This window comes from Candidatus Enterococcus testudinis, from assembly GCF_002140915.1.
GTDB classification, from domain to species: Bacteria; Bacillota; Bacilli; order Lactobacillales; family Enterococcaceae; genus Enterococcus_D; species Enterococcus_D testudinis.
The window spans coordinates 2860865-2918535 of sequence record NZ_NGKU01000001.1 but is presented as its reverse complement, the minus strand read 5'-3'; the positions used below and the strand labels follow the sequence as shown (position 1 = coordinate 2918535).

Genomic DNA, 57671 nt, shown 5'->3' with positions numbered 1-57671 from the left:
CGAAGAAGGTAAAATGAATCGCTCAATCTCTGCAATTGATGGCGCCATCTTGAGTATTTCGCAATTTACGCTTTATGCTGACACCAAAAAAGGCAATCGCCCCAGTTTTATCAAAGCTGCACCGCCTGCAATCGCCGTTCCAATGTATGAGGCCTTCAACCAAGGGTTACGCGCAACGGGGATAACAGTGGCAACTGGTCGATTCGGCGCTGATATGCAAGTTTCCCTCATCAACGATGGGCCAGTAACGATCATCATCGATACGAAAGACAGATAATGATAGCTAAGTACCTACTAAATTCAAAATTAGTAGGTACTTTTTTTGTCAAAATTGATGGATAGCGTAGTTAAAACGTTATCTTACAAAACTGTTAGAAAACTATTTGGATTTTATTACGTTATATAACGCGTTAGTAAACGCTCTTAATTGGTGATTTATGTAACTGTGTTGTTATCTAAAAAAAAATAGTACAAATAACGATCATTTATTTGGATTGTTCTTGCTTGTGAAGTATGGAATAATTGTTAAAAAATAATGTCACTGGAGGAAATGACAATGAATTTTTGGCAGCGCGCATTAAAAAGTATCACCCGCAGGAAAGGGAAATCATTTATTTTATTTTTAGTTGTATTTGTTTTGGGGAATGTCATTGCCGGAGCAGTAGCGATTCAGCAATCCACAGCCAATGTTGAAAGAGAAACCAAGAAGAAAATGGGCAATGTGGCAACGGTTGAAATGGATTATGAACGTTTTGAAAAAGAGACTGCAGATGTACCAGATGAAGAACGATACAGTGAAGATTTCTATCCAATGCCACCAGGCGTTGATGTCTATGATCAGATTGGGGAAATGAGTTATGTAAAATACTATGACTATTCAAATATGAGCTATGTGGAAACAAAAAAATTGACAGCTTATTCACCAGAAGACGGTTCGATGGGAATGGGCGGCAACTACTTCTCGTTAAAAGGCGGAAACTTGACAGAACCATTGGATATGCGTGAAGGTTTGATCAAATTGGTTGAAGGAGAAGGATTGACAGACAAAGACATCAATGAGTCTACCAATGCTGTCTTAGTGAGTAAAGAAGTAGCTGAAGCCAATAATCTATCAGTCGGTGACCAACTTGTCTGGGACATCCGAAGTGAGGTTTATATGGACAACTCAGAAAGCGAAGATGATGAGGAATCAGAAGATAGCGGACAGCAAATAGTGACATTTGACTATCCAGTTACAATCGCTGGTATCTTCTCAGTTATCAAAAAAGATGACAGCGGACAATCCAATTCGTCAGATAGCGCACAAGAAAGCAATCAAGCTTGGATGTTGATGGATCAAATCAATACATTTTATGCCAGCAATAACTTTGTCAAAGAGTTTAGCAAGGTCCAAATGGAAAAACTCTGGGGAGAAACCAGTGAAGATATTGATGAAGAGCAATACTATACACCAATGTTTGTCTTACATTCAATTGATGATGTGGATGCTTTTAAGCAAGAAGCGGATGCACTGCTACCTGATTATTATAAAATTGTTACCAATACGGATCAATATGATCAGATCGCTGGCGGATTCAATCGTCTAGGTGTGATTGCCAACTATATCGTGATTATCGCATCAATCGCAGCAATGTTTATCATTTCGCTGGTGGTCTTATTATTCTTACGTGATCGTAAACAAGAGTTAGGCATCTATCTATCCTTAGGGGAAAGCCGTGGGAAAGTAATTGGACAGATCGTGATCGAGGTCTTGCTTGTGAGCGCAGCAGCACTTTTCATCTCGTTAGTGACAGGAAATCTATTAGGCGGAGCTGTTTCGAATACCTTGATGCAAAGCGACTTTATGTCACCGCAAGTGGATAATGGAATGGTGTACTATGGCAGTTTGATGTCTGTAGATCTTAATTTAAATGACGTCAAAGACGCGTATCAGGTCAATTTCTCAGTGAGCTATATCATCACCTATTTATTGTTGGGACTTGGTACAGTTCTGTTGTCAGCAGTCTTGCCATTGCTATATATCTTGCGCTTAAATCCGAAGAAAATCATGATGTAGGAGGAAAAACACCATGACACTATTAGAAACCAAAGCAGTCGATTATTATTATCAAGATGGTGATCAACGCCGTTATATCCTGAAAGAAACGTCCGTCGCATTTGAAAAAGGCAAATTTTATGCCATTTTAGGCCAGTCTGGTTCTGGAAAAACGACCTTTCTATCATTGATCAGCGCTTTAGACAGTCCGAAAACTGGAGAAATTTTGTTTGAAGGCACTGACATCGAAAAAATCGGGCACGAAAATTATCGCCGAGATGACATTAGTATCATCTTCCAAAGTTACAACTTGATACCCTACTTAAGTGCGGTTGAAAACGTCTTGGTACCAATGTCGATCACCAAGAACAAGCTACCGGACAATCAGCAAGAGGTTGCCTATAATCTATTGGATTATATAGGCATCACGAAAGAAAAAGCCAACCGACTGGTCAATCAATTGTCAGGTGGGGAACAACAGCGTGTGGCCATCGCTCGTGCGTTAGCCACCAATGTCGACATCATCTTGGCTGATGAACCGACAGGAAACTTAGATGAGGCTATGGAACAAGAAATCATTGATATATTCAAAGACTTGGCCCATGTGCACAATAAGTGTGTCATCGTCGTGACCCATGCCAATGAGATTGCGCAGCAAGCAGATGAAGTCTTGTATCTTCGTAAAGGTGTGTTAAGCAACCATGAGTGATTTTTTATCCAATTTTAGTCCTGATAAGTATGACGGAAAAAAACAGGAACCAACACCGACACCGCAAGAAAAGACTGAACCCCCAGCGCAAGATCCTGCAGGGACAGCAAAACCTGTGGTTGAAAGTACGCCAGAAACAACTGGGAGCCGACGAGAAAACAAGCAAAATAACCGGCAGGCCAAAGACGATAGCCAATTGGATACCAACAAGCAATCTGTGAGCCGTTTTGGCCAAGAAGAAACGGAATTTGATCCCACCTATAAAAATAAGAAACGCAAAAAAATCATCCTTATCACAACGCTCTCTCTCCTTCTGGCAGTGGTGATTGGTGTCGTGTACTATCAACTGACGCATGTCAAAGTCCCTGATTTCAAGGCAACCAATCTTGCTGAAGCCCGGACATGGGGCAACGAAGAAGGGGTGACGATCAAAGTTGAGCAAGCCTATGATTTTGAGATGGAAACCAATCAAATCATTGATCAGGATGTCGCTGCGGACAAAAAGATCAAAAAAGGGGCAACCTTGACACTTACAGCAAGCCTTGGTCCAGATCCAGAAGAGCAGTTGGCATTACCTGATTTTGCCGATATGGAAACAGAAGCCGCCAAGCAATGGATCGAAGACAACAAAGCTGAGAATATTTCATTGATCGAGCAATTTGATGATACCGTCAAAGCCAATGCCTTTATCAAACAGGAAGCCAACAATAAAGAATTGGATTTGACCGCGTATCGTCGGAAAGACCGCTTGAGCGTGTATTATTCTAAGGGGAAAGAAGTCTTTGAAAAAGATATCGAAGTCACAGATTTTACCGGCAAAACCAAAGCGGAAGCTGCTGAGTGGGCCAAGAAAAACGAGTTGACCTACAAAGAAGAAACCGTCTTTTCTGACAGTGTTGCGGTGGATCTAGTCGTATCTCAAGAACCAGTCAAAGGCAGCAAGCTGGCGAAAAAAGATACCTTCTTGGTGAAAGTATCCAAAGGTGAAGCCATGACCGTACCGGACTTCTCGCAATATACCATTGAAGAAGCCCAAGGATTGGAATCGAAAATACCGATTCAAGTGTCAACGATCTATGCGACCAATGTGTCCTATGGCAGCTTTATCAGTCAATCGGTAGAATCTGGCAAAGAATACGGGGAAGGCGATACGCTGCCAACTGTGCAGGTCGTGTATTCTCTCGGACAGCCCTATTTGAAAGATATTCGCTTCCAAGCAACAGAAGGCGACTTGCCGAAGTTATTCTTCGATGAATACAAATCCAAAGGTGCCTATGTTTACTACGATATTTATTATGTCGATTCTGCTGAACCGAAAGGAACCGTCGTAGAAATGAGTCGCTACGGTGAATTCATTCCTTTAGAAACGTGGATTACGATCGGGATCAGTCGCGGCAACCTCCAAGGAGCGGCAACCAATGTGCCGGAAGAAACACCAACGGAGACACCGGTAGAGACGCCTGTTGAAGAAGCAGACTCCCTTGATTCAGCCGAATAACCATACACTTCGAATAAAATAAAGCAAGTAATGGTCTTTGAAAGCGGCGCAGTCGCTTTCAAAGACCATTTGACGCTTCTTACAAAACAATGCCGATTTTTGAGAAAATTTTCTCAAAAAAAGAGCAGACTAGACGCTTGTATTCGGAGAAGTGATACAGTAAACTTGAATGTAACAATAAAAGCGGTGTTTGATGCCATTTACAGAAAGGGAAGAAAAGAATGATAAAAAAATTGCTCGCAAATGTGGGCAGCTACAAAAAAGACAGTCTGATGACCCCCGTATATGTAGCGGGAGAAGTGGCATTAGATGTGATTATGCCCTTGATCATGGCCATGATGATCGACCAAGGGATCGAAAAAGGAGACGCCGGCGTAATTTTACGAGATGGTGGCTTGCTTTTTTTATTGTCTTTATTGGCGCTGCTCTTAGGAACTTTGGGTGGACGAACAGCGGCGATTGCTTCCGCTGGGTTTGCTCGTAACTTGAGACATAACTTATTTACACGGATCCAAGATTTTTCATTTTCAAATATAGATCGCTTTTCTTCTGCGAGTCTGATCACACGGATGACAACAGATGTCACCAACGTACAAAATGCGTACCAAATGATTATCCGTATTCTGGTCCGCAGCCCGTTGGTGTTGATTTTTTCCTTGGTGATGGTCAGTACGATCAGTCCAGAGCTGATGACGATCTACCTTGTCGTGTTGCCGATTTTGGCGATTGGTTTGGCATTGGTGATCAAATTTGCGCACCCGCTGTTTTTGAAAGTTTTCCGCATCTATGACAAATTGAATAATGTCGTACAAGAAAATCTGCAGGGTGTGCGGGTCGTTAAATCCTATGTACGAGAAGAACAACAAGAAGAGATTTTTGACAAAGTCTCAGAAGATGTATACCGCAATTTCACATTGGCACAACGAATCGTGTCTTTCAACATGCCGTTGATGCAATTTTCTGTCTATACGTGCATGCTGTTGCTTTCTTGGTTTGGTGCTCAGTTGATTGTTGAACAGAGTAGTCTGACAACAGGTGAGTTGGTGAGTATGTTCAATTATACGATGCAAATCTTGATGAGTTTGATGATGATGTCGATGGCGTTCGTGCAGATTCTGATTGCTAGAACCTCTGCAGAACGTGTAGTAGAAGTGTTGGATGAAGAAAGTGATTTGAAGAATACTACGGACCCTTTAACATCGATCACTGATGGTTCTATTATATTTGAAAATGTTTGCTTTAGTTATGCCAATGATAAAGATAAGTTGGCCTTGGCACATGCCAATCTGGAGATTGCTTCAGGAGAAGTCATTGGGATCATCGGTGGCACCGGAAGTGGGAAATCTTCCCTTGTTCAGTTAATTCCTCGACTATATGATGTGATCGAAGGTCATGTCAAAGTAGGGGGACATGATGTCCGGGACTATGATTTGGCGGTCTTACGAGACCAAGTCAGCATGGTTTTGCAAAATAATGTGCTGTTTAGCGGAACGATCAACGATAATTTGCGCTGGGGCAATGAAGAGGCCTCAGATGAAGAAATCCGTCGTGTGGCGACGATTGCGCAAGCGGATCCGTTTATCCAAGAGTTTCCTGATAAATATGACACCTTGATCTCTCAAGGCGGGAACAATGTCTCTGGCGGGCAAAAGCAGCGTTTGACCATTGCCCGTGCCTTGTTGAAAAAACCAAAAATCTTGATTTTGGATGATTCAACCAGTGCAGTCGATACAAAGACAGACCGCAGTATTCGTGAAGGATTGAAACGAGAGATTCCGGGGACGACCACGATCATCATTTCCCAACGGATCAACTCGATTGAGGATGCCGATCGGATCATCGTGATGGACGATGGCAAGATCAATGGTATCGGGACCCATGACGAACTGCTCGCCAACAACAAGATTTATCAAGAAGTATATCATTCCCAACAGAAAGGATTTGGTGAAGGTGAAGAATAGACAAGCAGCAAATCCAGTAGGAACGATGAAACGATTGTTAACAACCATGTTTGGGGATTATAAAGGGCAGCTGCTGGTCGTGCTGATCATGATTTTGTTGAGTGCTTTTGCCAATGTGCGGGGCTCCCTCTTTTTGCAAGTCGTCATTGATGACCATATCACGCCTTTGCTGGGACAAAGCAACCCCAATTTCAGTAGCTTGCTGCAAGCAATCATTCAAATGGGGTTCATTTATTTGATAGGTATTTTGGCAGGTCTGACCTATAACTTTATGATGGTCAAAATCAGTGAAGGCACGCAAAAAAAGATTCGCGACCAGATGTTTACGCATATGCAGTCGTTGCCAGTTGGTTATTTTGATGCACGTTCAGATGGGGACATCATGAGTCACTTCACCAATGATACGGATACATTACGCCAGATGATCTCGCAAAGTATCCCGAATTTGATGATGGCTGCAGTGACATTCTGTTCCGTCTTTATCGCCATGTTTTCCATTAGTTTGCCACTGACATTATTCGTCTTGTTGTCGATCATCTTAATGTTGAATGTGATTCGTTTGGTCTCTCGCAAAAGTGGGCGTTTCTTTGGTGCCCAACAACGGGATTTGGGTGCGGTCAATGGCTACATTGAAGAAATGATGCATGGTCAAAAAGTGGTGAAGATTTTTAACCATGAGCAAGTTGTAATGAACGAATTTGATGCCCTGAATGATCAACTGCAAGAAAGTGCGACCAAAGCCAACATCAATGCCAATACATTGATGCCGATCATGATGAACTTATTGAATATCCAATATGTCTTGATTGCCATTATTGGTGGATTGTTTGCGATCAATGGTGTCTCCGGTTTAACTGTGGGGATGATCGCCTCCTTCTTACAATTAAGTCGATCCTTGAATGGGCCGATCAGCCAAGTGTCCCAACAAATCAACTTTGTGATCATGGCGCTGGCAGGTGCTGAACGTATCTTTGGCTTGTTAGATGAGGCTCCTGAAGTGGATTCGGGTTATGTGACTTTAGTCAATGCCAAATGGTCCCAAGGTCAATTGGTTGAAACCAAGGAACGGACAGGGACTTGGGCATGGAAACATCCTCATGAAGATGGCAGTGTCACCTACACAGAAGTCACCGGTGATGTGCGGTTTGAATCGGTAGACTTTGGTTATGTCGACAATAAAATGGTCTTGCATGACATCAATTTATTTGCGGAACCTGGTCAAAAAGTCGCCTTTGTAGGTGCGACAGGGGCTGGGAAAACCACGATCACCAATCTCATCAATCGCTTTTACAATATCCAAGAAGGAAAGATTCGCTATGACGGTATCAACATCGAGAAAATCCATCTTGAATCATTGCGTCGTTCGTTAGGTATCGTTTTACAAGATACCCATTTATTTACTGGAACGATCAGAGAAAATATTCGTTTTGGCAAACTAGATGCATCCGACGATGAAGTGTTAGCTGCAGCCAAATTGGCCAATGCAGACATGTTTATCAACCATTTGCCGCAGAAATACGACACGATCATCACTGGAGATGGCGATGGATTGTCTCAAGGGCAACGCCAACTATTGGCAATCGCTAGAGCGGCTATCGCCGATCCGCCAGTCATGATTTTGGATGAAGCAACCTCAAGTATTGATACGCGAACGGAACGCATCGTGCAAACAGGGATGGATCGCTTAATGGCAGGACGAACTGTTTTTGTGATTGCCCACCGATTGTCAACGATCCAAAATTCAGATGTCATCATGGTGATGGACCATGGGCGTATTATCGAACGGGGAACCCACGATACGCTATTAGCCGAAAAAGGCACCTATTATCAATTGTATACTGGTAAAATCGAATTGGATTAATGAAGAGCAGCGGCTTGTGACATCAGTCGCTGCTTTTTTGCATAGAGGTGACTGTAATCAGCATGGTGTGTTGCTGGGTTGTTCATGTATACTAAAGAAAATATAGAGAAATGGTTGTATCCTTCAGGTATACTAGAAGGTTCAACCAAACAAGGAGAGGTGTCCTATGCTCGTTACACAACAGAAATTTCGCGTCAATGAAGAAAGCTACGAAGCGTTTCGCACAGAACAAGGGTATGTCTATCTAGGGAAAACAGTAGCCCACGATGAATGGACTAAATTTTTCCCTCAAGCGCAGATCAGCGAGACCAAAGCACCAGATCACCGGATTGAAGAACAATTTCAGCGATATTTTGCTGGAGAACCCATTGCTTTTGATCTCCCGTTTGACTTTATCGGCACACCGTTTCAACAAACGGTCTGGCGAGTGCTGGCAGAGATTCCTTATGGTCAAACAATCAGCTATAGTGCGTTGGCACAAAAAGTCGGTCGACCGACGGCCATACGAGCAGTAGCCAATGCAGTTGGTAGAAATCCCCTGATGATTCTGGTCCCTTGTCATCGTGTCCTAGGAAAAAATGGCCGTTTGACAGGGTATCGCGGGGGATTGCCAACCAAACAACACTTGTTGGACATCGAAGGAATTGCTTACAAACTGTGATTCCTATACTCTTTAAGGTAAAAAATACTAAAAAGGCCACCTTTTTAGCCGGCTGTCTGTTATAATAAGAATGATTCCGGTTACAAGAGAGGGTGGAGGAAATGTCGTTCGTTGATTTACAAAATGGTTCAGATATTCGCGGGATTGCGATTGCAACTGCTGATGAACACGTGACACTAACAGAAGCTGCAGTCAAAGCTGTGGCCTCAGGATTGCACCATTGGTTAGCTAGCAAAGGGACTGGTCCTTTTCGTGTGGCTGTGGGCAGAGATAGTCGGCTAAGCGGAGAAATGCTCCAACAAGCGTTCATGGATCAGCTACAAGCAGAAGGCATTGATGTCATCGATTGCGGTTTGGCCACCACACCTGCGATGTTTATGAGTACACAATTTGCTGAGTTCGCTTGTGATGCCGGCGTCATGCTGACGGCGAGTCATTTGCCTTACTACTTTAATGGTATCAAACTATTCAGCCGCGAAGGCGGTGCTGAAAACACCGATATCCAGTATATATTGACCCATACACAACCGCAACTGAGTGATCATCCAGGAGAATATCAGCAAAAAGATTTACTCACTCCTTATGCAGCCGATTTGGTGGCGAACATTCGGCAAGGCATGGGGACGACAGAAGCGCAGCCTTTGGCAGGGTTGAAAATCATCGTTGATGCTGGAAATGGTGCGGGTGGTTTTTTTGCTGAGAAAGTGCTGATGCCGTTAGGTGCTGACACCAATGGGTCGCAATTCTTAGAACCGGATGGGCATTTTCCTAACCATATTCCGAATCCAGATAACAAAGAAGCGATGAGGAGCATTATGGATGCTGTTTTGAGAGAACAAGCAGATCTAGGCATTATTTTTGATACCGATGTGGATCGCTCAGCAGTGGTCACCAAAAGCGGGGCTCCGCTGAATCGCAACAATATGATCGCTGTATTGAGTAAAATCGTATTGGCTGCACATCCTGGTACGAAGATCGTGACCAATTCACCGACTTCGGATCACTTGAAGCAGTTCATTGAATCCTTAGGCGGGCAACAGGTGCGTTATATTTCCGGCTATCGTAATGTGATCAATAAAGCAATCCGCTTAAATGCCGCCGGGGAAGACGTTCAGTTAGCCATCGAAACTAGCGGTCATGCCGCCTTTAAAGAAAACTATTTTCTAGATGACGGTGCCTATGTCATTGCCAAGATCCTGATGATCTTGCCAGAACTTCAGAGGCAAGGCACGTCACTAGATGATTTGATTGCAACACTCAAGCAACCGGCAGAAACACAAGAAATCCGCTTTAAAATCAATGCGCCAGACTATCAAAGTTATGGGCGTCAAGTGATCGCTGATTTTGGTTCAATCAATCAAGCGGGCTGGACTATTGATCCTGAAAATGAAGAAGGCATTCGTTTTAAAGTAGCTGATCCTTATGGCAAGGGCTGGTTTTTGTTGCGGATGAGTTTACATGAGCCGTTACTAGTCTTGCAGATCGAAAATGATGTGGCTGGCCATTTACCGGCGATCGCAGAGCAAATCGGTGTCTATTTAAACCGTTATGCGGCGATTGATCAAAGGAAACTGAGCGACTTTTTGTCAGAATAAAATATGTGTAGAAATGCAGGGGAAACAGATGGTAATGGTGATGGGATTAATCATGTTGGTAACCTACGGAACAAATTTCTTTTTGATTCGCTATTTGAATCAACGACCCAAAATCGATGTCGTAGAAAAGTTAGCCATGTTGCTGGGTATCAATATGAGTGTGCTGTTTTTCGACGGTATCTTATTATTTGTGGGAAAATTACTCATCGAAACAGTGGAAATCATTGAGTAAGATAGACAATTGAGGATAAAAAAGTGCAGATCCGCCTTATTTTGAGGCGGGTCTTTTATAATTGATTAAAGTAACGATTATTGTTCGCATTCACGTGTATTATTTGATACAGTTAAGAAAAGAATTTTTGAAAAAGCGAGGGACTTCATGCAATGGCTAAAATCATGATAGTAGAAGATGAAGCTGTTATTCGGCAGCTGATCATGGAAGAATTGGAGAAATGGCAATTTGACACCTTTGGGACAACGGATTTCCACCAAGTCGCAAGCGATTTTGAAACGGAAAATCCGCAGTTGATCCTATTAGATATCAATTTGCCAGTATTTGACGGCTACTATTGGTGTCAAAAAATTCGAGAGACCTCGAAAGTGCCGATCATTTTTATCTCCAGCCGTAATACCAATATGGATATGATCATGGCGATGAATATGGGGGCCGATGATTTTGTGACCAAACCTTTCGAGATCGATGTTCTGATTGCCAAGATCAACGCCTTGCTGCGTCGTTCCTATAACTATGTTGAAAGCAGCAATGAAACATTGGTCCATAACGGATTAACGTTGAATATTGACAATAGCAGTATGTCAATCAATGACGAAACCATCGATTTGAGCAAAAATGAGTACCGCTTGCTGTATATTTTAATGAAAAACCATGGCAAAATTTTGAGCCGTGAAAAGTTATTGCGGGCTTTGTGGGATGATGAACGGTTTGTTGACGACAATACGTTGACAGTCAATATCAATCGGCTGCGGCGAAAAATCGAACAAACAGGGACAGTCGGCTATATTGAGACCAAAGTCGGACAAGGATATATCGTACCATGAAGAATCTAAAGACGATAGCCAGCTTTCTCAAAGATCGTTGGCTGCTGCTGGTGGCGTGGATGGTCTTTTTTGTCTTAACGATATTGGTCTTTTGGTTGATTCCTCATTCGCCATTAGATTGGGGCACAGTTGGCTATTTGTTCTTGATGCAATCTGTATTGCTGCTCTTTTTTTTGTCGGTCAGTTACTTAGCCAAGCGACGCTTTTGGCAAAAAATCACCCCGCAACCTGGTGACAGCTTATTACAAAATTATTTATATGGGGCACGTTCAGTCGAAGAAGAACGAATTGAACGCTATGTCAATCAATTGATTGGGGAGCACCAAGAATTGATGCAGCAAGTTGTACGTAATCAAGAAGAACAAAAGGAGTATATCGATTCGTGGGTCCACGAGATCAAAGTACCGTTAGCAGCTTCACGCTTGCTATTGCATGCAGTAGAATTTGATATTCCAGATGATAAATTTATTTTGTTGGAAAATGAACTTACCCGCATCAATGCCTATGTTGAGCAAGTTTTGTATGTCTCCCGATTAGATAGCTTTTCGAAGGATTATCTGGTCCAAGAAGTATCGATGAAATCAGTGATTCAACCCGTATTGCGCAGCCAAGCCAACTATTTTATCCAAAAGAATTTGCACTATGAAGTGGAAGGCGATGATCAGCACATCTTGACCGATGAGAAGTGGCTTTCCTTTATATTTAGCCAATTGGTGAGTAATGCAGTCAAATATACGCCAGACAATGGCCAGTTAACAATCCAAATCAATAAGGATGAGCAAGGCACTTATTTGCGGCTGACCGATAATGGGATCGGCATACCGCCGGAAGATCTGCGTCGGATTTTTGACAAAGGCTTTACGGGAGAAAATGGGCGGAAAACCGATACCCATTCCACGGGATTGGGCCTTTATTTAGCCAAAAATTTGGCCAAAGAGTTAGGCATTGAATTAACGGCCGCTTCGACCGTGGGACAAGGCACAACCATGACGTTGTTTTTCCCATTATTAAGCTATTATGAAGAAACCCGCTAGAAAAATGAGGATTGGTTATACTCAGTATCACGCCTGATTTTCAGATTCTTTTCAGCAAAATATAACTTGTCCTTTAAACGTTTTCACTGATACACTTACCCTTGTGTACTAAAAACTGAATAGTAAGGATGAATCATAATGGAAATACTTGTAGCTTTAATCCCTATGTTCGCATGGGGCAGCATCGGTTTAGTCAGTGGAAAACTTGGAGGCGATGCCAATCAGCAAACCCTTGGTATGACGATTGGTGCCTTCGTCTTTTCGTTGATTGTGTTTTTTGTCACGATGCCCGCAATTGATGGGAAAGTGATTATCATTGGATTGCTTTCAGGATTATGCTGGGCTGTCGGTCAAAACGGTCAGTTCCATGGGATGAAACATTTGGGTGTTTCTGTTGGCTTACCATTATCAACTGGCATGCAATTGATTTTGAATACGGTAGCAGGAGCAATCTTCTTTGCTGAATGGACACAGACCCGTGATTATTTGTTAGGTATCTGTGCGTTGGTATTGTTGGTGATCGGTGCCTATTTGACCGCGCGTCAAGATGGCGAACATGCGCCGGAAACGGACAATAAAATGCTCGATTTTCCTAAAGGCTTACGCGCATTGATTTCTTCTACGATTGGTTATGGCGCGTATACGATCATTATCACTTGGGCAGGGATTGATCCGTTGGCAATCATTTTGCCGCAAAGTATCGGTATGCTGATCGGTGCGAGCTTGTTCGCATTGCGCAAAACAACAGTAGATCGCTATGTTTGGAAGAATACATTGTCTGGTTTGCTATGGGGTGTTGGAAATGTATGTATGTTGATCACGGTACAGCAAGTGGGGCTGGCAGTCGGATTTTCATTGTCACAAATGGGTATCATCATTTCAACACTAGGCGGTATTTTTATCTTAGGAGAAAAGAAAACCAAAAAAGAATTGCGTTATGTTGTCATTGGCTGTTTGCTGGTCATTATTGGCGGTGTCTTGCTGGGGTATATGAAAACAGCGTAACGTAAATTTCAGGAGGAACCATGGATTTATTTCGAAAAAAGGTCATACAACCAGAACGTGTGACGAACCTAAAAAAAGAATTGAAACTGAAGGATTTGATTATGCTGGGGATTGGCGCGATCATCGGCACGGGGATATTTGTCGTGACCGGTGCAGCGTCAGTTGAGTATGCAGGTCCAGCACTGATTTTGTCCTTTGTGATCGCTGGGATCGTGGTGGTATTGTCAGGTTTATCTTTTGCCGAATTTGCTTCCCGTATTCCCGTTTTGGGTGGTGCGTATTCTTATTTGTATGTCGTTTTTGGGGAATTCATTGCGTGGTTGGCGGGCTGGTTCTTGATATGTGAATTTCTTTTGGCCGTCTCTTCGGTCGCTTCAGGTTGGTCGGGCTATGTTCAAGGTTTTTTAGCCAGTGCAGACATCTATCTGCCCACAGCCTTGACAGCTGGCTATGACCCAAGCAAGGGAACATATATTGATTTGATTGCTGGTTTGGTGATCGTTTTTGTGACCTTGTGGGTGAGCCAAGAAGCGAAAAAAGCGTTGCGTTTGAATAATGCGATGGTTTGGGTCAAGTTTGCAATCATTGCGTTGTTTATCGTCTTTGGGGTCTTTTTCGTCGAACCGACCAATTGGCAGCCATTTATGCCCTTTGGTTTCTCGGGAGTCTTTAATGGTGCAGCGTTGGTATTCTTTGCCTTCTTAGGCTTTGATGCAGTGGCTATGGCAGCTGAAGAAGTCGAAGATGCTAAGAAAAACGTGCCTCGGGGCATCATTGGATCGATTGCGATTGCGACGGTTCTTTATATCGTAGTAACATTGATCTTGACAGGTATCGTACCTTATACAGAGTTAGGCGTTAGTGATCCGGTGGCATTTGCGATGCGCTATATCAATCATGGTGTGGTGGGGTCGATCATCTCTGTCGGTGCAATCTTGACACTGTTGACGGTGACGATCGCGATGATGTATTCATTGGCCCGCTTATTGTACGCAATCAGCAAAGATGGGTTGCTGCCACGCTTCATGCAAGACGTGGATCCCAAGCAACAAACACCGAAGAAAGCCACTTATGTAGCGGGTGCCTTTGCCTTGTTCTTTGCTGCGGCATTCCCGCTGAATATATTGGCTGAATTGACCAATATTGCAGCATTGTCTTATTTGATTCTGATGTCATTGGGCATCATCAAACTACGCAAAATGTTAGGAGAACCACAGAAAGGTGAATTCAAAGTGCCCTTCGTTCCAGTTCTGCCATTGATTTCCGTCGCAAGCTGTCTATTTTTGATGACCCGTCTGCAAATGACGACTTGGATCGTCTTTGCGATTACGTTGGTGATTGGCGTTGTGATTTATTTTGTTTATGGTTATCGACATAGTGCGTTGCAAGAAATGGAAGATCCTTCTAAAATGTGAATGTTTTGTTGTTATATGTTTTTATGTGAATAGTTACGGTAAACTCTTTGTACTTATCTGCGCAAAGAGTTTTTTTGTGATGAAGTTGACAACATTAGAATGAAAGCGTTAAAATGAAGTGTAATTTGTTTAAAAAAAGTTAAAATTATTTATTTTTTTGCTATAAATCGGTAAATAAATCGTGTGATTTAGGAATGAAGTGTTTGAAAATTCATTAGATTCTTGTTTGTCCTCTTATTTATTTCACTGACCACATTTACAACGGATAGGTAGCTATACATCGGTCATAATAGTCAATTTGCGGGAACAATTGAAGATCCAGAGTTGTTAGTGGAAGTCAAAAAAATTATTTCTGATGGTGAAGAATATGCTGAAATGGCAAAAGATGATCCAAATGGTAATACGGTTGAGTCTGTGATGACAGAAGAAATATATCAGAGTCTATTAGATTCTTTACCTGAAGCTGCAATTCTATTAGATACATTCGATCAGCAATGGTAAAAGTCGTGAAGCATGAACAGAAAACAACGGATGTTTTCTGTTCATGCTTTATATTTTTAAAAAGGATTAGTCTATGTAAAGATAGAAGTGAAAAATTTTGTACCTGAATAGACATCAGAAAAAGTGATTGAATATTTATACTGGTTGAAGGGTGAAGCTAGTTGTTTCATTTTCGATTATTTCTAAAATCATCTTTTTACGTTAAATTGTATAAGACGCATAAAATATATGCTTGCAATCATCTAAAATATCGTTTATGATGTGTATGTAATCGGTTACATATCGGAGGGGTGGAAATGGCAACAATTAAAGATGTGGCAAATCTAGCTGGACTTTCTGTTGCGACAGTTTCTCGGGCAATGAATGGAACTGGGTATGTAAGTGAAGATGCAAGAAAAAAGATTACATACGCAATCAATAAGTTGGATTATTCACCAAATGAGGTTGCCCGTTCTTTATTTCAAAAAAAATCCAAGCTGGTCGGTCTGTTGCTTCCAGATATATCAAATCCTTTTTTTCCGATGGTAGCTAAAGGTGTTGAAGATTTTCTTCAAAAAAAAGGGTATCAAGTTATATTAGGAAATATCCAGGAAGACAACGAAAAAGCTAATGAGTATTTACGTGCTTTTGAACAAAACAATGTTGCAGGTATTCTATCAGCAGTAGAACACAAAAGTAAAAATCACAGTGACATACCCACGGTAATTTTAGATCGTATTGATGAAGATGTTGAATATGGTGTTTATTCTGATGATACACAAGGTGGAAGACTAGCGGCAGAAGCAATATTAAAAGGTCAACCACATAATATAGTTGTTATCGCGGGTCCTGAATCAGTTACGAGGGCAAGAGATCGGTTAATGAGTGTGGAACAAACGCTAAAAATGGCAAAGGTTTCGTATGCGCTTATACAATCAAATTCATTCTTATTGGAAGACGCTAAAGAGACTGCAACATTACTTTTTGATCGTTACCCTCAAGTGGATAGTATTATCGCACCTAGTGACACACACGCGATAACTATTTTGCAAGAAGCATACCACAGGAGCTACCAAGTCCCTCAAGCACTGCAAGTTATCGGCTATGACGATGTACCAATTAGTAAACTTGTGGTACCCAGATTAACTACTATTCATCAACCAGCATATAAAGTGGGATTTAAAGGTGCTGAAATGTTATATGCCCTAATGAATAATGAACACATTGAAAGAAAAAAAATAATACTACCTGTGCATTTAGAGGTACGCGAAACTTTAAGAAGTGGAGGGGAATAGTGTGAAAAATATTTTAGTTATTGGCAGCATGTCAACGGATTTTATTGTCAAAACGAATACAAAGCCAAATCAAGGAGAAACCGTATTTGGTGAAAATTTTAGTACTGGTTTTGGTGGGAAAGGTGCAAATCAAGCCATTGCTGCATGTCGATTAGGCGCAGATGTTTCTATGATGGGACATGTCGGAGATGATTTATTTGGGGAAGAAATAATAGAAAATCTTATTCAGAATGGGGTTTCTACTAGCTATGTGGAACCCGTTACACATGTATCTTCTGGATCTGCACATATTACACTATTTAATAACGATAATAGTATTATTGTTATTCCCGGTGCAAATGAAGCCTTTGATTTGGCACAAAAAGAAAAGTGGACCCAAATTGTGGAAGGGTTTGATTTAGTTATTTTACAAAATGAGATTCCACAATCTGTTAATGAAACCATCATTGATTTATGCTGGTCAAAACGGATTCCTGTTATATATAATCCTGCCCCCGCACGTACAGTCAATACAAGTATTATTGATAAAGTAAAATATATTACACCCAATGAACATGAGTTTGATATTTTATTTCCCGGTAAAAAAAGATCAGAGATGCTCGAATTATATTCGAATAAACTAATTATAACTTTAGGTTCAAAAGGTGCAGTTATTCATAACGGAGATAAAGAGGTAATCATACCAGCAATACAAAAAATTCCAGTTGATACTACGGGTGCTGGAGATACATTTAACGGTGCATTGGCTGTTGCCTTAATGAATGATATCTGTATTGAAAAAGCAATCTCTTTTGCTAACTTGGCGGCTTCATTTTCTGTAATGGGCTACGGTGCGCAAGGAGGAATGCCGACTTTGAAAGAAATGATGGAGAGTGAGTTGTATGAAGAAGCATGGGATTTTGAACAGTGATATTGATAAAGTATTAGCGGATTTAGGCCATACAGATCAAATTACAGTGGGCGATCTAGGACTACCAATACCAGAAGGCGTAAAAAAAATCGATGTCGCATTGACGATTGGTACGCCAAGCTTCAAAGAAGTTTTGTCTTTGATCAATGATGAGATGGCAATCGAATCAATTGTTTTAGCAGAAGAAATCAAAGAACAAAATGCCACTCAATTACAATATATCAATGAACAATTCCCAGATATATCTGTACACTATGTTACGCATGAAGAATTTAAAAAGATGACATCTAAAAGTAAGGCTATCATACGAACGGGTGAAGCAACACCATACTCTAACATAATCTTACAGTCTGCGGTGATTTTTTAACAGAAAGGAGAGGGAATGTTTGCAAATTGAAATGATAAATATTGAAAAATCATTTGGCCATAATCTTGTGCTAAAAGATGTTTCTCTACAATTATATCCAGGTGAGATTCATGCATTAATGGGTGAAAATGGAGCAGGCAAATCCACACTGATGAATATCCTTACTGGGTTACATCAGAAGGATGCCGGCAAAATAGTGATTGATGGTGTTGAAAAAATTTACAAAGATCCAAAAGAAGCGGAAGAAGCTGGTGTCAATTTTATCCATCAAGAGATGAATAACTGGGAGCAAATGACTGTTTTAGAGAATCTTTTTTTGAATAGAGAAATAAGAAATAAATTTGGTTTATTAGATAATAAAGCAATGGCAAAGAAAGCCCAAATGATTTTTGATCAACTTGGAATCCAAATCCCACTTCAAAAAGATGTAGACGATTTATCTGTAGGTCAACAACAAATGATTGAAATAACCAAAGCATTGATGACTGAAGCCAAAGTATTAATAATGGATGAGCCAACCGCAGCACTATCGGATAATGAAATCAATCATTTGTTTGCGATTATTCAAAGATTAAAGGAAAAGGGTACGGCAATCGTTTATATCTCTCATAGAATGGAAGAAATTTTCAAAATAAGTGACAAGATAACAGTCATGAGAGATGGTTTATCTATCGATACGAAAGAAACGAAAGAAACAAATATGGAAGAAGTAGTCAAGAAAATGGTTGGCAGAGAACTTTCTGATTACTATCCGAAGAAAGAAGCAAGTATCGGAGAAGTTATATTCGAAGTGAAAAATATGACTGCGTTCTCACATGAATTTAAAAACATCAATTTTAGTATCAGGTCAGGAGAAATCTTAGGGTTTTCAGGGTTAATGGGTGCTGGTCGTACTGAAATCATGCGAGGCATATTTGGACTTGATAAAATTGAAAGCGGTAACTTTTTTATAGAAGGGAGAGAGGTGCATAATTCTTCCCCTTCAAAAGCTATTGATAACGGCTTTGGTTTTTTAACAGAAAATAGAAAAACAGAAGGATTGATTCTCGACTTTTCAATAACTGATAACGTAAGCTTGCCGAGTATCGACAACTTTTCTAAAAACGGGTTTGTTGATGCTAGGACTGAAAATTCATTTGTTGATTTAATGATCGATAGATTAAGAATCAAAACAATGAGTGCTAAAAATATTGTAGGGGAGTTGTCAGGTGGGAATCAGCAAAAAGTAGTTTTAGCTAAATGGATAGGGGTAGGACCTAAAGTTCTTATTTTAGATGAACCTACTCGAGGAGTCGATGTTGGTGCTAAACGTGAAATCTATCAACTGATGAATGAACTTGCAGAAAGAGGGATTGCTATCATTATGGTTTCGAGTGATTTACCAGAAATACTTGGTGTGAGCGATAGAATTATTGTTTTACATGAAGGGCAAATAGCAGGGGAATTATCAAAAGAGGATGCCACACAAGAAACTATTATGACTTATGCAACGGGAGGTAATTAAAATGGGGAAAAAAGCGTTTCGATCGAAGCAACTATCAGAATATATATCTAAATTAGGGCCCCTATTAGCATTGATCGCATTGGTTATCGCAGTTACAGCACTCAATCCGAGTTTTTTGTCACCAAGTAATTTGCTTAATCTTTTACGGCAAGTAGCTGCAAATGGCTTTATCGCATTTGGCATGACGTTTGTCATTTTAACAGGAGGAATCGATTTATCTGTTGGATCTACCTTAGCTTTATCAAGTGCTTTGACTGCAGGTCTTATGGCAAATGGCATGTCATCGGTACTAGCAATTCTGATAGGATTACTGAGTGGAAGTATTCTTGGTGCCTTGAATGGATTGTTGATTGCGAAAGGGAAAATGGCACCTTTTATAGCAACTTTAGCGACAATGACAATATATAGAGGAGCAACATTGGTTTATACGAATGGGAATCCAATTACAGGATTGGGAGATAGCTTTCTATTTAGTTTCTTAGGGCGTGGCTACTTATTCGGTATTCCTTTTCCTGTAGTATTGATGTTTGTTATTTACTTTATCCTTTTCCTTTTGTTGCACAAAACATCATTTGGTCGCAAAACTTATGCAATTGGTGGAAATGAAAAAGCAGCTTTTGTCGCTGGTGTTAAAATCGATAGAGTTAAATTGGTTATATATTCTATCTCGGGTTTGATGGCTTCAATCAGTGGAATGATCATCACTTCTAGATTAAATTCAGCGCAACCAACCGCAGGACAATCATACGAGATGGATGCTATAGCAGCTGTAGTGTTAGGCGGTACAAGTTTATCTGGCGGTAGAGGAAGACTGTTTGGCACGTTAATTGGGGCTTTGATTATTGGGACTTTGAATAATGGGCTAAATCTTCTTGGTGTATCAAGTTTTTATCAACAAATTGTCAAGGGGATTGTCATTGTTATAGCAGTGTTGTTAGACAGAAAAAGAAAATAATAAATAGGAGGAAATATTATGAAAAAACTATTATTGATGGCGGCAAGTGTATTTTTACTCTCTGGATGTGGGGCAGCGACACTAGATAATGGAAGCAGCGGTGATGAAAAGACTGAAGATAAATCAGCATCAGAGTTAGTTGTGGGCGTATCAATCTCAACATTGAATAATCCTTTCTTTGTATCAATGCAAGACGGTATACAACAACTGGCGGAAGAAAATGATACGCAAGTAAAATTCGTTGATGCTCAAGATGATACAGCAAAACAAAGTAATGATATAGATGATTTGATTCAACAAAATGTCGATGTTTTATTGATTAATCCAGTAGACTCCGCAGCAATCGTACCTGCAGTTGAAGCAGCAAATAATGCAAATATTCCTGTCATAGCGATCGATAGAAGTAGTGATGGCGGGACTTTATTGACTACGGTCGCTTCAAATAATGAAGAGGGCGGAAAAATGGCAGCTGAATTTATTCTGGAGCAACTAGGTGAAAATGCAAAGGTGGTTGAACTAGAAGGTGTTCCAGGTGCCTCGGCAACGAGAGAACGTGGAAAAGGTTTCGATGATTTTGCAGATGGGAAACTAGATGTCATTGAAAAGCAATCAGCAAACTTTAACCGTGCTGAAGGGCTAACTGTCATGGAAAATATTTTACAAGCAAACAGTGATGTCCAGGGTATTTTTGCCCAAAATGATGAAATGGCTTTGGGGGCTGCTGAAGCAATTGGCAGCCGTGAAGGTGTTATTATTGTTGGCTTTGATGGAACAGAAGATGGATTAAAGGCAATTGAAGAAGGAAAAATGTCAGCAACAATTGCACAGAAGCCAGAAGAAATGGGACGGTTGGCATTACAAGCTGCTTTTGATCATTTTGAAGGAAAAGATGTAGATACCCAGATTGATTCTCCACTTGATCTAGTTAAACAATAAAAAAAAGATGCCGAAACTAAAAAGTTTCGGCATTGCTTTATTTATTCCCCGTTAAATCCAATAAACGGTCTTTCAAATCTTCTTCTAAATGACCCAATTCAACTTCAGCAGCCCGACGTTTTTCTTTTCCTTCACGTTGGATACGGAGTGTTTCTTGGATGGTTTCCACCAAATCATTTTGGGTTTTTTGCAAGGTTTCGATATCCACGATGCCCCGTTCATTTTCTTTGGCTGTTTCAATGGCGGAGACTTTGAGCATTTCAGAGTTTTTCTTCAACAGCTCATTGGTGGTTTCAGAAACTTGGCGTTGTGCTGTAACAGCATCTTTTTGGCGCAACAAGGTCAATGCGATGACGACTTGGTTTTTCCATAATGGAATAGCTGTATTGACAGAGGCTTGGATTTTCTCTGCGAGCGCTTGGTTGGTATTTTGAATCAACCGAATCTGTGGGGCTTGCTGGATTGTGATTTGGCGTGCCAAGCGTAAATCATGTGTCCGTTTGTCTAAACGGTCCAAAAACTGTGTATAGTCATTGGCGATTTGGACATCCATTTGATCATTGGTTTGTTCGGCTTTCTTCATGGCTTCAGGGATAATTGTTGTTTGCAATTCTTGCATTTTCAATTCCCCAGCTGCGATATAGATATTTAATGCATCAAAATAGTCTTTATTTTTATGATAAAGCTGCTCAAGCATTAAGTTATCTTTCAAAAGACCATCTTTTTCTTTGTCTAGTTTGACGGCGATTTTATCGATTTGTGCACCGATTTTTTGATATTTTGCAGTGATTTCAAAAATCGATTGTTTGACTTTACCGAACATCCGCTTGAAGAGATTGCCTTCACCAGCCCGCAATTCGTCTGGATTGGCTTCTTGTAATCGATACATCAACTCTGTCAATGAATCACCAACAGGGCCGATATCGGCTGCTTGAACGTGATTCAACATCGATTGGGAGAATTCTCCAAGTTTTGTTTGGGCAGCAGCGCCATATGTGATGACTGCTTGCTGATCCGTAGCATCGATCTTATTGGCTAATTCTTGGGCTTGCGCTTGTCTTTCAGGCGGCAATTTATCAATCAGCCGTGGTGCTTGCTGCTGCTCCTGTAATGCAGTAATTTCAGCTTGCTGCGTTGTTGTCAGTGTATCAACAGGGGTTGCAAATGGGTTGTTCAATAGATCGTCAAGGGTATCGTTGACTGGTTTTACTTGATCAGGTGTATCACTCATAGAAACTCCTCCTAAAAAATGTGTTCATTTCGAAAAAAATCTAGCCTGGGCTAGATTTTTTTTAGATCTGTTTGGCTCGGTCAAGCGTAAGATCTATCCCTATTCATTATCGCGTTTTATGCTTTGTTTGGCAATGGATAACTCGATATCCATGTCATCAAGATCATCCGCCACAAATTGCGAGTAATCTTTCGCAATCAAAGAGGCCATTTGTTCAATGATCTGGGTGCTTTCTTCGATTTTTTCATAGGTTTCGCGACTTTTGATCTCATGTTCGTTGATCTCAATGAATTTGTCGGTTAGATCGACCATGTTTGGCAAGTGGGTATAAAGAAAGTGGTTAGCCAGTGGTAACTTGGTTGGTTCTTTGACCAATTCTTTAAAGAGCGCTTTAGATGCCCGTAAAGCGTCATGCCGCAAATCGATTGCTTTGAGCTTGTTGTTGCGGGCAATGTTTTTTTGCAATTGGTCGATTTGTTGTTTGCTTTGATTCATTGTATCGCGAAACAGGTCGATTTCACGGGCAGACATGCCGCTTTTTAAATAGTGGGCTTCTCTTTCTTTCGTCAAAGAAGGCAACACATGGGGATTGGCTTCGACTTTGCGTCCTTTAAGGCCAATCACGACTAAAACGATACCTGCTAACAACAATAAGGTTGTAAATGTATCAGCACCAGTTGCGCTAACAAATAGCAACATCAAAATAAGTACGATCGCACCAGCGATCAGCCGGATATTTTTTTTCATTTTTCCTCCTCCTAAAAAATCGTTGGACAAGTTGATTTGGTTGTTCGACATCTTTATTTTAGCATGTTCACTCAGATAAAAATATCAGACTTGGGGTGGATATTCTGATATTTAGTAAATTCATAAGCTTTCTTGCCTTTTCTTAAGAAGATATTTTTGGCGAATTATGCTAAAGTGTTTGTTAGATAAGACTAGTGAAGGTTAGGTGGAAAAAATGCTTGAATATACAGATTTTGAAGAAAAGACGATCCAACGCACGGAGATCTTCCATGGGAAAATCATCGATGTTGCAGTTGATGATGTGGCTTTACCCAATGGTGGGACCAGTAAGCGAGAATTGGTTTTTCATCCGGGGGGCGTTGCGGTGATTGCTTTGACCGCAGAAAACAAAATGGTGTTCGTGCGTCAATTCAGAAAACCCCTTGAACGTGTGATTTTAGAGATTCCAGCGGGGAAGATCGATCCTGGTGAAGGGAATTCTCCTGAGCGGACCGGGGCCCGCGAGTTGGAAGAAGAGACTGGCTATCGCCCAGCATCTTTAGAACATCTTTATTCCATGTATTTGTCACCAGGGTTTGCCAATGAAATCCTTCACATCTATTGTGCCACTGCGATCACTAAGGTAGAAAATCCGCTGCCCCAAGATGACGATGAGGTGCTGGAAATCTATGAATTGACTTTTGAAGAAGCGCAAGCGGCTATTGCGGACGGATCGATCTGTGATGCCAAGACATTGTTTGCCCTTCAATATTGGGAACTATTGGAACTGAAACGGAGGAAGGGCCTTGCCTAAAGAACCATTGATCACCCGCTCGGAATTGCGGCGACGCAAAGAAGAAGAGGCGGCTGCAAGCGAACGGAATCAAAAAATCATCGCTAAGCAAAGCGGCAAAGAGTTGCAGCAAAAGGAAAAGCAAATCGACAATCATTACCGGAAGATACGCAAAAAAAATAAAGATATCACCAAGACACGGGCAGGAGAAAATCAAAAATCTCGTGATTTAAATCGTTTTTTAATGAAATCGATCGTGATCGTTGGCTTGTTATTGGTCGTTGTCGCTTTGGCTATTTTCTTGTTATAATGCACTATCATATGTGGTTTTTTACGAACCATGAGTTGTTTGAGGAGGATATATAGATGAAAATCGGAATTATTGGTGCGATGGATGAAGAAATCAAAGCACTCAAAGCGCACTTGGATGCACCTGTATCATGGGAAAGAGGGGGCGCCTTATTTATCTCAGGAAGTATTGGTCATCATGAAGTGATTGTCGTACGTTCTGGTATCGGGAAGGTGTTAGCTTCTATCACCACGAGTTTGCTGATTCAGCAATATGGTGTCAATATGGTGATCAATACAGGTTCTGCTGGCGGTATTGGGGCAGGTCTGCAAGTAGGCGATTTGGTGATCTCGGACAAAGTTGCTTACTTTGATGTTGATGTCACAGGATTCGGCTATGCATTCGGACAATTGCCTGGCGGCATGCCTTTGTATTATGAAGCGAGCCGTTATTTGATCAGTGAAATGACGAAAGCCGCGGAAGCCACCAACCACACGGTCAAGAATGGATTGATCGTTACAGGCGACAGTTTTATCAATGACCCCCGCAAGGTGACAGATATTTTGGGTCATTTTCCAGATGCGTTGGCCTGCGAAATGGAAGGGGCAGCGATTGCCCAAACCGCGCAACAATTCAACGTACCCTTTTTGATCGTTCGGGCAATCAGCGATACGGCTGACCATGATGCGACACAATCATTTGATACATTTATTTTAGAAGCAGGCAAACGTTCGGCAGAAATGGTGTTGGCTTTTGTACAGAAATTGACCTAACTACAAACGCAAGAGGATAAAGGAGGATACCTATGAAAGCATTGTTATCGATTGATTATACAGTGGATTTTGTTGCTGATGAAGGGCGTCTCACCACCGGGAAAGCGGGACAAGCCATTGAGAAGCGGCTAGTCGACCAGACACGGGCATTTATCGAAGCAAGGGATTATGTTGTATTTGCCATTGACCGTCATGATGCGGGTGATCACTATCATCCAGAAAGTCGGCTATTTCCCCCGCATAATCTAGCAGGGACCAGCGGCAGAGAACTTTATGGTACATTGGCACCATTGTATCAAGAAAATCAAACGAGTGAGCATGTTTACTGGATCGACAAACGTCATTATTCAGCCTTTAGCGGTACGGATTTAGATATCCGTCTGCGAGAACGCGGCATCACCGAGTTGTATCTGACCGGTGTTTGTACCGATATTTGTATTCTCCATACGGCAGTAGATGCCTATAATCTAGGTTATCAATTGGTGATCGATGCCGGGGCTGTTGCGAGTTTTGATGCCATTGGTCATGAATGGGCGTTGCGGCATTTTGAACAGACATTGGGTGCCAAAATCATAGCGAAGGAGGACTAATCATGGGTTGGATGGACCAATTAAAAGAAAATTTTAGTTTTAGTGAATTGACTGGGTTGTATCAGGCCTATCAAAAAGGCAATCTGGATATTAAAGGCCTGCTGAACAATGATTTTTTGAACAAGTATACTGACTTTGCGAATCTGGATGCCTTCATGGCAAAATTAGGTATCAAAGATGAGCATCAAATCATGGATTTCTTGAAGGACCGCGGCAATCGACAAAAAGCCGATCAAGTCGTCAATGACCATTCGCAATTTGATTCAGTGATCGCGATGCTGAAAAAAGCCTTAAATCAATAGAGCCAATTAACCAAGAATAAAAAACAGACATCACGACATGGCATATGTGCCATCTTCGTGATGTCTGTTTGATGTTTACCAGATATGGACCCGATTTTCTGGTGCTAGGTACATTGGGTCACCTGGCTTGATATTGAATGTCGTATAGAAGGCGTCGATGTTTTGGACTTGAAGATTGGCTCTTAACTTCGCTGGGCCGTGAACATCAATCGACAGCAATAATTGCTGATATTGCTCTTTGGCTTTGGTTCGCCAAATTTTTGCCCAATTGATAAAGAAATCTTCTAAAGAAACGTCCGCTTCTTTTTCTGCAGCTTCTAACGCACAACTAAGACCGCCTGCATCGGCGATGTTTTCCGAAACTGTTAATGTTCCATTCACAGTGCCGCCGGCAAAGGACACGCCGTCAAATGCCTTGATCATATCTTGCGCCAGTGTTTCGAAGTGTGCCAAATCGGCATCTGTCCACCAGTTATTCAAGTTGCCGAATTCATCGAATTTTGCGCCATTGTTATCAAATGCGTGAGAAATCTCGTGGGCGATGACCGCACCGATCCCCCCATAGTTAGCACTTGAAGATTGATTTAGACTATAAAAAGGTGCTTGCAGAATCGCCGCTGGAAAAACAATCACATTTTTGAATGGGTGGTAATAGGCGTTGACCGTTGCCGCAGACATTTCCCATTCATCGCGATCGACAGGTGTTTGCCATTTTTTGAAGCTGTCTTCTCGGAATAAACGGCCAAAGCGCAATGCGTTTTGCAAGAGAGATGCCGTTTCATCTGTACGCAATTGCTCATAAATTGCTGGAATCTGATCTGGATAACCAACATGGATACCCAAATTATTTAGCTTAACAATGGCTTTTTCCCGGGTTTCTTGGCTGAGCCAGGTATTGTTGGTCAATCGGTCTTGATAGACGCCAATCATGGTTTCTACCATATGTTTGACATCATTTTTGGCCGTTTCACCGAAGTATTTGCGTCCGTAATAATCTCCGACGACTTGACTGAATTGGCCAACTGCCAGGTAGTAAGCAGCTTTTTGCTGCGGCATTGCTTCATCGATACCAGATAAATAGCGTCCATAGGTGCCGCCTAATTGACGGATCTCTTCGCTTAAATAAGCTGTATAGCGCAAACTTTGATTGACGATCATCCAGCCTTTCAATAAGTCGAAATGGCTAAGAGAAACGATGTGCTCAAAGGCATCGAAATAAGCCGGTTCAGTAACGATCAATGATTCTGGTGTCGCCGCTAATAAGGCAGTCAGCGTCGATTTGAAATCGATCGTGGTTGAATGCGCTGCGAAAGTATCTATAGACTGCGGATTGTAATTTTTGCTGTAATCCGCACTTTCTTCGGCACTCCGCACATGGGGGGCAATCAATTTATCAAAAGCGATTGCTTGCTCCACCAATGATTCGGCCGCAGCTTGCTCTTTGCCGTAAGCCACCAATAGTTTGACGGCTGTATCGAAATAGACTTGCAGCATTTCATCTGCTTGGGGATTGTCAGTATAATAGGTTTTATCCGGCAAAATCGTTGCAGGTGGATAAACCAATAGCGTATTCATTTTGGCATTCTTCATGTCAGAATCGACATCGAATTGGAAGGGTAGAGTGATCCCATCCAAAATAAACTGATCTAGTTGTTGATTCAAATCTTCATAAGAAGACAAGTTGTCAATTTTAGCTAGAATAGGTAAGACTTCGGCACCACCTGCAGCATCTCGCGCGGCAAAATCGCTTGCCAATCGATAAAAAGCAACAGCGTCTTTCATTCGACCTTTTGGCGTTGCGTGGTCATCTTTGGCCATATTTTCAAATTCGGCGATCATCAATGCATCGATACCATCTACTAAGTCTTGGAATCCCCCCGTCGCAGGTTTGTCAGCAGGAATCACTGCAGTTTCCATCCACTCGCCATTTACATAATCATAAAAATCATCTTTTAACAAGGTTGTCATGTCTTTCGCTCCTCTCGCTTTCTCTTATTATGAAACAAAAATCAAAAGGACGCAAAGAAAAGTTTTTTTCGAAGAAGAGATTAGCGCAGGTCTGTTAGATAAAGTAAGGTATAATAAGAGAAAAGGATGGTGAGTGAGATGGATGAATCAGTTTGGCATGGTATACCAGAAGAACGATTTCGATTGTACCGTCAGTGGGTGACCCCGTATGGTTACTTGTGTGGTACGTATGCGGCGGCTGTTTTTTTGGCGTATTATCAGGATCATATCGATGAATCGATCATCCCAAAAGCATTTCGCAAAAAAAACCAGCGTGATCTAACAGCTGTCACCGAGTTTTTACGGATGGTGATCCAGCCACATGGTATGCCGACGATTGCTTGGCAAGTCGCCCATGGCCTGAGTCGCTATTTTGATCACTTTCAATTGCCTTATCGCGGACGTGCAACCATAGTTGGCGGTTGGCAACGTGCATGCAAACGCATCGATCAAGGCAAACCAGTGATTATCGGTATCTTGAAACCATTAGGCAGTACATACGGCAATCATTGGGTGGTTGCGTATGCGTATCAAGAAACAGCATCAGGAGAACGCTTTTTTAAAGTCCATGACAACTGGGGAAATTATAGGAAAGTGATTCCAGCAAGCTGGGTCAATGGCACGGTCTCATTGCCGTGATCGAACGGCTTAAAAAAATGGCACAAATATGCTAAAATAGATAAAAATAACCAAATTCATTGGAGGCAATCATGGGCGAGAGTTACGAGAGTTATAAAGATAGTTCGTTGAAAATTTTTAGTTTAAATGGGAATTTACCATTGGCAGAGAATATTGCGAAAGTTTTCGGAACAGAACTAGGGAGATCAAAGGTTACACAATTTAGTGATGGAGAAATCGCCATCAATATTGAGGAAAGTGTTCGAGGCGACCATGTCTATATCATCCAATCGACCAATGAACCAGTCAATGACCATTATTTGGAATTGTTGATCATGATCGATGCGATGAAGCGTGCCAGCGCCAAAACAATCAATGTGGTGTTGCCTTATTATGCCTATGCCCGTCAAGACCGTACGGCAAATCCCCATGAACCAATCACGGCTAAGTTGATTGCAAATATGCTGGTTGAAGCAGGTGCTTCACGGATTTTGACTTTAGACCTCCACGCAGTGCAAGTGCAAGGTTTCTTTGATATTCCTGTTGATAATTTGTTTACGATCCCGTTATTTGCACACTATTACCGCCAACAAGGGATGACAGGGGACGAGTACGTGGTGGTTTCCCCAAAAAACAGCGGCGTACAACGCACACGAAGCCTAGCTGAATACTTGGATACAGCCATCGCCATCGTCGATCAGGATGAAGCAGAAGGTGGCTATGTGATCGGAGATGTAGTGGGCAAAAAGTGTATTTTGGTTGACGATATTTTAAACACTGGCGCTACGTTGGCAAAAGCTGCAGAATTGTTGAAAGAAGCAGGTGCGACTGACGTATACGCCTGTGCTTCTCATGCATTACTTTCACCACCAGCCAAGCAAATTCTCGATGATTCGTTGATCGAAAGTATTTGTGTGACTGATTCTTGTTGGACAGAAGAAGCCCGTCATCCAGAAAAATTACATTATATCTCCTGTGCGGAACTCATGGGAGAAGCGGTCAAACGCATCCATGAAAATACACCGATGAGTCCGTTGTTCCGTTTGGAAAGCAAAGAGTATAAGTAAGGAAGCATGCAAAAAGTGACACCCACTGATGAATGGGTGTCACTTTTTTATATGCATGGTGTTTGGGAAAGCATCTTACTCGCTCTGTTCCACATGATGCAAATTCAAGACGGTTTCTCGCTTGATCAGTTTGTGCGGCACGACCAATTGTACACCGTTGGAATCTTCTTGATTCAGTTGGGCCATCAGACGTTCCGTAGCAATCTTGCCTAAGGACAAAACATTGATATCGATACTGGTTAAGTAGGGGTGCGTCAGTGTAGCAAAAATCGAGTTATTGAAACTGATGACGGACAAGTCATCAGGAACTTTGATCCCAACCATCTCAGCCAATTGGATAATGCGGACAGCGAAGAGGTCATCGATGACGACGATCGCCGTTGCTTGCGACTCTTTAATGATTTCTTCAAAGGTCACATAGTCCTCCGCTTTTTCAAAAGTCAGTGCGGGGTAAAAAGGCAAATTGGCCAACATCATTGCTTTTTGATACCCAAAGAAACGCTCGAAATAAAGATTTTCATGGGTGGTGTTGGTCGCAAATAAGATATGGGTATGGCCTTGAGCTATCAAGTGCTCAGTCGCTTGTTTTCCTAGAAGTTGGTTGTCATTGTCCACGAAAACAATTTTGTCTTCATTGCTGTAAGGATGACCGATCAAAGTGAAAGGCACTTCTTTTTCAATCAAATAATCGATGATGGGGTCTTTTTCATCGGAATAGACAAGGATGAATCCATCCACTTGTTTTTGCAAATGCATGCGTTCAACGTTTTTTAGTAAGGTATCAAAATCCCGTGCAGAGGCAACAGCAACTGTCATTTGATGATGACGGGCCTCTTCGTTGATGGCTTCAATGGTTTCCAAATAAAATGGATTGCCTAGCCGTTCTTTGGAATCTAACGGAGGCAGTATAACACCAATGGCGCTCGAAATTTGTTTGCCCAGATTTCGTGCAGCTAAATTGGGCACATAGCCCATATCGGCCATTACTTTGCGGACTTTCTTTTTGGTATCTTCAGATATACTTGGATGATTGTTCACGACGCGGGAAACTGTCGAGGTAGCAACCCCTGCTTTTTTGGCCACATCTTTGACCGTTATACTCACTGTTTCTCCTCCTTTTTTAGCTTATAGTATCACAAAGTATCATTGGAATGGTAGGTCCAATCAAAAGAAAGAAGAAATGCGCACATTTCTTCTTTCCAACATATCTTAAACGATAGCAGCAGTGACTTCGTCTTCTAAGGTGTAGTCTTCCCCGTATAATTTGATTGGCAAAGGCGCGCCTGAGATTTTCTTCAATGTGACTGTGGTGTCGTCAACAGAGACAAAAATCAAGCGATCACGGTAGTTGATATGGAAAGCATAACTTTGCCATGTACTTGGCAAGAATGGCGCAAAGCCTAAATGGTCATGATCGGTCTTCATTTGGGCAAAGCCTTGTACGATCGCCAACCAGCTGCCTGTCATCGACGTGATATGCAGACCGTCATCGGTATCATTATTGTAATTGTCTAGATCCAATCGCGCAGTGCGTTCGTACATTTCCAAAGCTTTTTCTTCCATACCTAGCTCGGCTGCCAAAATGGCGTGGATACTAGGGGAAAGGGAAGATTCATGGACCGTCATTGGCTCGTAAAAGTCAAAGTTGCGTTGCTTTTCTTCTTTCGTGAATTGATCGCCGAAGAAATAAATACCTTGCAAGACATCTGCTTGTTTGATAAAGCAAGAACGTAAAATGTGATCCCAAGACCAGTTTTGGTTCAAAGGCAAATGTTTAGGATCTAATTCAGATACAGGCATCAAGTCTTTGTCTAAGAAGGTATCGTGTTGAACGAAGACACCTAATTCTTGATCTTCAGGGAAGTACATGTTGTCGATGATATCTTGCCATTTGGCTTGTTCATCTTCTGAAATCGTGACCGTCGTGTCTTTATTGAATTTGTTGTAGTTTTCTAAGGTATAGCGCAAGACCCACGCAGCCATCTTGTTGGTATACCAGTTATTGTTGATATTGTTCTCATACTCATTCGGACCAGTCACGCCATGGATCATATAGGCTTGATTGCGTGTAGAATAATGGACACGATCCGCCCAGAAACGCGCAATCTCAGTCAATACTTCCAAACCTTCGTGTTTCATGTAAGTTGTATCGCCAGTATAATTTGTATAATTGTAGATCGCATAAGCAATCGCACCGTTGCGGTGGATTTCTTCGAAAGTGATTTCCCATTCATTGTGGCATTCGATACCAGTAAAGGTCACCATTGGATACAAAGCGCCAGCCAATCCTTGTTTTTGGGCATTGATGTGGGCTTGCGGCAATTGATTGTGCCGGTATTTCAGCAAATTGCGGGTGACTTCTGGTTTTGCCAAGGCCAAATACAATGGCACGGCATAAGCTTCGGTATCCCAATAGGTGGCACCACCATATTTTTCGCCAGTGAACCCTTTCGGTCCAATATTCAAACGCTCGTCTTCCCCATAATAGGTGGAGAATAGTTGGAACAGATTAAAACGAATGCCTTGTTGGGCAGCTGCATCGCCTTCAATGATCACGTCTGCCAAAGCCCAGCGTGCTTTCCACGCATTGACTTGTTCTTCCCGTAGCGATTGGTAAGAGCCAGCATACAGTGTAGCGAGTTCTGCGATTTTTGCTGGATGGTCGTGGGCGGGCACGTCTCGGCTTGTCACGATCAATACTTCTTTCAATAAAGAAAAAGTATCCCCTGCATCTCCTGTAAAATGGAACGTGTTTGCTACACAAAGTTCACTAGCGATTGAAGCTTCTGGTGCTTGATCATGGCGCATAGCGGAAGTCACAGTGAACTGCTCGATATCGAAATTATTCTCAACTGTTCGCGTGGTCAAGTAGCTGAAATCAGCAGTGGTCCCTTGGGATAACTCTTCCCAGAAACGCTCATCGTAGTTACTGTCTTCATTGTGAACGTTGTTGTCCAATTTAGAAACGATTTTGATATCAGCATGCCCTTCAATGACTTCAGCTTCCAGGTTGATCAACGCTAGTTCACGTTTGACAATGCTGAGAAAACGCTCAAAAGAGAATTTTACTGTGGCATCTGCTAAAGAAACTGTGAATGTTCGACTCAAGATACCGGTTTGCATGTCTAGTTCCATACGGAAATCTGTCGGACTGACTTTTGCAAGGTCTACTTGCTGGTCGTTGATATAGAGATCCATGGCGATAAAGTTGACAGCATTGATGACTTTGCCGAAATAATCTGGATAGCCGTTTTTCCACCAGCCGACCCGGGTTTTATCCGGATACCAGACACCTGCGATATAGGTGCCTAAATGATGGTCGCCGCTATACTGCTCTTCGAAATTCCCCCGCATTCCCATATAGCCGTTTCCGATACTCGTCAATGACTCTTGCAAGCGACGATTTTCTTTATCTAATGTTGACGTGGCGATTTTCCACGGATCGATTTCAAACAAACGTTGGATTTTTTTCATGAAATACCCCTCCAGAATTATTATGATATATTCATCATAAGCGCAAACGATTGCGTGGTCAAGTGTTTATTGTTGCATTTCTTTTGTTTTCACGTTTTTATTAATTAACTTAACTTTGACTATAATAATTTATGAATAGTGTTCAGAATTTTATCATTTACAAAAGCATTTTTCTTCGTTAGAATAAAAATGTAAAGAAACCGATTGCGTAAATCGTTTCAGAAAGGGTGGAAAGAAGATGAAGAAATTATTTAGTTTCGAATTTTGGCAGAAGTTCGGGAAAGCGTTGATGGTCGTTGTCGCAGTAATGCCGGCGGCGGGTTTGATGATCAGTATTGGGAAAACGATCCCGATGATCAATGCCGATTGGGGCGTGCTGGTTACAACTGGTGGTGTGATCGAAAATATTGGTTGGGCAATTATTGGGAATCTGCATTTATTATTTGCTTTAGCAATCGGGGGTAGTTGGGCGAAGGAACGTGCTGGTGGTGCATTTGCAGCCGGTATCGCCTTTGTATTGATCAATCGAATCACTGGATCAATCTTTGGTGTGACTAGTGCAATGCTGACAGAAGAAGGGGCCTTTACCCATACATTATTCGGTACGAAAATTATGGTCGATGGCTTCTTTACAAGTGTCTTAGAAGCACCGGCTTTGAATATGGGGGTGTTTGTGGGGATCATTGCTGGTTTTGTCGGCGCCACAGCCTATAACAAATATTACAATTTCCGTAAATTGCCGGATGCGTTATCTTTCTTCAATGGCAAACGATTTGTGCCTTTCGTGGTCATTGCCCGTTCTGTGGCGGTGGCTTTGGTGCTTTCAGTCGTTTGGCCTTATATTCAAGCAGGTATCAACAACTTTGGCCTGTGGATCGCACAATCGCAAGAAAGTGCGCCCGTTTTGGCACCGTTTCTATTTGGTACGTTGGAGCGCTTGCTGCTACCATTTGGTTTGCACCATATGTTGACGATTCCTATCAACTATACAGAGTTGGGGGGAACCTATACGATCCTTTCTGGAGCGCAAGCAGGGACGCAAGTTTTCGGACAAGATCCTTTATGGCTGGCGTGGGCGACAGATTTGGTCAACATGCGCAATGCTGGTGACACATCGCAAGTTCAATTTCTGTTAGAAAACTTCGTTCCTGCCCGTTTCAAGGTTGGGCAAATGATTGGTTCTTCTGGTATTTTGATGGGCTTGTCTTATGCGATGTATCGAAATGTTGATGCTGACAAACGCCACAAGTATACGTCAATGTATCTGTCAGCGGCTATTGCTGTCTTTTTAACTGGTGTGACCGAGCCACTGGAATTTATGTTTATGTTTGCAGCTGTGCCATTATATGTTGTCTACGCAGTTGTGCAAGGGGCGGCGTTTGCGATGGCAGATATCGTCAATCTGCGGGTCCATTCTTTTGGGAATATCGAACTGTTGACACGGACACCAATGGCTATCAATGCAGGCTTGGGTCAAGATTTGATCAATTTTGTTTTGGTAACAGTTGCCTTTGGTGTCGGCATGTATTTCTTGGCGAATTTCTTGATCAAAAAATTCAACTTTGCGACACCCGGCCGTAATGGCAATTACGAAGTAGAAGGGGCGAGCGATGCCACTGCAACAACCGCAGCCGATGGTACCCTTGATCCTAATTCGCAAGTGGTGAAAATCATTCATTTATTGGGTGGGCGCGAAAATATCAGTGATGTCGATGCCTGCATGACGCGTTTGCGCGTGACTGTTAAAAACCGGGACGCAGTAGGTGACGAAAAATCTTGGAAAGCCGCTGGCGCGCTAGGGTTGATCGTTAAAGACAATGGGGTCCAAGCTGTTTACGGACCGAAAGCGGATGTGTTGAAATCGGATATCCAAGATGTCTTAGATTCAGGTGTTGCTATTCCAGAAGCAGCTATTTCACAAACCGTGACTGCATCAGAAACCCACAAAAGCCAAGGCGTGACAGTGGACATGGGTACTGTTGCTGATGGGCAAGTGATACCAATCACTGAAGTCAACGATCAAGTATTTGCGGGCAAGATGATGGGGGATGGGTTTGCAGTGATCCCAGAAAACGGCAACGTATATGCACCTGTTACTGGGCGTGTAACCAGTGTCTTCCCGACGAGACATGCGATTGGTTTACTTACAGAGAGTGGGCTAGAAATCCTCGTTCATATGGGGTTAGACACAGTCGAATTGGCGGGCAAGCCTTTTACAGTCCATGTGACAGAAGGACAACAGGTGAAGCAAGGAGAACGATTGGCTGAAATGGATATTGCGGCAATCGAAGCTGCTGGTAAAGAAACAGCCATCGTTGTTGTGATCACCAACACCGATCAAATCGATGACTTTGCATTGACTCAAACTGGTCAACAAACGAATCAGATGGTTGTTGCCACGGTTAAATTATAATACAATAAACCATCGGGTTTTGTTGAAGGACCCGATGGATTTTTTGGCAAAAGAATGGATCATGTGAAGATAGGAGCTACGATGAAAGTTTTAACGTTAAATACCCACAGTTGGTTAGAGGAACAGTCAGAAGAAAAGCTGCAGATCATTGCGGAAGAAATTGCAGCAGGAGAGTATGATGTGATTGCGCTGCAAGAAGTCAATCAAAGTATTTCTGCACAAACGATTTTTCCGGATGGGTCTTTTTGCCCAACCCAAGCCTCTGTGGCAATCAAAGAAGATAATTTCGCTTTGCGATTGGTCGAGGCACTGGAAATCATGGACGTGACATACTATTGGTCATGGAGTTATAGCCATATCGGTTATGATCGCTACCATGAAGGCAATGCATTGTTGTCAAAACAGCCTATCGTGGCGACTGAATACTTGGCGTCAAAAAGCGACGATGTGACGGATCATACGACTAGAAAAAATCTGAGCGGATTGACAGAAGTTGCTGGCAAGATGGTCCAAGTCTTGAGCTGTCATTTTTCATGGTGGGATCAAGGAAAATTCGCTTATGAATGGCAGCAAACAGAAGACTTCTTGCAAGAAGCAACAGAAGCTATTTTGCTGTTGGGCGATTTTAACAATGATGCTTCCAGCCCAGGCTTTCAACTCGTGCTAGATAGCAAGTTAGGATTGCAAGATACCTTTACTTTATCAGCGGAGACAACGGGAGCGGCTACTGTCAATAAGGCAATCGATGGTTGGCAAGAAAACGAAGGGCATTTGCGTATCGATTATGTATTTGCTGCAGGGAATATAGATGTGCATGCATATGAAGTCGTTTTTGATGGCACACGCGTACCGATCGTTAGTGATCACTTTGGTGTGAAGGTTGTGTTGGATTTTAAAGAATAACGCAAAAAAAGAATCTCGGTTGAGATTCTTTTTTTGTTACTCAATGTCCGTTATTAGGCTCTGTTTAGAAGCAACAAAACAAGAACGCTTAAACCGATACTGATCGTACTTGAGAGATACGCAAGTCCTTTCTCGGTACGTGTGGCATTTTCGTCATGATTGTTTAATTGCTTTCGATAAAAGTAAATGAGTCCGGCACCAATCAAATTGGCTGTCATCATTTGCTGGAACAATAATACAATAAGATATTTGCCAAGAAGGCCATCCTTACTTTGTGAACATTTAGCCACAAAATATAACGTGCCGGCCTGCAGCATCATGATACTTGTAAATAATATCCCTAATGTAAATAATGGATTGGCATATAATAATGCGTGCAAAGTTATCTGCTGCGTAGTGATCGTAAGAGATACGTATAAATAATATACGGCAGAAATCGTTAGCCAATAGGCCATTAAAATAGATTGGAATGACAATCGTCGTTTAGTCATATTCACTCTCCTTCAGTGTGAATTCTCCATAGGAACGAATCAAATAATCAACTAAGCAATGTAAGCCAATCAATGATTGGCTAGGTATTTTTTTGGGGCCGATTTGAAAAAAATCGCAAAAATAGGTTAAATGATAGGTGGTGTGCCGAGCAAAATAATTATCGCCAGGAGCAGTCAATGAGAGAACAGGAATATGGCGGATAGAGAATGTACTGATGTTCTCTTTGATGGTTTCTGTTTCACCGCTCAACGATGCGATGATGACACAATCTTCTGCGGAGATCATCGGCATGACCATATCAAACTCAGTTTTATTTGGCAGTACAATGACTCTTTTTTCCATCGATAGCATCATCTTAGAAAACTCCTCGATGGCTTTTTTCTGTGAAAATCCTGTCGCATAACAGTAAATCGTTTTGCTGGCATCGAATAATTGATTGATTACACTTAAGTCTACTTTTTTCATGTAATTTAGTGTAGCAAGAATATCATCCATTTGCTTATCGAAGATCGACTTATCTGGTCGTATCAAAGGTTCTGTGCTTTGTTGATGACGCATAAAGTATTTAAATTCTGAATAGCCAGAAAAGCCCAATTTTTTGGTTAAACGCAGAATGGATGACTTAGAAACGTGTACACGTTCTGCTAAGTCAATAATATTCAATTTTGAGACAGCGCCTTCATTCTTTAATATGTAGGCTAGAATTTCCCGGTCAAGTATACTTAAATCTGACTGATGTTGATGGATCAAAATTTGTAGTTTCAAAAAATTCCCTCCTTTCTTTAAGTATAACTGAAAAAGAGGGAATCGGGGAGCACGTCAATCAATGAAGTGGCGGCCAGAATGATTGATTTGCTTCGATTAAATCATCTAGCAACTCTTTGGCTACGCGCGCGTTAGGAACAACTTTAGAAAGAATCAGCGCTTGCCACAATTTATGGTAGGATCTTTCTTCCCATGCCTCAACTACTAGTTTTTCTACAGCAACTTGTTGCTCCATCATACCTTTTTGAAAGCGGGGAATGCTGCCTTGCGTAATAGGTTCAGGTCCGTTACTGCCGACGATACATGGAACTTCCACCATGGCGGTTTGGTCAAAGTTGACGATCGCACCTTCATTTGGCACAATCAACAACATTCTTTCTTGTGTGTTGTACGCAATGGCACGAGCCAAATCAACGATATAACTGGCATGTTCATCTACTTCTAATGAGGTATCGGTGGCGGTTTTATTTTCAATAATTCTTTGGCATTCACTAAAGACATGCTTTTCTCTGCCAGCCATGACTTCGTTGGCACGTGTAAAGTTTGGATTGGCATGAGCGACTTCGTCTTGTGGGAAGAAATAATATTTTAAATACGTATTCGGCAACGTTGAAGGATCAATCTCATACACCTCTTTAGCCTTAGCAAAAGTATGTGACCAGCTCGCATCTGTGTGTTGAGATGCTTCGATTTCTTCTGTTAGTGAATACCCGTGTTTAGCGACGTGTGCTTTGATTGCAGGCATCAAATCTTTTCCTGTTTTGTCGCGGATATCTGTCCACCAGCCAAAATGATTTAGACCATAATAGCGGACGATAAGCTCTTTTCTAGAAGCTAAACCAATGGATTGGGCCATTCGTTCTTCAATCCCTACTGGCATATCGCAGATGTTGATGATTTTTGCTGTCGGCCGTAATTTTCTTGTTGCTTCAGCGACAATTGCGGCAGGGTTGGAGTAATTCAACATCCACGCTTGAGGTGAGTATGTTTCCATATAGTCTACTAATTCTAATACACCGCCAATCGAACGCATGCCATAGGCTATTCCACCAGGGCCACAGGTTTCTTGACCAACAACACCGTATTTCAGTGGGATCTTTTCATCTTTTTCACGCATTGCATAAAGACCGACACGAATATGTGCCATAACGAAATCGACATCCGTAAATGCTGTTTCTGGATCTGTTGTTGCTAAAAAGTCAATTTCTGGAGCCCGTTCTTTTAATAAAATTTCGCACGCTTGTGCAACCTTATCTTGTCTTTCAGCTAGGTTGTCATAAAATTTGATTTGACGGATCGGGAAACGATCTAAGTGTTCAAGTAACATCAAAACGATTCCTGGGGTAAAGGTACTACCGCCTCCTGCAATAACGATTGAAAATTTTTTCATTGGTAAATCTTCCTTTCTATTCATTGATCATTAATAGTTTTTCAAATTGTTCCCGTACTTGCGGTACATCTAAACCAACGATGACTTGAAAAGCATTTCCATTTCTAACGACACCGTGTGCGCCACCTTCTTTAAATACATTATCTGGCAGTACTTGTTCTTGGTCTTTGACAGTGATACGCAGACGTGTGGCACAATTGGTCACTTTGTCAATATTATCTCTGCCACCAAATCCTTCTAAATAAACAGCAGCTTGTTCTGTATACCGATTTGCGCCAGCAACTAATGGTCCGCCACTAGCAGCTTTTTTCTCTTTGTATTCTTTTTTTGAATATAATTTTACTTCTTTGCTGTTGTCTTCTCTGCCCGGAGTAGCCAAATTAAATTTTAAAATCAAAAAGCGAAATACGATAAAGTAAAGTGCTGTGAAGGCTAAGCCAATCAATAATTGCGTAAAAATCATTGATTTATGATTTTGGAATAAAGGAATCCAGACCTTCGCCAATAAGTCGATAAATCCACCACCCATATCACCCACGACACCAAATGCAAACATTGTCGCAGCCATAGTTGCAGCAAGTATCGCATGTACTGCAAACAAAGGCGGAGAGACAAACAAGAAAGTAAATTCTAATGGTTCCGTGATTCCGGCCAAGACAGCTGTTAATGTCGCAGGAATCAAAATCGCTAACACTTTTTTCTTGTTCTCAGGCTTAGCTGTGAAATAAAACGCAGCAGCTATCCCTGGTGCAGCAAATATTTTTGAGTTTCCATGGAGTGCGAACCCCCCTTCAGGAAATAACTGTTTGAGCGGAGTACTTGATTGCGCAAATTCTTGTAAATGGGCCATCCAATACTTAGAAATACCTTCTTCCACAACTGCAGGACCAAAAACAAAAGGTGTATAAACGAAATGATGCAATCCAGTTGGTATCAATATTCGTTCTAAGAATGTATATAGCCAGACCCCAAAGACGCCAGCACTTGCTAGAAAACCTTGCATAGAACCAATTCCTGCTTGGACCTTTGGCCAGATCAAAGCAATAAGAAACGCGACTGGCAACATGATAAAAAATCCTAAAATAACAATAAACGAAGAGCCTTGGAAAATACCAAGGAAATCAGGCAATTTTGTATCGAAGAACTTATTGTGCAAATAAACGACGATGGCCGATATAAATATTGCACCGATGATTCCTGTATCTAATGTTTTGATCCCAGCGATTAGTTTCAAACCACTTTCGCCACCAGGATCGGCAGAAAAATTGACACCAAAGAATTGTCCAAAGTATTCAATCATCCCAGAGATAAAGTAATTACAGGTAATATACACAACGAAGGCCTCCATGGCCGCGCGTGCATTTGCTTTCTTGGCTAAACCAATCGGTAAACCAATAACGAAAAGCAGCTCCATTTGATTAAATACTGTCCAAGCACCATTTTCAACGATCGTCCAGATGGCGTACCATGCAGTTCCTTCTGTAGCGATACTGCCTACCAACATTGGATTTTTGAAGATAATACAGAGTGCGACCATGATCCCCGAAAATGAGAACAAGAGAACTGGTGTAAACATGGCGCCGCCGAAGCGTTGAATCTTTTCCATCATTTTTTAAAACATCCCCTTTCAATTTTTACTACTCATTCAGTATAAAAATAATTGATAACGGTTACAATGAGCTAGGAAAGAATAGACACTTGGATTCAATCAATGAGAATAGGTAGCAGGTGTTGGGAAATTTCCCACAAAAAAAACAACACGTAAACGTGTTGTTTCCGAATACTATAAAGTATTTGTTTAAATCTCGATTCCACCATATCGATTACTCAATGCGGTCCGAATCAAACGTTCTGCTAGATGTTCATTACGAGCTAAGAGCGGCCCGTGGAAATAGGAGCCGAAGACGTTGCGATAGACAACACCTTCTGTTTGATCTTCACCGTTGTTTCCGTGGCCTTCTATCACTTTGCCAAGGGGCTTTTCACCTTTACCTAAGAAAGTACGCCCATTATGATTTTCAAACCCATAATAAGTCTCATCAAATACTTCGTTATGGATCACAATATCACCAATAAAGCGATTGTTGTCTTGGCTGAGTGTATAATGATCCAACGCACCAATACCCTCGATCTTTTCGCCATTGGCACCCATGTAGTAGTGCCCCAACAATTGGTAGCCGCCGCAGATAGCCAACATCACACCGTCGTTTTCGATATAGCGCGTCAAATCAGCTTTTTTGCTTTGAATATCTTTCGATACGATCAATTGTTCAAAATCTTGACCGCCGCCAAAGAAGACCAAATCAAATGTTTCGGCATCGAATGGTTCGTGGATACTGACGACTTCCACGTTGAAAGACACACCCATTTTTTCGGCTACATAACGCAACATCAAAAGATTGCCATTATCGCCATAGGTATTCAACAAGTTGCCATATAAATGGGCAACGTTCAGACTGTATTTAGTCACGTCCCATTCCTCCTTTGATAAACCCTTTTTCCGCTAGTTTTTTCCGTAATTGCAAGACGGCAGTATACGTGGCCAAAATATACACTTTGTCAGTTGGCAAATGCTCGATGTCGGTGATCACTTCATCAAGGTCTTTGGTTTCGGTGATGGTTTCTTCTGGAATACCGGCAACTTTCAAGCGTAACGCCATATCTTTATGACGATCACCGCCTGCAATGACTTTTGGGATACCCATTTTTGCGAAAGCTTCATGGTCGCCATCCCAGATCCAGCTGACATCAATACCATCGGCATAGTTGGCATTCAAAAGACAAACGAGAGAAAAGGGATAAGGTGATAGACCAATCATATCGATGACTTGGTTCAATCCAACTGGATTTTTGACCAAAACGAGGGTGCATTCTTTGTCACCAATCTGAATCACTTCTTGACGGCCGAATACTTTCTCGTCATAGGCTAAGCCAGACTTGATTTTTTCTGGTGCAACATGGTAATACTCAGCGACGGCGGTGGCAGCCAATGCATTGTAGACATTGTACATGCCGCCGACTTCAATCCGATAAGGTTCATTATCGATCACAAAATCAGCAGAGGTATTGTCCATCGCTGTGATGGCAGTCAATTTGTAGTCTAGCGCTGGACGATGGAATCCGCAGTTTGGACAGTAATATTTGCCAAGATTGGCGTATGTGATCATTTTGTAGTGCAGCAAATGATGACATTCTGGACACAAGACACCATCCGTATTGTAATGGGCCATTTGTTCTTGATCGGGCAAATGGTCAAAGCCGTAATATTTACGAGGATTGACTGTGGTGACTGAGTTGAACAAAGGAGAATCTCCATTGCACAAAATCGTTGCTTCCGGAGCATTGGCTGCGCCTTCGACGATCAGTCGATAGGTGGTGTAGATTTCGCCATAGCGGTCCATTTGGTCCCGAAAAATATTGGTGAAGACGAATAGTTCTGGTTTGATATACTGCGTCACTTTACTTAAGCTGGCTTCATCGATTTCCAAAACCGCAAATTTTTTGCCTTTTTTGGGCTTTGCCGATAAGAAAGTCGAAACGATCCCTTGGACCATGTTTGCCCCGGTCGGATTGGTCAGCACCTCATCAAATTCTTGGCGCAAAATATTGACGGTCAAAGCGGTGGTCAATGTTTTGCCATTGGTTCCGGTGATCACCACGACTTGATAATCTTTGGCTAAATGATCCAAAATATGCGGATCAATTTTCAAAGCTAATTTTCCTGGCAGACTGGAGCCGCCTTTGAAAAAGTTTTTTAATACCCACTGAGAGGTCTTGCCGACGGTGACCGCCAGTTGACTTCGTATACCCATAATTTACCCTCCATTTAGCGCCATTGAACTGATTGCGCAAATTCAATTTATCATACCATATTCAGCGAAAAAGGTTAAATTGCTTTTGCGATTCTTTAAATTTATGCTAAGAAAACAGCGAAAGACCCAAACCAGCAATGCATGCCAGTTTGGGTCTAAATAGTTCATTGTGGGGACCATCGGCATGTTTTACCCAATGATGATTTTTTCGGTAGGATATTCATAGCCGATATCTCGGGTTTCTTTTGGTACGAATAGCATCAATGTATACAACATGCCGATCCGCCCAATGAACATCAATAGTGCGATAACCAATTTACCGATTGCGGATAAGTCCCCCGTAATCCCTAAGGATAAACCAGTTGTTCCAAAGGCGGAAGACACCTCGACGATAATGGCGATCAAAGGAATGTCTTCCGTTGCAGTCAGGAACAACACGCAGAAAAAACACATGCCCATGGAGAGCATGAAGACGACAACAGATTTGCGGACATCGTCTTCATCGATCCGGCGACCGAAAATATTGATGTTGTCTTCACTTTTCAAGAAAGCATATAAATATAGACCAATGATGGCAATCGTCGTGGTACGGATCCCACCACCAACAGAACTTGGACTACAACCGATAAACATCAGCAAAGAAAATACGATCAATGTCGTGGTTTGAAAGTTGCCTAAGTCGTGGATCTGTAAGCCGGCATTTCGTGTAGTCATCGAATAGAACATACTGTTCATCCACATGCCACTGACACTATAATCTTTGAACAAATGGTCTTTCTCAAGGAAGAAAATCGCAATAGTTCCGCCGATAAATAAAATCACAAAAGCGAGAACAGCGATTTTGGTAAACAATGAAAAACGAAAAGGCAGTTGCCGCCGTTTTTTCTTTAGTTTGAATTGCAGCCATTCCCGAAAGTCCATGATCACGGGAAAGCCGATGCCGCCAACAAAAATCAACAACATGATAGAAGTCAAAAAGAAATAATCGTGAGAAAACGGCAAAATCGAATTGCCAGTCACATCAAAGCCAGAATTGGTGACGGCCGATATTGCTTGATAGAACCCATAGAAAATGGCATCTCGCCAATTGTCATAGTACCCGTATAAATGGAAATATACGGCGAAAATGGACCCCGCGACTACTTGGCATAACAAAATGATGGTGAAGGTGGTACGAATCATTCGCACGATGCCACTTAATTTGGGTTGGTTCATATCTGTCATGATCAATTGCCGTTGTTTCAGACTGATTTTTCGGCGAGAAACGATCGCAAAAAAGGTGGAGATCATCATGATTCCCAGTCCGCCTACTTGAAAAAGGACCTCAAGCAAGACAACCCCACGGTCATTGAACACATCGTTGATGGGAAAGGTGGTTAAACCAGTCACACTCACTGTACTGACCGCCATAAAAAATAGGTCGATGAAAGACGCGTGAGAACCTGCTTCGCGAAAGAAGGGCAAATAAAATAAACCCAATGATACGATCGTCATCACGATATAATAAAAAACGATCACTTGGATCGAAGATACGTTTTTTGAAAGAAATGTCTTGCCTCTACGCTGTGTTAGTCGGGCAAAGCGGCTGATGTTCATTTTGATTAACCCCTCACTTGGTAAACTAAGAATAGTATACCAAAGAATAAGGGGTTTTTGAATGAAAGTGGCAAAGGCTGACTGCCGATTGCCGTCATAGGGCTTCTACTGCAAGGATCGCTTGATAGACTTTTTCAGTCGTGATCGCGGGATCGATCAGCACAAAGGTTTCTTCCGGCTTGATCGCATAGCGCAGGACGTCTTCAAAATAAGCTTGGTCGGTACGGGTGACATGGATATCTTTTAATTTCATTGGCAAGTGCAAGGCTTGGTAAAAGGGGCGCAACTCTTCGATTACAGCCAAGTCGTTGGTATAAGCCAGTTGGACCCAAATGCAATAAGCTACTTTGTTGCCGTGCAGTACCGGATGCGTTTCTTCCAAATAAGACAAACCGTCGTGCAAGGCATGGGCACCAGAGGTTCGGCCAAAATCAACAGCAAAACCGCCGACTTCGCCTGCTAACGCAATAACCGCATCGGTGATCCGGGCAAAAGCAGGTGTTAGTTTTTGGGCTTGCAGGTCAGCCACTGCTTGAATGGCATCGTTAATCAATAGGTCTTTGATCAAGGAAGCACTTTGGAAACCCAATCGAACCAGTGCCGTTTTTTGATCATCCTGCAGTTGACGATAGATGGCCTCCATTTCATAATATTTTGCCAATGTATCAGCGATTCCAGCGATGAAATAATCAACAGGGGTCGCCAATAAGAAGGTTGTGTCCACCAATGTGAGATAGGCGCCTTGCTTTGCATAATCGATCTTGTTGATGGTATGGTCTGGGTGATAAACCACGACAACAGGTGTAAATGGGGCACAATTGGATACAAGTGTCGGAATCACGATGAGTGCCGCGCCAAGACGTTCAGAAGTGATTTTGGCTGTATCCGCAACCCGACCGCCACCAATGGCGATCACTGCATCAGCGCTGCCTATTTGATCGGCAAGATATTGTCCGTTTTCATAGCTAGAAGATCCGTCGTAACGGTAGACAGGGTAATCAAAGGGATGGGGATAATAGGCTTCAAATGCAGCAAAGGATTGGGTACCCGTGATCACTGCCACTTGTTGGAAATCTGCTAAATAGTCGGGTAGATTTTTTAAGGCCTCTTCACCAGTCACATACCGATTGGGTCCGGGCCGTACTTCATTGGCTAACATACACAACACTCCTCTGTAATTGTAAATTACTTATAAATGATAAAAAAATCAATCGTCAGAATTTTCAACCATATTAACGCGTATTCGATACGATTGTCAATTTTTTGCCGAAGAAAAAGCTGATCGTCCATGTAAAATGAACGTATCAGCTCAGAAGTGTTGCTACAGCAGCCCGCAGATATTAATTCCAAGAGTTGCGGATAAAGCCTGCGCGGCCAGAACCTTCACTGTAGGCTTGATAATGGGCGGCATTTTTCTTATAAAAATCTTGATGATAGTCCTCAGCTGGATAAAATGGTTCAGCGGGTTCGATGCTGGTCACGATTTGATCTGTAAAGCGGCCACTGGCTTGAAGATTGGCCTTGGATTGTTCTGCAACGGCCTTTTGTTCTGGACTATTGTAGAAAATCACCGGCCGATATGAATCTCCGCGATCTGCGAATTGACCGAAGGCATCTGTCGGGTCGGTCTGCTGCCAATAAATCTCCACCAATTCTTCGTAGGAAATCAATTCGGGATCAAAGGTGATCTCGACCGCTTCCGTATGGCCCGTGGTACCAGTGGTGACTTCTTGATAGGTTGGATTGGGCACGTGTCCGCCTGTGAAACCAGAAACGACTTTTTCTATCCCGGGCAGCGAATCAAAGGGTTTGACCATGCACCAAAAACAACCACCTGCAAAAATTGCTGTATCTTTCATCTAAATGCCTCCTTTTCTACTATGGTAAGCTTCTCATGGCGAAAAACAAATGATATGCTTGAGGTAAAGAAAAAAGGAGGAATCATTATGTTAGATAAAACGATTCCCTATGCGGAACTATGGATGGCACGGCCAACAAAGGATCTCGTTGAGATGAAGTCTGTCCCGCATCAAATAGCAATGAGAACGTACCAACCGGGAGATGCTGAAAAGTGGGCAGCTCTTGAAACAGCTGTTGGGGAGTTTGAACATGAAACAAAAGCCCTACAATATTTTGAAGAAACCTTTATACCTGAAGCAGAAGCTTTGCCCCAAAGGATGTTTTTTGCGCTGGATCAACAAGGAGCAGTGATCGGTACGGCAACGGCGTGGTGGAAGAAGGATAAACATGGCCACCGTGTGCCAATCGTTCATTGGGTAGCTGTTCATCCGCGGGGACAGCGTCAAGGCATCGCCCGCCAACTGCTGTATCAGGTTTTAGCCGTATGCCAGCAAGCCGATGCGCCGATGATTTACTTACATACGCAGACGTGGAGTCATGGCGCCATTGCGTTGTATCAAGAGTTGGGCTTTGAAATCATCGAAACAGATAGTGATGGTCAGATCAATCCCGACTATCCGAAAGCTGTGGCTATACTAAATCAGCTTGCTGATTGATGTCTTCCTAGATATCTGTTCTTTGGTTTTACGTAGGTTTGTCTTTAGTCAAGCCAATGCTTGTTAAGCATTTAAGTCTGTAAAAATTTTGCTTTTTCAAGTATAATACCAAAGGAGTATGAGGAAGGATGGGCGAAATGGCACAGCTTTTTTTTAAATATGGCGCAATGAATAGTGGCAAGACCATTGAGATTTTGAAAGTGGCACACAATTATGAAGAACAAGACAAACCAGTCGTGATCATGACGAGCGGGCTAGACACCAGAAGCGGCATTGGGAATGTATCCAGTCGGATTGGGTTAGAACGGGATGCGATCCCGATTTTTGATGAAACCGATCTATACAATTTGATCAAAGACTTAGGGTACAAACCCTACTGTATTTTGATCGACGAGGCGCAATTTTTGAAAAAACATCATGTCATAGCCTTTACCAAAATCGTTGATGAACTTGGAATCCCAGTGATGGCATTTGGTTTGAAAAATGATTTTCGCAATGAGCTGTTTGAAGGCTCAAAATATTTGCTCTTGTATGCAGATAAAATAGAAGAAATGAAAACAATCTGCTGGTTCTGTCACAAAAAAGCGACGATGAATCTGCATTATGTCGACGGTAAGCCAGTTTACGAAGGGGATCAAGTGCAAATTGGCGGCAATGAAGCGTATTACCCTGTTTGTCGCAAACACTACTTCCACCCTGTCATGAAAAAAGAAGGAGAATAAATCATGTACGATCAGTTACAATCAATCGAAGACCGTTATGAAGAATTAGGCGAATTACTCAGTGATCCAGCCGTGATTTCTGATACGAAACGTTTTATGCAGCTGTCTAAAGAAGAAGCCAATACGCGGGAAACTGTTGAAGTATACCGTCGCTATAAAGAAGTAGTTGAAGGAATCAAAGATACGGAAGAACTGCTTGGCGAAAGTTTGGATGCGGATATGGCAGAAATGGCCAAAGAAGAATTATCCGATCTTAAGAAAGAAAAAGAAGTGTTAGAAGACCGCATCAAGATTTTATTATTGCCAAAAGACCCTAATGATGACAAAAACATCATTATGGAAATTCGAGGAGCTGCTGGTGGCGATGAAGCAGCTTTATTTGCCGGAGACTTATTCAATATGTATCAAAAATATGCGGAAGCTCAAGGCTGGAAAGTGGATGTGATGGATGCCAATGTCACGGGGATCGGCGGCTATAAAGAAGTCATCATGATGATCACAGGCGACAGCGTCTTTTCTAAACTGAAATATGAAAGTGGGGCGCACCGTGTACAACGGGTGCCGTCAACTGAATCTCAAGGACGGATCCACACATCGACAGCTACTGTTGTCGTTATGCCAGAAGCGGAAGAAGTGGAAATCGAAATTGCCGATAAAGATATCCGGATCGATATTTATCACGCGTCTGGTGCCGGCGGTCAGCACGTCAATAAAACCGCCTCTGCTGTTCGTTTAACCCATTTACCAACGGGGATCGCTGTAGCGATGCAAGATGAACGTTCTCAGTTGAAAAACCGCGAGAAAGCGATGAAAGTATTGCGGGCCCGCGTCTATGACCAAATCTCGCAAGAAGCCCAAAGCGAATATGATGCCAATCGGAAATCTGCAGTTGGGACAGGGGATCGTTCAGAACGGATCCGGACGTATAATTTCCCGCAAAACCGCGTAACGGATCACCGCATCGGGTTGACTATCCAAAAATTGGATCAAATTTTGGCTGGTAAATTGGATGAAATCGTAGATGCGTTGATCGTATATGATCAAACATCTAAATTAGATGAGATGCAAAATGGCTAAAACCTATCGAGAAGTCCTTTCACGGGCTTCTTCTTTTTTAGAATCTGCAGGAGTAGAAGGATATGCGATCCAGTATCTGTTCTTACGGCGTAAACAATGGCAGCAATTGGATTGGCTGCTTCACATGGACACACCGATCGTGCCCGCAGACGAAGCGCAGATCGATGCGGATGTGGCACAATTGCTCAATCATCAGCCCCCGCAATATCTGTTGGGGTATGAAACATTTTATGACCACCAATTTAAAGTGACTGCAGACACCTTGATCCCAAGGCCGGAAACAGAAGAGTTGGTTGCACAATGCTTGGCGGATTGCCCAGAGAAACCAATGCGGGTCGTTGATATCGGGACGGGGACTGGGGCGATAGCCATCTCTTTAAAACTGGCACGTCCCCAGTGGCAGGTAGCTGCCGTAGATATATCAGAAGCCGCATTAGCCGTTGCACAATGGAATGCCAACGACCTTGCTGCAGCAATTGCCTTTTATCAAGGGGATACCCTATTGCCGGTGATTGAACAGCAATGGGATTTGATCGTCTCTAATCCGCCCTACATCAGCCATGATGAGTGGGATCTAATGGATATCAGTGTCAGAGAAAATGAGCCTAAATTGGCGCTCTTTGCAGAAGACAATGGCTTGGCAATGTACAAAAAAATTGCGCAGCAAGCCAAGTCTTGTCTAGCGTCATCCGGACAGATCGCGGTTGAAATCGGCTTTCAACAAGGGAAAGCGGTCCAAGCTATATTTGCGGAAGCTTTCCCGCAAAAAGAAGTCACGATCAAACAAGACATGGCTGGACAAGACCGGATGGTGCTTGTGCGTCATCCACAGTTTGTGGATAAATAATTTTTATTTTGGGATAAATCTGTTTAAAAAGCCTATAAAATAAACATGCAGCATGCGAAATGAGTTATAAACAGATTTATCCACACTTGACAAACGACTTATCCACAAAATGTGGATAAAAAAACCGAAAATGTTGATAACTATGGAAAAAGTTAAATAAAGGATGTGGATAAACTGTGGAAACGAAATTATTTGATCAAGATCATATTGCCGAAGCAGCTGCAGTTTTGGCTAAGGGCGGCTTAGTCGCTTTTCCCACTGAGACCGTCTATGGCTTAGGTGCGAGTGCGCTTTTGCCTGATGCAGTGGCACAAGTCTATCAAGTGAAAGGCAGACCGAGTGACAATCCACTGATCGTTCATGTTGCTGCGGCTGAGCAAGTAGCAGCATTTGTGGATAACCTCTCTCCGATGGCCAAACAACTGATGGACACTTTCTGGCCTGGTCCATTGACATTGATTTTTAAGATCAAACCGGATAGTCTGCCAAGCATCGTCACTGGCGGATTAACAACTGCCGCTTTTCGAATGCCTGATCATCCCCAAACATTGGCATTGATCAGCCAAGCGCAACAACCTTTGGTAGGGCCAAGTGCAAATACTTCAGGCAAACCGAGTCCGACATCAGCAGCTCACGTGTGGCATGACCTCCACGGAAAGATTGCTGGTATTTTGGATGGCGGGGCAACTCGGATCGGCGTCGAGTCGACTGTGCTCGATTTGAGTGATCCGTCAGGTACGCCGATCATTTTGCGCCCAGGAGCGATTGCCAAAGAACAATTGGAAACAGTCTTAGAAACTGAGGTCTTATTAGATAAACATTTGGTATCTGCTGGTGAGGTGCCAAAAGCGCCTGGAATGAAGTACAAGCACTATGCACCAAACACTAAGGTGATGATGGTTCATGATACAGATTGGCCAGCAGCAATCAACTGGGCGCAAGCCAATCACTTCAAAGTAGGCGTACTGGCTGGACCAACGATCGCAGAAGCCGTCCGAAAAGAAACAGCAGCAATCTATCAGTACTTTGATGACAGTCCAGAAGCAGCAGCGAGAGGCTTATTCGCCGGTCTGCGGGCTTTGGATGAATCAACGGCAGCATTGGATCTGCTGTTAGCAGCGACGTTTACTGAAGCCGGTATTGGTGCTGCTTACATGAATCGATTGAAAAAAGCGGCAAACCACGAATATTTCCAAGAAAATAAATGAAAATCGTACATTCTTTATAGGTGGCTTTTAGGAAATATGATACAATGCTACCATTAAGGTTAAGGGGTGTTGTAAGCATGGATTATCAAACGTTTGATCCCGAATTGTGGCAAGCGATCGAAAAAGAAACGAATCGTCAACAAAACAATTTGGAGTTGATTGCGTCAGAAAATATCGTTTCTGAAGGCGTCATGGCCGCACAAGGTAGTATTTTGACCAATAAATATGCTGAAGGGTATCCTGGGCGTCGTTACTATGGTGGTTGTGAATTTGTTGATGTGGTTGAAAACTTAGCAATTGAGCGTGCAAAAGCCATCTTTGGTGCCGCGTATGCCAATGTGCAACCACATTCAGGCTCGCAAGCCAATACCGCTGCTTATTTAGCATTGATTGAAGCAGGCGATACGGTTTTAGGTATGGATCTATCCGCAGGCGGACATTTGACCCATGGTTCACCGGTCAATTTTAGTGGAAAAACCTACAATTTTGTCAGTTATGGTGTTGATCCAGCGACTGAAGTTATTGATTATAACGTGGTCCGTATTTTAGCACGCAAACATCAACCTAAGTTAATCGTTGCGGGTGCGAGTGCCTACTCACGTACCATCGATTTTGCGAAATTCCGTGAAATTGCTGATGAAGTTGGGGCTAAATTAATGGTGGATATGGCGCATATCGCTGGTCTTGTAGCAGCAGGCCTTCATCCGAATCCAGTTCCATATGCTGACATCACGACCTCAACCACCCACAAAACATTGCGGGGACCACGCGGTGGTTTGATCTTGACCAATGACGAAGCATTGGCTAAGAAAATCAACAGTGCCGTTTTCCCTGGTATCCAAGGCGGACCTTTGGAACATGTTATTGCTGGTAAAGCAGTGGCCTTTAAAGAAGCCCAAGAAGATACCTTCAAAGAATATTCTGAGCAAGTCATCAGAAATGCGCAAGCGATGGCCAAAGTCTTCAATCAAGCACCGCAAGCCCGTTTGGTATCTGGTGCAACAGACAACCACTTGCTGTTGATCGATGTTCGCGGCTTTGATTTGAACGGCAAAGAAGCAGAAGCCTTGTTGGATCAAGTCAATATCACCGTCAATAAAAATTCGATTCCTTTCGAATCATTAAGTCCATTCAAGACAAGTGGGATTCGGGTGGGGACACCGGCGATTACTAGTCGCGGCTTCAAAGAAGAAGATGCTGTCGAAGTAGCCAAACTGATTGTCAAAGTATTGGAAAAACCAAATGATGAAGCGACATTGACTGAAGTCAAAGCGCAAGTCAAAGACTTAACAGACAAATATCCGCTTTACCAAAACTAATCGAATAGGACTGTGACAGATCATTCCGCCCGCACCAGGCCATCAAGCATATGGCTATGTGTATGGATGATCTGGCACAATCCTTTTTTTGAGGCAATCGGTTCGATCAAAAAGTGCAAGGTTGTATCAAAGTCCAATATGCTTTAAAATAAAAGAAAAACCAAAGGAGCGTTTATAATGGGTAAATTTCAAGTAATCGATCACCCGCTGATCCAACACAAATTAACAATGATCCGTGACAAGAACTGCGGAACGAAAGTTTTTAGAGAAGTGGTAGATGAAATAGCCATGTTGATGGCATACGAAGTATCAAGAGATATGCCATTGGAAGATTTAGTGATCGAAACACCGATCGAAGAATCAACACAAAAAACTTTGTCTGGTAAAAAAGTAGCAATCGTACCGATTTTGCGTGCCGGTCTAGGCATGGTAGATGGTATTTTGGAATTGATCCCAGCAGCAAAAGTGGGTCATATCGGTATGTACCGTGATGAAGAAACACTAGAACCTCACGAGTATTTCGTGAAATTGCCTGAAGATATCGATGAGCGTCAATTATTTATCGTAGACCCAATGTTGGCAACTGGCGGTTCTGCAATCATGGCAATCGATGCATTGAAAAAACGCGGCGCTTCAAATATGAAATTTGTCTGCTTGGTTGCTGCACCAGAAGGCGTCAAAGCATTGCAAGATGCCCATCCTGATGTAGATATCTACACCGCAAGCTTGGATGAACGCTTGAACGAAAATGGCTACATCGTACCTGGTTTAGGCGATGCCGGCGACCGTTTATTCGGTACAAAATAAGCAAAAAAGGGAAAATCTTTGCGATTTTCCCTTTTTTTGATGCTGAGTGTTGCTCAGTAAATTAGATTTTAGTTAACTGTTTGTAATTGATAATCAGAACACCATTGCTTTGTGTAATCAATTTTTGGTTGTCCGCAGTTTCATTTAGTTCGACGACGGCAGAGTTCTTCAACTGTTTCGTGATCGTACCAGTTTGCTGAATACCATGGATCGTGAACGTGACAGGAGTGGCGACCTCAAATGTTGAACCTTCTTGTGACGGGACAATCGTTGTTTCAAATTTACCAAATGTAGCCATGTAAAAACCTCCTTGATATCTCTATTGTACCATATTTTTTGAAAATTTTCAGCAATTGAAATTTTCTCCGTCACAGCTCTTTACAAAACCTGTGTTTTTGCCTATAATCGTCTTTGTGTGAGTTGCCAGCTTAGCTCAGTTGGTAGAGCAACGCACTCGTAACGCGTAGGTCACAGGTTCGAATCCTGCAGCTGGCATATTAAAAAAAGCCGTCATACCAATTTTTGGGTAGGGTGGCTTTTTTCTTTGCCATGATTTCATTAAAGTTTCTAAAATTTTTATGAATGCGGACGGACAATCCTTTCTTTTCTGGGCAAACATCACTATAATGGATAAAGATTCTACAGAAGAGAGTGTGGGCATGGAAAAGACACGAAAAAAGAGTGACAATCGAATTGATTACGGTGTGATTTTACCCGTATTTTTATTATGTCTGATTGGGGCAGCATCGCTATATGTGGCGTTGACACATGACCCCAGCAATCCGTCAGTTGGACGGATTTTAGGATTTCAAGCGTTATGGTATGTATTGGGGATCGCAGCGATCGTGATCATTATGCATATCAAATCGAAATGGCTATGGAAATTGACGCCGTATATCTATGGAATCGGACTTGTTGTGATGTTGGCATTGGTCAAGTTCTATGATCCGGCGATGGAAGCTTCCACAGGGTCAAAAAACTGGTTCCGCTTTGGCTCCTTTACCTTACAGCCTTCGGAGCTGATGAAAATTGCATTTATTATGATGTTGGCGTTGGTCGTCACTAGACACAACGTGAATAATCGGGAACGAACATTGAAGAGTGATGGCTTGTTGATTGCCAAAATGTTGGCTGTCACGATTCCGGTGCTGGTGTTGATCACGTTGCAAAATGACTTCGGGACCATGCTGGTCTTCTTGGCGATTTTCGGCGGTGTCTTTTTGATGTCAGGAATTTCTTGGCGGATCGTGATTCCAGTGATTGCAGCGTTTGTCTTAATCGGCGGTGGGACGATCTTCCTTGTGACGACGGATACCGGACGGGAGCTGCTGTATAATACCGGGATCTTCAAAGAGTATCAATTTGCGCGGATCGATTCTTGGCTGGATCCGTTTCACGATACCCAAGGACAATCCTTCCAGCTGGCCTATGCATTAATGGCCATTGGTTCTGGAGGTATGTTTGGCAAGGGCTTCAATGTGAGTGATGTGTATGTACCGGTTCGCGAATCAGATATGATTTTCTCCGTGATTGGTGAGAATTTTGGCTTTGTCGGCAGTGCATTTGTGATTTTGCTGTACTTTATTTTGATTTATCGGATGATTCGCATCTGTTTTGATACGAATAATGAATTTTACGCCTATTTGGCGACAGGGATCATCATGATGATCTTGTTCCATGTCTTTGAAAATATTGGTGCCAATATCGGTCTTTTGCCGTTAACAGGGATTCCTTTGCCGTTTATCAGCCAAGGAGGTTCCGCATTGTTGAGTAATATGATTGGTATTGGGCTGATTTTATCCATGCGGTATCAAGCAGAGACCGCACCAAAAACGTTATAAGGAGTAATGTGATGGTTGAATTATATTGTTATCCAAAATGCGGGACATGTAAAAAGGCACAAGCGTGGTTAGAGGGAAATGAAGTTGCGTTTGAACATATCAATATTGTTGAGAATACGCCAACTGAAACGCAGATCCGCACATGGATCGAAAACAGCGGCTTGCCATTGCGTCGCTTCTTTAACACGAGTGGTATGAAATACCGGGAATTGGGATTGAAAGACAAAGTACCTCAAATGACAAATGACGAAGCAGCGGCCATCTTAGCCACTGACGGTATGTTGATCAAACGTCCTTTAGTGGTAGCGGGTGAACGCTTTTTGATCAATGGGTTTAAAGAAAACGAATATGAAGGAGTTTTACTAGAATCATGGAAAAAAGATGCTTAAGAAAAAAAGATAATTTGTGGATTCTGTTCAATGGCAAAGAGTACTGTGTGGGGTTGACCAAAGAAGCCCAAGAAGAATTAGGGGCGATCACCTTTGCTTCGACTCAAAAGGTCGGCACAGCATTGAAACAAGGGGACACATTGGTTGAGTTAGAAGCAGAAAAAGCCGTCAGTGAATTTAGCAGTCCGCTAACAGGAGTTATCTCTTCTATCAATGAAAAAATCGATCAATCTATTGACATCTTAAATGATGAAGACGAATTGAACGCTTGGCTAGTCAGTTTCAAAGAGGTTGATCCAAGCCAATTTGAAGCACTCTAAGCACTTCTATACAAATAACTAGTATTTTTATAAAAAGAATTGACAGAGCTATGAGACGTTGCTATAATTTGCTCAATAAATGAATGCTTTGAAAAGAAGAGTACATCCTTTTGACATATCCAGAGAGCCTTGTTCGGTGCAAATAGGCAATGAAAAAACGATGGAAGATGGTCTTTGAGCAGGATAGGTGAGTTTGCATGAGCCTATCACGGGAAGCACCCGTTATCGTGCGGCAGTATGCGAAGCAATTCAAGTACTGAGCGAGGTCGTGGATGTGAATCTATGACAAATCAAGGTGGTAACGCGGAAGTTGTGCTTTCGTCCTTTGTAACAGTATAATGTACAAAGGACGGAAGCTTTTTTTGTTTATCACCGGCCTAAAGCAAACAGAAAGATGGGAGTACAATGGCACTAATTGAATTAACGCATGTGAAAAAATCATATGCCCAAAAGAAAACAGCCGTTCATGCAGTCAATGATGTATCATTGCAAGTTGAAAAAGGTGACATTTACGGTATCGTCGGCTATTCCGGCGCAGGCAAAAGTACCTTGGTCCGTTTGTTAAATGGACTTGAGCTGCCAACAGCGGGGGATGTCGTCATCAATGGCCAAAACATATTGGCATTAAAAAACAAAGAATTACGGAACTTTCGCAAGAAAATCGGGATGATTTTTCAACACTTCAACTTATTATGGTCGCGGACAGTGATTGAGAACATTGAATTACCTTTAGAGTTGGCAGGGGTCAAAAAAGCAGCACGCCGGCAAAAAGCCAAAGAATTGGTTCAATTGGTCGGCTTGGAAGGTCGGGAAGATGCTTATCCAGCGCAACTATCCGGCGGTCAAAAACAACGGGTCGGTATTGCTCGTGCGTTAGCCAATGATCCTGAAATCTTATTGTGTGATGAAGCAACCAGTGCACTAGACCCACAGACCACTGAGGAAGTCTTGGAACTGCTTTTATCCATCAATAAGACATTAGACTTGACGATTGTTTTGATCACCCATGAAATGAACGTGATCCGCAAAATCTGTAACAAAGTGGCAGTCATGGAGTTGGGACAAATCGTTGAAGAAGGCTCTGTACAAGCTGTGTTCAGCAATCCGCAACAAGCTGTGACCAAACGTTTCGTGCAACAAGATTTAGAACCAGAAGAAGATCCAGAGGAACTAAGACAGGCATTTGTAAGAGAAAATCCTCATGGACGTTTGGTGACATTGACCTTTACCCAAGACAATGCCAATGAACCGGTGATTTCACAAGCGATACGTCAATTCAACATTGATGTCAATGTTGTTTACGGCAAAATCCAACAAACCAATGAAGGTTCCTTTGGTGCATTAACGGTCTTGTTAACAGGCGAAACAAGTGAAATCGATCAAGCTGTTGCATTCTTTGGTTCACAACAAGTGGCAGTGGAGGTGATCGAAAGTGGGAAATAAATCATTTTCAGAAACGTATTTGAACTTTGATCAGATCGATTGGGCCAATATGCAGCAAGCCACGATCGACACCTTGTTTATGACATTCTTTTCAATGGTATTGGTCATTATTATCGGTCTGTTGCTCGGTTTAGCCTTGTATTCGCTGGGACGCAAATCTTCAGCTGGTGCAAGTATTGCGTATAACATCGTATCGATCGTCAGCAATGCTTTTCGCTCTACACCATTTATGATTTTGATGGTTTTGATCATTCCATTCACAACTTTGCTGGTAGGGTCTTTCTTAGGGGCGAAAGCAGCGATCCCAGCACTGGTTTTGTCAGCGGCACCGTTTTATGCGCGGATGGTGGAAATCGCCTTTCGTGAAGTAAGTCCAGGTGTGATCGAAGCTGCTGAAGCTATGGGCGCAAGTTACTGGGAGATCATCTACAAAATCGTGATTCCAGAAAGTGTGCCAGCTTTGATCTCGGGCATTACCGTGACAACGATCTCGATGATCGGCTACACCGCAATGGCCGGCGCAATTGGTGCCGGCGGTTTAGGTTCATTGGCATGGCAAGAAGGATTTCAACGTGGAAATTACACTGTGACGCTCGTCGCAACAGTGATTATTTTACTCATCGTATTTATTTTACAAGGCTTAGGTGACTTTTTAGCCAAG

Annotated in this window: 56 protein-coding genes, 1 tRNA gene and 1 other annotated feature (2 of these 58 running past the window's edge); of the genes, 42 read left to right on the top strand and 15 right to left on the bottom strand. The window is 42.3% G+C overall.

Annotated features, from left to right (window positions below):
- From dtd to A5886_RS14090, 20 genes are all read left to right on the top strand, one after another.
- On the top strand, window positions 1–277 hold the 3' portion of the coding sequence (gene dtd, locus A5886_RS14180; protein ID WP_086275731.1) for a D-aminoacyl-tRNA deacylase. Its footprint begins 170 nt before the window's first position; only the last 277 of its 447 coding nucleotides appear in the window; the start codon falls outside the window, past its left edge; its stop codon occupies window positions 275–277.
- Between the two features lie 258 nt (window positions 278–535).
- Window positions 536–2056, top strand: a complete 1521-nt coding sequence (locus A5886_RS14175; protein ID WP_086275730.1) for an ABC transporter permease — start codon at window positions 536–538, stop codon at window positions 2054–2056.
- Between the two features lie 13 nt (window positions 2057–2069).
- Window positions 2070–2744, top strand: a complete 675-nt coding sequence (locus A5886_RS14170) for an ABC transporter ATP-binding protein (protein ID WP_086275729.1) — start codon at window positions 2070–2072, stop codon at window positions 2742–2744.
- Window positions 2737–4242, top strand: coding sequence for a PASTA domain-containing protein (locus A5886_RS14165; RefSeq protein WP_086275728.1), 1506 nt, complete (start codon window positions 2737–2739; stop codon window positions 4240–4242). The genes A5886_RS14170 and A5886_RS14165 overlap by 8 nt, the downstream gene beginning before the upstream one ends.
- 221 nt (window positions 4243–4463) lie before the next feature.
- Window positions 4464–6203, top strand: a complete 1740-nt coding sequence (locus tag A5886_RS14160) for an ABC transporter ATP-binding protein (protein ID WP_086275727.1) — start codon at window positions 4464–4466, stop codon at window positions 6201–6203.
- Between the two features lie 25 nt (window positions 6204–6228).
- Complete coding sequence (locus A5886_RS14155) at window positions 6229–8064, top strand: ABC transporter ATP-binding protein (protein WP_086276077.1); 1836 nt, start codon at window positions 6229–6231, stop codon at window positions 8062–8064.
- 166 nt (window positions 8065–8230) lie between these two features.
- Complete coding sequence (locus A5886_RS14150; RefSeq protein WP_086275726.1) at window positions 8231–8725, top strand: methylated-DNA--[protein]-cysteine S-methyltransferase; 495 nt, start codon at window positions 8231–8233, stop codon at window positions 8723–8725.
- A gap of 101 nt (window positions 8726–8826) precedes the next feature.
- Window positions 8827–10320 (top strand): phosphohexomutase domain-containing protein, encoded by a 1494-nt coding sequence (locus A5886_RS14145; protein WP_086275725.1) that lies wholly within the window; start codon window positions 8827–8829, stop codon window positions 10318–10320.
- 28 nt (window positions 10321–10348) lie between these two features.
- Entirely contained in the window at window positions 10349–10552 is a 204-nt protein-coding gene (locus A5886_RS14140) for a hypothetical protein (protein WP_086275724.1), read from the top strand.
- A gap of 152 nt (window positions 10553–10704) precedes the next feature.
- On the top strand, window positions 10705–11379 hold the full coding sequence (gene sapR, locus A5886_RS14135) for a two-component system response regulator SapR (RefSeq protein WP_086275723.1): 675 nt from the start codon (window positions 10705–10707) through the stop codon (window positions 11377–11379).
- On the top strand, window positions 11376–12413 hold the full coding sequence (gene sapS / locus A5886_RS14130; protein ID WP_086275722.1) for a two-component system sensor histidine kinase SapS: 1038 nt from the start codon (window positions 11376–11378) through the stop codon (window positions 12411–12413). The genes sapR and sapS overlap by 4 nt, the downstream gene beginning before the upstream one ends.
- Window positions 12414–12551: 138 nt before the next feature.
- Window positions 12552–13418 carry a GRP family sugar transporter gene (locus A5886_RS14125; protein WP_086275721.1) on the top strand — a complete coding sequence of 289 codons (867 nt, stop codon included), beginning with the start codon at window positions 12552–12554 and terminating at the stop codon, window positions 13416–13418.
- A 20-nt stretch (window positions 13419–13438) separates the two neighbouring features.
- Window positions 13439–14833: an APC family permease gene (locus A5886_RS14120; protein ID WP_086275720.1), complete on the top strand. Its 1395-nt coding sequence runs from the start codon at window positions 13439–13441 to the stop codon at window positions 14831–14833.
- A gap of 324 nt (window positions 14834–15157) precedes the next feature.
- A complete protein-coding gene (locus A5886_RS15935; RefSeq protein WP_218776645.1) occupies window positions 15158–15334 on the top strand; it encodes a hypothetical protein in 177 nt (58 codons plus the stop codon).
- 296 nt (window positions 15335–15630) lie between these two features.
- On the top strand, window positions 15631–16608 hold the full coding sequence (locus tag A5886_RS14115) for a LacI family DNA-binding transcriptional regulator (RefSeq protein WP_086275719.1): 978 nt from the start codon (window positions 15631–15633) through the stop codon (window positions 16606–16608).
- Window position 16609: 1 nt separating this feature from the next.
- Window positions 16610–17518 carry a ribokinase gene (rbsK, locus tag A5886_RS14110; RefSeq protein ID WP_086275718.1) on the top strand — a complete coding sequence of 303 codons (909 nt, stop codon included), beginning with the start codon at window positions 16610–16612 and terminating at the stop codon, window positions 17516–17518.
- Window positions 17490–17885 (top strand): D-ribose pyranase, encoded by a 396-nt coding sequence (rbsD, locus tag A5886_RS14105; RefSeq protein WP_086275717.1) that lies wholly within the window; start codon window positions 17490–17492, stop codon window positions 17883–17885. The genes rbsK and rbsD overlap by 29 nt, the downstream gene beginning before the upstream one ends.
- 19 nt (window positions 17886–17904) lie before the next feature.
- Window positions 17905–19389: a sugar ABC transporter ATP-binding protein gene (locus A5886_RS14100; protein ID WP_086275716.1), complete on the top strand. Its 1485-nt coding sequence runs from the start codon at window positions 17905–17907 to the stop codon at window positions 19387–19389.
- 1 nt (window position 19390) lies between these two features.
- Window positions 19391–20344 (top strand): ABC transporter permease, encoded by a 954-nt coding sequence (locus A5886_RS14095; RefSeq protein ID WP_086275715.1) that lies wholly within the window; start codon window positions 19391–19393, stop codon window positions 20342–20344.
- An 18-nt stretch (window positions 20345–20362) separates the two neighbouring features.
- Complete coding sequence (locus A5886_RS14090; protein WP_179190047.1) at window positions 20363–21280, top strand: D-ribose ABC transporter substrate-binding protein; 918 nt, start codon at window positions 20363–20365, stop codon at window positions 21278–21280.
- A gap of 37 nt (window positions 21281–21317) precedes the next feature.
- On the opposite strand, the gene A5886_RS14085 is transcribed toward A5886_RS14090, so the two are convergent.
- Window positions 21318–22511, bottom strand: a complete 1194-nt coding sequence (locus tag A5886_RS14085; RefSeq protein ID WP_086275713.1) for a toxic anion resistance protein — start codon at window positions 22509–22511, stop codon at window positions 21318–21320.
- A gap of 99 nt (window positions 22512–22610) precedes the next feature.
- Complete coding sequence (locus tag A5886_RS14080; protein ID WP_086275712.1) at window positions 22611–23258, bottom strand: 5-bromo-4-chloroindolyl phosphate hydrolysis family protein; 648 nt, start codon at window positions 23256–23258, stop codon at window positions 22611–22613.
- A gap of 214 nt (window positions 23259–23472) precedes the next feature.
- Here A5886_RS14080 and A5886_RS14075 point away from each other — a divergent pair, with 214 nt between their 5' ends.
- The 5 genes from A5886_RS14075 to A5886_RS14055 are packed head-to-tail and all read left to right on the top strand — an operon-like array spanning window position 23473 to window position 25984.
- The gene (locus tag A5886_RS14075; protein ID WP_086275711.1) at window positions 23473–24051 is read left to right on the top strand and encodes an NUDIX hydrolase; all 579 of its coding nucleotides are present in this window, start codon (window positions 23473–23475) and stop codon (window positions 24049–24051) included.
- Window positions 24044–24340 (top strand): cell wall synthase accessory phosphoprotein MacP, encoded by a 297-nt coding sequence (gene macP / locus A5886_RS14070; RefSeq protein ID WP_086275710.1) that lies wholly within the window; start codon window positions 24044–24046, stop codon window positions 24338–24340. The genes A5886_RS14075 and macP overlap by 8 nt, the downstream gene beginning before the upstream one ends.
- Before the next feature lie 56 nt (window positions 24341–24396).
- On the top strand, window positions 24397–25092 hold the full coding sequence (locus A5886_RS14065; protein ID WP_086275709.1) for a 5'-methylthioadenosine/adenosylhomocysteine nucleosidase: 696 nt from the start codon (window positions 24397–24399) through the stop codon (window positions 25090–25092).
- A 32-nt stretch (window positions 25093–25124) separates the two neighbouring features.
- A complete protein-coding gene (locus A5886_RS14060) occupies window positions 25125–25682 on the top strand; it encodes a cysteine hydrolase family protein (RefSeq protein ID WP_086275708.1) in 558 nt (185 codons plus the stop codon).
- 2 nt (window positions 25683–25684) lie between these two features.
- Window positions 25685–25984: a hypothetical protein gene (locus A5886_RS14055; protein WP_086275707.1), complete on the top strand. Its 300-nt coding sequence runs from the start codon at window positions 25685–25687 to the stop codon at window positions 25982–25984.
- Between the two features lie 75 nt (window positions 25985–26059).
- Here A5886_RS14055 and A5886_RS14050 read toward each other — a convergent pair whose 3' ends face one another.
- On the bottom strand, window positions 26060–27952 hold the full coding sequence (locus A5886_RS14050) for a M13 family metallopeptidase (RefSeq protein WP_086275706.1): 1893 nt from the start codon (window positions 27950–27952) through the stop codon (window positions 26060–26062).
- Window positions 27953–28090: 138 nt separating this feature from the next.
- Between A5886_RS14050 and A5886_RS14045 the strand changes: the two genes are divergently transcribed.
- The gene (locus A5886_RS14045; protein WP_086276076.1) at window positions 28091–28630 is read left to right on the top strand and encodes a C39 family peptidase; all 540 of its coding nucleotides are present in this window, start codon (window positions 28091–28093) and stop codon (window positions 28628–28630) included.
- Between the two features lie 71 nt (window positions 28631–28701).
- Window positions 28702–29676 carry a ribose-phosphate diphosphokinase gene (locus tag A5886_RS14040; RefSeq protein WP_086275705.1) on the top strand — a complete coding sequence of 325 codons (975 nt, stop codon included), beginning with the start codon at window positions 28702–28704 and terminating at the stop codon, window positions 29674–29676.
- Window positions 29677–29751: 75 nt separating this feature from the next.
- Here A5886_RS14040 and A5886_RS14035 read toward each other — a convergent pair whose 3' ends face one another.
- Both A5886_RS14035 and mdxK read right to left on the bottom strand, forming a co-directional pair.
- Window positions 29752–30780 (bottom strand): LacI family DNA-binding transcriptional regulator, encoded by a 1029-nt coding sequence (locus A5886_RS14035; RefSeq protein WP_086275704.1) that lies wholly within the window; start codon window positions 30778–30780, stop codon window positions 29752–29754.
- 105 nt (window positions 30781–30885) lie between these two features.
- Window positions 30886–33150: a maltose phosphorylase MdxK gene (gene mdxK, locus A5886_RS14030; RefSeq protein WP_086275703.1), complete on the bottom strand. Its 2265-nt coding sequence runs from the start codon at window positions 33148–33150 to the stop codon at window positions 30886–30888.
- Between the two features lie 238 nt (window positions 33151–33388).
- Here mdxK and A5886_RS14025 point away from each other — a divergent pair, with 238 nt between their 5' ends.
- Window positions 33389–35563, top strand: a complete 2175-nt coding sequence (locus A5886_RS14025) for a PTS transporter subunit IIBC (RefSeq protein ID WP_086275702.1) — start codon at window positions 33389–33391, stop codon at window positions 35561–35563.
- Between the two features lie 81 nt (window positions 35564–35644).
- Window positions 35645–36466, top strand: a complete 822-nt coding sequence (locus A5886_RS14020; RefSeq protein ID WP_086275701.1) for an endonuclease/exonuclease/phosphatase family protein — start codon at window positions 35645–35647, stop codon at window positions 36464–36466.
- A gap of 53 nt (window positions 36467–36519) precedes the next feature.
- Here A5886_RS14020 and A5886_RS14015 read toward each other — a convergent pair whose 3' ends face one another.
- From A5886_RS14015 to msrA, 9 genes are all read right to left on the bottom strand, one after another.
- Window positions 36520–36957 carry a hypothetical protein gene (locus tag A5886_RS14015; RefSeq protein ID WP_086275700.1) on the bottom strand — a complete coding sequence of 146 codons (438 nt, stop codon included), beginning with the start codon at window positions 36955–36957 and terminating at the stop codon, window positions 36520–36522.
- Window positions 36950–37723, bottom strand: coding sequence for a MurR/RpiR family transcriptional regulator (locus A5886_RS14010; protein ID WP_086275699.1), 774 nt, complete (start codon window positions 37721–37723; stop codon window positions 36950–36952). Before A5886_RS14010 ends, A5886_RS14015 begins: the two co-directional genes overlap by 8 nt.
- A 58-nt stretch (window positions 37724–37781) precedes the next feature.
- A complete protein-coding gene (locus A5886_RS14005) occupies window positions 37782–39113 on the bottom strand; it encodes a 6-phospho-alpha-glucosidase (protein ID WP_086275698.1) in 1332 nt (443 codons plus the stop codon).
- Between the two features lie 16 nt (window positions 39114–39129).
- On the bottom strand, window positions 39130–40722 hold the full coding sequence (locus tag A5886_RS14000; RefSeq protein WP_086275697.1) for an alpha-glucoside-specific PTS transporter subunit IIBC: 1593 nt from the start codon (window positions 40720–40722) through the stop codon (window positions 39130–39132).
- A 189-nt stretch (window positions 40723–40911) separates the two neighbouring features.
- Window positions 40912–41583, bottom strand: a complete 672-nt coding sequence (locus A5886_RS13995) for a type 1 glutamine amidotransferase (RefSeq protein WP_086275696.1) — start codon at window positions 41581–41583, stop codon at window positions 40912–40914.
- The gene (locus tag A5886_RS13990; RefSeq protein WP_086275695.1) at window positions 41576–42925 is read right to left on the bottom strand and encodes a Mur ligase family protein; all 1350 of its coding nucleotides are present in this window, start codon (window positions 42923–42925) and stop codon (window positions 41576–41578) included. Before A5886_RS13990 ends, A5886_RS13995 begins: the two co-directional genes overlap by 8 nt.
- A 189-nt stretch (window positions 42926–43114) precedes the next feature.
- Window positions 43115–44521 (bottom strand): TrkH family potassium uptake protein, encoded by a 1407-nt coding sequence (locus A5886_RS13985; RefSeq protein ID WP_086275694.1) that lies wholly within the window; start codon window positions 44519–44521, stop codon window positions 43115–43117.
- Window positions 44522–44615: 94 nt separating this feature from the next.
- Entirely contained in the window at window positions 44616–45680 is a 1065-nt protein-coding gene (locus A5886_RS13980) for an iron-containing alcohol dehydrogenase family protein (RefSeq protein ID WP_086275693.1), read from the bottom strand.
- 181 nt (window positions 45681–45861) lie between these two features.
- Window positions 45862–46380 carry a peptide-methionine (S)-S-oxide reductase MsrA gene (gene msrA, locus A5886_RS13975; protein ID WP_086275692.1) on the bottom strand — a complete coding sequence of 173 codons (519 nt, stop codon included), beginning with the start codon at window positions 46378–46380 and terminating at the stop codon, window positions 45862–45864.
- An 87-nt stretch (window positions 46381–46467) separates the two neighbouring features.
- On the opposite strand from msrA, the gene A5886_RS13970 reads away from it, so the two are divergent.
- The 7 genes from A5886_RS13970 to upp all read left to right on the top strand — a co-directional run bounded on the left by A5886_RS13970 (window position 46468) and on the right by upp (window position 53017).
- Window positions 46468–47037 carry a GNAT family N-acetyltransferase gene (locus A5886_RS13970; protein ID WP_086275691.1) on the top strand — a complete coding sequence of 190 codons (570 nt, stop codon included), beginning with the start codon at window positions 46468–46470 and terminating at the stop codon, window positions 47035–47037.
- A gap of 137 nt (window positions 47038–47174) precedes the next feature.
- Entirely contained in the window at window positions 47175–47759 is a 585-nt protein-coding gene (locus A5886_RS13965; protein WP_086276075.1) for a thymidine kinase, read from the top strand.
- 3 nt (window positions 47760–47762) lie between these two features.
- The gene (gene prfA, locus A5886_RS13960; protein WP_086275690.1) at window positions 47763–48836 is read left to right on the top strand and encodes a peptide chain release factor 1; all 1074 of its coding nucleotides are present in this window, start codon (window positions 47763–47765) and stop codon (window positions 48834–48836) included.
- A complete protein-coding gene (gene prmC / locus A5886_RS13955) occupies window positions 48829–49683 on the top strand; it encodes a peptide chain release factor N(5)-glutamine methyltransferase (protein ID WP_086275689.1) in 855 nt (284 codons plus the stop codon). Before prfA ends, prmC begins: the two co-directional genes overlap by 8 nt.
- A 176-nt stretch (window positions 49684–49859) precedes the next feature.
- Window positions 49860–50891 (top strand): L-threonylcarbamoyladenylate synthase, encoded by a 1032-nt coding sequence (locus A5886_RS13950; protein WP_086275688.1) that lies wholly within the window; start codon window positions 49860–49862, stop codon window positions 50889–50891.
- A 77-nt stretch (window positions 50892–50968) separates the two neighbouring features.
- Window positions 50969–52210: a serine hydroxymethyltransferase gene (gene glyA, locus A5886_RS13945; protein ID WP_086275687.1), complete on the top strand. Its 1242-nt coding sequence runs from the start codon at window positions 50969–50971 to the stop codon at window positions 52208–52210.
- A 177-nt stretch (window positions 52211–52387) separates the two neighbouring features.
- On the top strand, window positions 52388–53017 hold the full coding sequence (upp, locus tag A5886_RS13940; RefSeq protein WP_054115173.1) for a uracil phosphoribosyltransferase: 630 nt from the start codon (window positions 52388–52390) through the stop codon (window positions 53015–53017).
- A 61-nt stretch (window positions 53018–53078) separates the two neighbouring features.
- Here upp and A5886_RS13935 read toward each other — a convergent pair whose 3' ends face one another.
- A complete protein-coding gene (locus tag A5886_RS13935) occupies window positions 53079–53315 on the bottom strand; it encodes a hypothetical protein (protein ID WP_086275686.1) in 237 nt (78 codons plus the stop codon).
- Window positions 53316–53439: 124 nt separating this feature from the next.
- On the opposite strand from A5886_RS13935, the gene A5886_RS13930 reads away from it, so the two are divergent.
- The 6 genes from A5886_RS13930 to A5886_RS13905 all read left to right on the top strand — a co-directional run.
- A tRNA-Thr gene (locus A5886_RS13930) sits at window positions 53440–53512 on the top strand.
- Between the two features lie 164 nt (window positions 53513–53676).
- On the top strand, window positions 53677–54858 hold the full coding sequence (locus A5886_RS13925; protein ID WP_086275685.1) for an FtsW/RodA/SpoVE family cell cycle protein: 1182 nt from the start codon (window positions 53677–53679) through the stop codon (window positions 54856–54858).
- Between the two features lie 11 nt (window positions 54859–54869).
- The gene (locus A5886_RS13920) at window positions 54870–55247 is read left to right on the top strand and encodes an arsenate reductase family protein (RefSeq protein ID WP_086275684.1); all 378 of its coding nucleotides are present in this window, start codon (window positions 54870–54872) and stop codon (window positions 55245–55247) included.
- Window positions 55229–55567 carry a glycine cleavage system H family protein gene (locus A5886_RS13915; protein ID WP_086275683.1) on the top strand — a complete coding sequence of 113 codons (339 nt, stop codon included), beginning with the start codon at window positions 55229–55231 and terminating at the stop codon, window positions 55565–55567. Before A5886_RS13920 ends, A5886_RS13915 begins: the two co-directional genes overlap by 19 nt.
- Window positions 55568–55646: 79 nt before the next feature.
- Window positions 55647–55896: a binding site (T-box leader), on the top strand.
- Between the two features lie 76 nt (window positions 55897–55972).
- Window positions 55973–57010 carry a methionine ABC transporter ATP-binding protein gene (locus A5886_RS13910; RefSeq protein ID WP_086275682.1) on the top strand — a complete coding sequence of 346 codons (1038 nt, stop codon included), beginning with the start codon at window positions 55973–55975 and terminating at the stop codon, window positions 57008–57010.
- Window positions 57011–57059: 49 nt separating this feature from the next.
- Window positions 57060–57671, top strand: partial view of a methionine ABC transporter permease gene (locus A5886_RS13905; RefSeq protein ID WP_086276074.1) — the 5' portion only. It continues 18 nt past the right edge of the window; the window shows 612 of its 630 coding nt (coding positions 1–612); it begins with the start codon at window positions 57060–57062; the stop codon falls past the right edge of the window.

Coding starts and splice junctions, on each gene's coding strand:
- A5886_RS13990 (WP_086275695.1), bottom strand. CDS start 42,925: ATGGGTATACGAAGTCAACTGGCGGTCACCGTCGGCAAGACCTCTCAG.
- A5886_RS13980 (WP_086275693.1), bottom strand. CDS start 45,680: ATGTTAGCCAATGAAGTACGGCCCGGACCCAATCGGTATGTGACTGGT.
- A5886_RS13925 (WP_086275685.1), top strand. CDS start 53,677: ATGGAAAAGACACGAAAAAAGAGTGACAATCGAATTGATTACGGTGTG.
- msrA (WP_086275692.1), bottom strand. CDS start 46,380: ATGAAAGATACAGCAATTTTTGCAGGTGGTTGTTTTTGGTGCATGGTC.
- A5886_RS14020 (WP_086275701.1), top strand. CDS start 35,645: ATGAAAGTTTTAACGTTAAATACCCACAGTTGGTTAGAGGAACAGTCA.
- A5886_RS14005 (WP_086275698.1), bottom strand. CDS start 39,113: ATGAAAAAATTTTCAATCGTTATTGCAGGAGGCGGTAGTACCTTTACC.
- A5886_RS13970 (WP_086275691.1), top strand. CDS start 46,468: ATGTTAGATAAAACGATTCCCTATGCGGAACTATGGATGGCACGGCCA.
- A5886_RS14165 (WP_086275728.1), top strand. CDS start 2,737: ATGAGTGATTTTTTATCCAATTTTAGTCCTGATAAGTATGACGGAAAA.
- A5886_RS14075 (WP_086275711.1), top strand. CDS start 23,473: ATGCTTGAATATACAGATTTTGAAGAAAAGACGATCCAACGCACGGAG.
- A5886_RS14175 (WP_086275730.1), top strand. CDS start 536: ATGTCACTGGAGGAAATGACAATGAATTTTTGGCAGCGCGCATTAAAA.
- A5886_RS14115 (WP_086275719.1), top strand. CDS start 15,631: ATGGCAACAATTAAAGATGTGGCAAATCTAGCTGGACTTTCTGTTGCG.
- A5886_RS13935 (WP_086275686.1), bottom strand. CDS start 53,315: ATGGCTACATTTGGTAAATTTGAAACAACGATTGTCCCGTCACAAGAA.
- A5886_RS14050 (WP_086275706.1), bottom strand. CDS start 27,952: ATGACAACCTTGTTAAAAGATGATTTTTATGATTATGTAAATGGCGAG.
- A5886_RS14085 (WP_086275713.1), bottom strand. CDS start 22,511: ATGAGTGATACACCTGATCAAGTAAAACCAGTCAACGATACCCTTGAC.
- rbsD (WP_086275717.1), top strand. CDS start 17,490: ATGAAGAAGCATGGGATTTTGAACAGTGATATTGATAAAGTATTAGCG.
- A5886_RS14000 (WP_086275697.1), bottom strand. CDS start 40,722: ATGATGGAAAAGATTCAACGCTTCGGCGGCGCCATGTTTACACCAGTT.
- A5886_RS14055 (WP_086275707.1), top strand. CDS start 25,685: ATGGGTTGGATGGACCAATTAAAAGAAAATTTTAGTTTTAGTGAATTG.
- A5886_RS14080 (WP_086275712.1), bottom strand. CDS start 23,258: ATGAAAAAAAATATCCGGCTGATCGCTGGTGCGATCGTACTTATTTTG.
- A5886_RS14125 (WP_086275721.1), top strand. CDS start 12,552: ATGGAAATACTTGTAGCTTTAATCCCTATGTTCGCATGGGGCAGCATC.
- A5886_RS14095 (WP_086275715.1), top strand. CDS start 19,391: ATGGGGAAAAAAGCGTTTCGATCGAAGCAACTATCAGAATATATATCT.
- A5886_RS14040 (WP_086275705.1), top strand. CDS start 28,702: ATGGGCGAGAGTTACGAGAGTTATAAAGATAGTTCGTTGAAAATTTTT.
- prfA (WP_086275690.1), top strand. CDS start 47,763: ATGTACGATCAGTTACAATCAATCGAAGACCGTTATGAAGAATTAGGC.
- A5886_RS14150 (WP_086275726.1), top strand. CDS start 8,231: ATGCTCGTTACACAACAGAAATTTCGCGTCAATGAAGAAAGCTACGAA.
- A5886_RS13910 (WP_086275682.1), top strand. CDS start 55,973: ATGGCACTAATTGAATTAACGCATGTGAAAAAATCATATGCCCAAAAG.
- A5886_RS14155 (WP_086276077.1), top strand. CDS start 6,229: ATGAAACGATTGTTAACAACCATGTTTGGGGATTATAAAGGGCAGCTG.
- glyA (WP_086275687.1), top strand. CDS start 50,969: ATGGATTATCAAACGTTTGATCCCGAATTGTGGCAAGCGATCGAAAAA.
- A5886_RS14170 (WP_086275729.1), top strand. CDS start 2,070: ATGACACTATTAGAAACCAAAGCAGTCGATTATTATTATCAAGATGGT.
- A5886_RS13985 (WP_086275694.1), bottom strand. CDS start 44,521: ATGAACATCAGCCGCTTTGCCCGACTAACACAGCGTAGAGGCAAGACA.
- A5886_RS14140 (WP_086275724.1), top strand. CDS start 10,349: ATGGTAATGGTGATGGGATTAATCATGTTGGTAACCTACGGAACAAAT.
- A5886_RS13920 (WP_086275684.1), top strand. CDS start 54,870: ATGGTTGAATTATATTGTTATCCAAAATGCGGGACATGTAAAAAGGCA.
- A5886_RS14025 (WP_086275702.1), top strand. CDS start 33,389: ATGAAGAAATTATTTAGTTTCGAATTTTGGCAGAAGTTCGGGAAAGCG.
- A5886_RS14060 (WP_086275708.1), top strand. CDS start 25,125: ATGAAAGCATTGTTATCGATTGATTATACAGTGGATTTTGTTGCTGAT.
- sapR (WP_086275723.1), top strand. CDS start 10,705: ATGGCTAAAATCATGATAGTAGAAGATGAAGCTGTTATTCGGCAGCTG.
- A5886_RS13965 (WP_086276075.1), top strand. CDS start 47,175: ATGGCACAGCTTTTTTTTAAATATGGCGCAATGAATAGTGGCAAGACC.
- A5886_RS14120 (WP_086275720.1), top strand. CDS start 13,439: ATGGATTTATTTCGAAAAAAGGTCATACAACCAGAACGTGTGACGAAC.
- upp (WP_054115173.1), top strand. CDS start 52,388: ATGGGTAAATTTCAAGTAATCGATCACCCGCTGATCCAACACAAATTA.
- A5886_RS14045 (WP_086276076.1), top strand. CDS start 28,091: ATGGATGAATCAGTTTGGCATGGTATACCAGAAGAACGATTTCGATTG.
- A5886_RS13915 (WP_086275683.1), top strand. CDS start 55,229: ATGGAAAAAAGATGCTTAAGAAAAAAAGATAATTTGTGGATTCTGTTC.
- prmC (WP_086275689.1), top strand. CDS start 48,829: ATGGCTAAAACCTATCGAGAAGTCCTTTCACGGGCTTCTTCTTTTTTA.
- A5886_RS14015 (WP_086275700.1), bottom strand. CDS start 36,957: ATGACTAAACGACGATTGTCATTCCAATCTATTTTAATGGCCTATTGG.
- sapS (WP_086275722.1), top strand. CDS start 11,376: ATGAAGAATCTAAAGACGATAGCCAGCTTTCTCAAAGATCGTTGGCTG.
- A5886_RS14160 (WP_086275727.1), top strand. CDS start 4,464: ATGATAAAAAAATTGCTCGCAAATGTGGGCAGCTACAAAAAAGACAGT.
- A5886_RS14065 (WP_086275709.1), top strand. CDS start 24,397: ATGAAAATCGGAATTATTGGTGCGATGGATGAAGAAATCAAAGCACTC.
- A5886_RS14090 (WP_179190047.1), top strand. CDS start 20,363: ATGAAAAAACTATTATTGATGGCGGCAAGTGTATTTTTACTCTCTGGA.
- A5886_RS14145 (WP_086275725.1), top strand. CDS start 8,827: ATGTCGTTCGTTGATTTACAAAATGGTTCAGATATTCGCGGGATTGCG.
- mdxK (WP_086275703.1), bottom strand. CDS start 33,150: ATGAAAAAAATCCAACGTTTGTTTGAAATCGATCCGTGGAAAATCGCC.